45 protein-coding genes, 2 tRNA genes and 1 pseudogene (2 of these 48 only partly in view) are annotated in these 57,671 nt (G+C 70.9%); 13 read left to right on the top strand and 35 right to left on the bottom strand.

The genetic code is table 11. The annotated features are described in order from the left end of the window. The 4 genes from OG776_RS27395 to OG776_RS27380 form a co-directional block, all read right to left on the bottom strand. Nucleotides 1–535, bottom strand: the start of a protein-coding gene (locus OG776_RS27395; protein ID WP_329322690.1) for a DegT/DnrJ/EryC1/StrS family aminotransferase. It extends 581 nt beyond the left edge of the window; only the first 535 of its 1,116 coding nucleotides appear in the window; its start codon is at nt 533–535; its stop codon lies beyond the left edge, outside the window. A gap of 406 nt (nt 536–941) precedes the next feature. Beyond that, the gene (locus tag OG776_RS27390) at nt 942–5,021 is read right to left on the bottom strand and encodes an Rne/Rng family ribonuclease (protein ID WP_329326531.1); all 4,080 of its coding nucleotides are present in this window, start codon (nt 5,019–5,021) and stop codon (nt 942–944) included. A 261-nt stretch (nt 5,022–5,282) separates the two neighbouring features. Next, nucleotides 5,283–6,059, bottom strand: coding sequence for a TIGR03936 family radical SAM-associated protein (locus tag OG776_RS27385; RefSeq protein WP_148013947.1), 777 nt, complete (start codon nt 6,057–6,059; stop codon nt 5,283–5,285). 48 nt (nt 6,060–6,107) lie between these two features. After that, entirely contained in the window at nt 6,108–7,304 is a 1,197-nt protein-coding gene (locus tag OG776_RS27380) for a hypothetical protein (protein WP_329322688.1), read from the bottom strand. A gap of 475 nt (nt 7,305–7,779) precedes the next feature. Between OG776_RS27380 and OG776_RS27375 the strand changes: the two genes are divergently transcribed. The 3 genes from OG776_RS27375 to OG776_RS27365 all read left to right on the top strand — a co-directional run bounded on the left by OG776_RS27375 (nt 7,780) and on the right by OG776_RS27365 (nt 11,426). Then, on the top strand, nt 7,780–8,694 hold the full coding sequence (locus tag OG776_RS27375; RefSeq protein WP_148013949.1) for an RNA polymerase sigma-70 factor: 915 nt from the start codon (nt 7,780–7,782) through the stop codon (nt 8,692–8,694). Nucleotides 8,695–8,850: 156 nt separating this feature from the next. Next, nucleotides 8,851–9,261, top strand: coding sequence for a cupin domain-containing protein (locus OG776_RS27370; RefSeq protein WP_148013950.1), 411 nt, complete (start codon nt 8,851–8,853; stop codon nt 9,259–9,261). Nucleotides 9,262–9,863: 602 nt separating this feature from the next. Then, a complete protein-coding gene (locus tag OG776_RS27365; RefSeq protein ID WP_329322687.1) occupies nt 9,864–11,426 on the top strand; it encodes an FAD-binding oxidoreductase in 1,563 nt (520 codons plus the stop codon). Nucleotides 11,427–11,504: 78 nt separating this feature from the next. Here OG776_RS27365 and OG776_RS27360 read toward each other — a convergent pair whose 3' ends face one another. Together OG776_RS27360 and OG776_RS27355 are read right to left on the bottom strand one after the other, a co-directional pair. Further along, nucleotides 11,505–12,179: an SIMPL domain-containing protein gene (locus tag OG776_RS27360; protein ID WP_148013951.1), complete on the bottom strand. Its 675-nt coding sequence runs from the start codon at nt 12,177–12,179 to the stop codon at nt 11,505–11,507. A gap of 152 nt (nt 12,180–12,331) precedes the next feature. Continuing rightward, entirely contained in the window at nt 12,332–13,045 is a 714-nt protein-coding gene (locus tag OG776_RS27355; protein WP_148013952.1) for an LmeA family phospholipid-binding protein, read from the bottom strand. Between the two features lie 350 nt (nt 13,046–13,395). Here OG776_RS27355 and OG776_RS27350 point away from each other — a divergent pair, with 350 nt between their 5' ends. Then, nucleotides 13,396–14,037: a superoxide dismutase gene (locus tag OG776_RS27350; protein WP_148013953.1), complete on the top strand. Its 642-nt coding sequence runs from the start codon at nt 13,396–13,398 to the stop codon at nt 14,035–14,037. Between the two features lie 221 nt (nt 14,038–14,258). Here OG776_RS27350 and OG776_RS27345 read toward each other — a convergent pair whose 3' ends face one another. The 3 genes from OG776_RS27345 to OG776_RS27335 are packed head-to-tail and all read right to left on the bottom strand — an operon-like array spanning nt 14,259 to nt 15,813. Further along, the gene (locus OG776_RS27345) at nt 14,259–14,669 is read right to left on the bottom strand and encodes an arsenate reductase ArsC (RefSeq protein WP_329322686.1); all 411 of its coding nucleotides are present in this window, start codon (nt 14,667–14,669) and stop codon (nt 14,259–14,261) included. A 29-nt stretch (nt 14,670–14,698) separates the two neighbouring features. Continuing rightward, on the bottom strand, nt 14,699–15,439 hold the full coding sequence (locus OG776_RS27340) for an aquaporin (protein ID WP_329322685.1): 741 nt from the start codon (nt 15,437–15,439) through the stop codon (nt 14,699–14,701). After that, nucleotides 15,436–15,813 carry an ArsR/SmtB family transcription factor gene (locus OG776_RS27335; protein WP_148013955.1) on the bottom strand — a complete coding sequence of 126 codons (378 nt, stop codon included), beginning with the start codon at nt 15,811–15,813 and terminating at the stop codon, nt 15,436–15,438. Before OG776_RS27335 ends, OG776_RS27340 begins: the two co-directional genes overlap by 4 nt. A 107-nt stretch (nt 15,814–15,920) precedes the next feature. On the opposite strand from OG776_RS27335, the pseudogene arsM reads away from it, so the two are divergent. Then, nucleotides 15,921–16,690, top strand: a pseudogene (gene arsM, locus OG776_RS27330) (arsenite methyltransferase). 157 nt (nt 16,691–16,847) lie between these two features. On the opposite strand, the gene OG776_RS27325 reads toward arsM, so the two are convergent. After that, nucleotides 16,848–17,897, bottom strand: coding sequence for a hypothetical protein (locus OG776_RS27325; RefSeq protein WP_329322684.1), 1,050 nt, complete (start codon nt 17,895–17,897; stop codon nt 16,848–16,850). Nucleotides 17,898–18,290: 393 nt separating this feature from the next. Here OG776_RS27325 and OG776_RS27320 point away from each other — a divergent pair, with 393 nt between their 5' ends. Beyond that, on the top strand, nt 18,291–18,515 hold the full coding sequence (locus tag OG776_RS27320) for a hypothetical protein (protein WP_329322683.1): 225 nt from the start codon (nt 18,291–18,293) through the stop codon (nt 18,513–18,515). Nucleotides 18,516–18,676: 161 nt separating this feature from the next. Here OG776_RS27320 and OG776_RS27315 read toward each other — a convergent pair whose 3' ends face one another. From OG776_RS27315 to OG776_RS27260, 12 genes are all read right to left on the bottom strand, one after another. Next, nucleotides 18,677–19,474 carry a maleylpyruvate isomerase family mycothiol-dependent enzyme gene (locus tag OG776_RS27315; protein WP_329322682.1) on the bottom strand — a complete coding sequence of 266 codons (798 nt, stop codon included), beginning with the start codon at nt 19,472–19,474 and terminating at the stop codon, nt 18,677–18,679. A 290-nt stretch (nt 19,475–19,764) separates the two neighbouring features. Next, nucleotides 19,765–21,735, bottom strand: a complete 1,971-nt coding sequence (locus OG776_RS27310; RefSeq protein ID WP_148013958.1) for a TIGR03960 family B12-binding radical SAM protein — start codon at nt 21,733–21,735, stop codon at nt 19,765–19,767. Nucleotides 21,736–21,815: 80 nt separating this feature from the next. Further along, the gene (locus OG776_RS27305) at nt 21,816–23,531 is read right to left on the bottom strand and encodes a CYTH and CHAD domain-containing protein (RefSeq protein ID WP_148013959.1); all 1,716 of its coding nucleotides are present in this window, start codon (nt 23,529–23,531) and stop codon (nt 21,816–21,818) included. A gap of 337 nt (nt 23,532–23,868) precedes the next feature. After that, nucleotides 23,869–25,065, bottom strand: a complete 1,197-nt coding sequence (gene rodA, locus OG776_RS27300; protein WP_148013960.1) for a rod shape-determining protein RodA — start codon at nt 25,063–25,065, stop codon at nt 23,869–23,871. Next, on the bottom strand, nt 25,062–27,320 hold the full coding sequence (gene mrdA / locus OG776_RS27295; RefSeq protein WP_148013961.1) for a penicillin-binding protein 2: 2,259 nt from the start codon (nt 27,318–27,320) through the stop codon (nt 25,062–25,064). Before mrdA ends, rodA begins: the two co-directional genes overlap by 4 nt. Nucleotides 27,321–27,418: 98 nt before the next feature. After that, complete coding sequence (mreD, locus tag OG776_RS27290; RefSeq protein ID WP_148013962.1) at nt 27,419–28,087, bottom strand: rod shape-determining protein MreD; 669 nt, start codon at nt 28,085–28,087, stop codon at nt 27,419–27,421. Nucleotides 28,088–28,099: 12 nt separating this feature from the next. Continuing rightward, nucleotides 28,100–29,044 (bottom strand): rod shape-determining protein MreC, encoded by a 945-nt coding sequence (gene mreC / locus OG776_RS27285; protein ID WP_329322681.1) that lies wholly within the window; start codon nt 29,042–29,044, stop codon nt 28,100–28,102. Nucleotides 29,045–29,227: 183 nt separating this feature from the next. After that, nucleotides 29,228–30,247 carry a rod shape-determining protein gene (locus OG776_RS27280; RefSeq protein ID WP_081217257.1) on the bottom strand — a complete coding sequence of 340 codons (1,020 nt, stop codon included), beginning with the start codon at nt 30,245–30,247 and terminating at the stop codon, nt 29,228–29,230. A 324-nt stretch (nt 30,248–30,571) separates the two neighbouring features. Further along, complete coding sequence (gene ndk / locus OG776_RS27275) at nt 30,572–30,985, bottom strand: nucleoside-diphosphate kinase (protein WP_148013964.1); 414 nt, start codon at nt 30,983–30,985, stop codon at nt 30,572–30,574. Nucleotides 30,986–31,112: 127 nt separating this feature from the next. Then, nucleotides 31,113–31,472 (bottom strand): DUF4233 domain-containing protein, encoded by a 360-nt coding sequence (locus OG776_RS27270; RefSeq protein ID WP_148013965.1) that lies wholly within the window; start codon nt 31,470–31,472, stop codon nt 31,113–31,115. Between the two features lie 5 nt (nt 31,473–31,477). After that, complete coding sequence (folC, locus tag OG776_RS27265) at nt 31,478–33,019, bottom strand: bifunctional tetrahydrofolate synthase/dihydrofolate synthase (RefSeq protein WP_148013966.1); 1,542 nt, start codon at nt 33,017–33,019, stop codon at nt 31,478–31,480. Nucleotides 33,020–33,306: 287 nt separating this feature from the next. Beyond that, entirely contained in the window at nt 33,307–35,937 is a 2,631-nt protein-coding gene (locus tag OG776_RS27260; protein ID WP_329322680.1) for a valine--tRNA ligase, read from the bottom strand. A gap of 135 nt (nt 35,938–36,072) precedes the next feature. Between OG776_RS27260 and OG776_RS27255 the strand changes: the two genes are divergently transcribed. Continuing rightward, a complete protein-coding gene (locus OG776_RS27255; RefSeq protein ID WP_329322679.1) occupies nt 36,073–37,056 on the top strand; it encodes a hypothetical protein in 984 nt (327 codons plus the stop codon). Nucleotides 37,057–37,134: 78 nt separating this feature from the next. On the opposite strand, the gene clpX is transcribed toward OG776_RS27255, so the two are convergent. The 5 genes from clpX to OG776_RS27230 form a co-directional block, all read right to left on the bottom strand. Further along, complete coding sequence (gene clpX, locus OG776_RS27250) at nt 37,135–38,421, bottom strand: ATP-dependent Clp protease ATP-binding subunit ClpX (protein ID WP_148013969.1); 1,287 nt, start codon at nt 38,419–38,421, stop codon at nt 37,135–37,137. Between the two features lie 160 nt (nt 38,422–38,581). Next, nucleotides 38,582–39,262 carry an ATP-dependent Clp protease proteolytic subunit gene (locus OG776_RS27245; RefSeq protein ID WP_148013970.1) on the bottom strand — a complete coding sequence of 227 codons (681 nt, stop codon included), beginning with the start codon at nt 39,260–39,262 and terminating at the stop codon, nt 38,582–38,584. A gap of 127 nt (nt 39,263–39,389) precedes the next feature. Continuing rightward, nucleotides 39,390–39,995, bottom strand: coding sequence for an ATP-dependent Clp protease proteolytic subunit (locus OG776_RS27240; protein ID WP_060897745.1), 606 nt, complete (start codon nt 39,993–39,995; stop codon nt 39,390–39,392). 533 nt (nt 39,996–40,528) lie between these two features. Next, on the bottom strand, nt 40,529–41,914 hold the full coding sequence (tig, locus tag OG776_RS27235) for a trigger factor (protein ID WP_148013971.1): 1,386 nt from the start codon (nt 41,912–41,914) through the stop codon (nt 40,529–40,531). Between the two features lie 228 nt (nt 41,915–42,142). Continuing rightward, nucleotides 42,143–42,219 (bottom strand) — tRNA-Pro (locus OG776_RS27230). Between the two features lie 152 nt (nt 42,220–42,371). Between OG776_RS27230 and OG776_RS27225 the strand changes: the two genes are divergently transcribed. After that, nucleotides 42,372–42,442, top strand: a tRNA-Gly gene (locus tag OG776_RS27225). Nucleotides 42,443–42,943: 501 nt separating this feature from the next. On the opposite strand, the gene OG776_RS27220 is transcribed toward OG776_RS27225, so the two are convergent. Further along, nucleotides 42,944–43,138 (bottom strand): hypothetical protein, encoded by a 195-nt coding sequence (locus OG776_RS27220; protein WP_054231893.1) that lies wholly within the window; start codon nt 43,136–43,138, stop codon nt 42,944–42,946. A 634-nt stretch (nt 43,139–43,772) separates the two neighbouring features. Here OG776_RS27220 and OG776_RS27215 point away from each other — a divergent pair. Then, nucleotides 43,773–44,969, top strand: coding sequence for an acyltransferase family protein (locus OG776_RS27215; protein ID WP_148013972.1), 1,197 nt, complete (start codon nt 43,773–43,775; stop codon nt 44,967–44,969). Between the two features lie 29 nt (nt 44,970–44,998). Here the strand turns inward: OG776_RS27215 and OG776_RS27210 are convergent, their stop codons facing one another. Both OG776_RS27210 and OG776_RS27205 read right to left on the bottom strand, forming a co-directional pair. After that, entirely contained in the window at nt 44,999–45,454 is a 456-nt protein-coding gene (locus tag OG776_RS27210) for an HD domain-containing protein (RefSeq protein ID WP_261994983.1), read from the bottom strand. Nucleotides 45,455–45,578: 124 nt separating this feature from the next. Further along, entirely contained in the window at nt 45,579–46,772 is a 1,194-nt protein-coding gene (locus OG776_RS27205; protein ID WP_148013973.1) for a PP2C family protein-serine/threonine phosphatase, read from the bottom strand. A 195-nt stretch (nt 46,773–46,967) separates the two neighbouring features. On the opposite strand from OG776_RS27205, the gene OG776_RS27200 reads away from it, so the two are divergent. Beyond that, nucleotides 46,968–48,197, top strand: a complete 1,230-nt coding sequence (locus OG776_RS27200) for a GNAT family N-acetyltransferase (protein WP_148013974.1) — start codon at nt 46,968–46,970, stop codon at nt 48,195–48,197. Nucleotides 48,198–48,299: 102 nt separating this feature from the next. Here OG776_RS27200 and OG776_RS27195 read toward each other — a convergent pair whose 3' ends face one another. Together OG776_RS27195 and OG776_RS27190 are read right to left on the bottom strand one after the other, a co-directional pair. Beyond that, nucleotides 48,300–49,112 carry an Fpg/Nei family DNA glycosylase gene (locus tag OG776_RS27195; RefSeq protein ID WP_148013975.1) on the bottom strand — a complete coding sequence of 271 codons (813 nt, stop codon included), beginning with the start codon at nt 49,110–49,112 and terminating at the stop codon, nt 48,300–48,302. Between the two features lie 186 nt (nt 49,113–49,298). Continuing rightward, nucleotides 49,299–49,784: a ribose-5-phosphate isomerase gene (locus OG776_RS27190; protein ID WP_329322678.1), complete on the bottom strand. Its 486-nt coding sequence runs from the start codon at nt 49,782–49,784 to the stop codon at nt 49,299–49,301. 273 nt (nt 49,785–50,057) lie between these two features. On the opposite strand from OG776_RS27190, the gene OG776_RS27185 reads away from it, so the two are divergent. Next, the gene (locus tag OG776_RS27185) at nt 50,058–51,539 is read left to right on the top strand and encodes an amino acid permease (RefSeq protein ID WP_329322677.1); all 1,482 of its coding nucleotides are present in this window, start codon (nt 50,058–50,060) and stop codon (nt 51,537–51,539) included. 122 nt (nt 51,540–51,661) lie between these two features. On the opposite strand, the gene OG776_RS27180 is transcribed toward OG776_RS27185, so the two are convergent. Next, complete coding sequence (locus OG776_RS27180; protein ID WP_329322676.1) at nt 51,662–53,707, bottom strand: serine/threonine protein kinase; 2,046 nt, start codon at nt 53,705–53,707, stop codon at nt 51,662–51,664. Nucleotides 53,708–53,903: 196 nt separating this feature from the next. Here OG776_RS27180 and OG776_RS27175 point away from each other — a divergent pair, with 196 nt between their 5' ends. Continuing rightward, the gene (locus OG776_RS27175) at nt 53,904–54,614 is read left to right on the top strand and encodes a hypothetical protein (RefSeq protein ID WP_329322675.1); all 711 of its coding nucleotides are present in this window, start codon (nt 53,904–53,906) and stop codon (nt 54,612–54,614) included. Between the two features lie 212 nt (nt 54,615–54,826). On the opposite strand, the gene OG776_RS27170 is transcribed toward OG776_RS27175, so the two are convergent. Continuing rightward, nucleotides 54,827–55,420 (bottom strand): biotin transporter BioY, encoded by a 594-nt coding sequence (locus OG776_RS27170; RefSeq protein WP_148013980.1) that lies wholly within the window; start codon nt 55,418–55,420, stop codon nt 54,827–54,829. A gap of 408 nt (nt 55,421–55,828) precedes the next feature. Here OG776_RS27170 and OG776_RS27165 point away from each other — a divergent pair, with 408 nt between their 5' ends. Then, nucleotides 55,829–57,217 carry an amino acid permease gene (locus tag OG776_RS27165; protein WP_329322674.1) on the top strand — a complete coding sequence of 463 codons (1,389 nt, stop codon included), beginning with the start codon at nt 55,829–55,831 and terminating at the stop codon, nt 57,215–57,217. A gap of 159 nt (nt 57,218–57,376) precedes the next feature. On the opposite strand, the gene OG776_RS27160 is transcribed toward OG776_RS27165, so the two are convergent. Next, on the bottom strand, nt 57,377–57,671 hold the end of the coding sequence (locus OG776_RS27160) for a histidine phosphatase family protein (protein WP_148013982.1). It continues 362 nt past the right edge of the window; the window shows 295 of its 657 coding nt (coding positions 363–657); its start codon lies off the right edge, out of view; its stop codon occupies nt 57,377–57,379.

The following is a 57,671-nucleotide window of genomic DNA, read 5'->3' as shown; positions in this document are numbered from 1 at the left end:
TTCCCGCGTTGCCGAAGGCACCGACCGGCGTTCCGTGCAGGGCCGCCGCGTGCGCCTGGCAGGCGTCCTCGACCACGGCGAGGCCGTGCCGCTCGGCGATCGCCATGATCCGGTCCATGGCCGCGGGGTGGCCGTAGAGATGGACCGGCATGATCGCGGCGGTGCGCGGCGTGACGGCCGCCTCGACCGCCGCCGGGTCCAGACAGAAGCTGTCCGCCTCGATGTCGGCGAAGACCACGTCAGCGCCGACGAGGCGTACCGCGTTGGCGGAGGCCGCGAAGGAGAACGACGGCACGATGACCTCGTCGCCCGGGCCGACGCCCAGCGCGAGCAGCGTCAGGTGCAGCGCGGAGGTACCGGAGTTGACGGCGACACAGTGCCGCCCGTCCACCACGTCGGAGAACTCCGTCTCGAAGGCAGCGACTTCGGGCCCCTGGACGACCCGCCCGCTGCGCAGCACGCGCACCGCGGCATCGATCTCTTCCTCGCCGATCACGGGCCTTGCCGCGGATATCAGCTCATGGGCGTCGGTCATCGACATCCCCTCCTCATCGGCGACCTCTCGGGCGCACCACTTTGTGCACGGGTCGGGAAGGAACGGTGTCGAGCGTGGCACGTCCGCATCCCTGGAAGTCCGCCGACGACTTGCGACGGCGATCGTTTCCCGCAAGACCCGGCCCCCCGGGGTACCTCACGTGGTCTACGGCCCGCGTGTCACCGGCAGCCGAGTCCGCCGGTCAGATTACCAGCAGAAGTGCAAAGCTTTTCCTCCGGGTTACGGCGAGGGAACTTCGAGTTGGCGTGCTGCTCTTCACGCGATCTTCCTGGTGTGATCGTGTCCACCGCCGCGCTGCGACGGAGCGGCCGGGGTGTACTCGGAACGACGAAGCGCGGGGCGCCCGTTCGACCGGGTGCCCCGCGCTTCCGTATGCGATCCGGCCTCAGTCCCCCGTCGTCGCCGAGACGGACGGCGCCGTCTGCTCGGCCGCCGCGGTCTTCTTCGACGTCGACTTGGCGGCCGTCTTCTTCGCCGTCGTCTTCTTGGCCGTGGTGGCCTTCTTGGCGACGGTCTTCTTGGCCGCGGTCTTCTTGGCGACGGTCTTCTTCGCCGTCGTCTTCTTGGCGGCCGTCTTGCGGGCGGCCGTCTTCTTCGCCGGGGCCGGGGCGTCGGCCTCGGCGACCTCCGCTCCGGCGGCCTCGGGCTCGGCTACCGGCTCCGCCGCCGCCGACGGGACGACCACGACGGCCGCCTCCTCGGACGCGGTGGGCGCGGTGGCCTTGCGCACGGCACGGCGGCGCGGACGCGCCGGCGCGGCGCTCTCTGCGGGAGCCTCGGCGGGCTTCGCGTCGGCCGGGGCCTCGGGCGCCGTGACCGGCTCCGTGACCGCGACCGTGACCACCGTCTCCTCCGCCGCGTCCGGTGAACCGGCCGGAGCCGACACCTTGCGCGTCGCACGGCGACGGGTCCGGCCCTTGGGCGCGGCCTCGTCCTCGGCGGCGGGGGCCGGCGCGGCCTCCGGCACCTCGGCAGTCTCGGCCACCGGCACCTCGGCTGCGGGCATCTCGACGACCGGGTCCTCGACCGCGACCGGCTCGGCCTCGGCGGCCTCGCGGGACGCCCTCTCGGCCCTCTCCTCGCGGCGGCTGCGCGGAGCACGCTCCTCCGCCTTCGGGGCGCCCGCGGGAGCCGAGGAACGCCGGGTGGCGCGTCGCCGCGAACGGCCACGGGACGCCGCGGCCTCCGCCTCGGCGGCGCTGCTGTAGAACTCCTCGTCGGCCCGGAACTCCGGCACGGCCTCCGCCGGAGCGGCGGTCTCGGCGGCGACCTCGGTCTCGGACTCGGCGGTCTCCGGCTCCTCCGCGGCCTCGTGCGTCTGCTCGTGATCGTGGTCGTGGTCGTGCGCCTGCTCGGCGCCGCCGCGGCCGCGCTTCTTGCGCTTGCCGCCGCCGCCCACGGACGTCGGCTGCTCCATGTGCACGATGACGCCGCGGCCGTTGCAGTGGACGCAGGTCTCGGAGAACGACTCCAGCAGGCCCTGGCCGACCCGCTTGCGGGTCATCTGGACGAGGCCCAGCGAGGTCACCTCGGCGACCTGGTGCTTCGTACGGTCGCGGCCCAGGCACTCCAGCAGGCGGCGCAGGACCAGGTCGCGGTTGGACTCCAGGACCATGTCGATGAAGTCGATGACGACGATGCCGCCCAGGTCGCGCAGCCGCAGCTGGCGCACGATCTCCTCGGCCGCCTCCAGGTTGTTCCTGGTGACGGTCTCTTCGAGGTTGCCGCCCTGGCCGGTGAACTTGCCGGTGTTGACGTCGACGACGATCATCGCCTCGGTCTTGTCGATCACCAGCGAACCGCCGCTGGGCAGCCAGACCTTGCGGTCCAGCGCCTTCATCAGCTGCTCGTCGATCCGGTAGGTCGCGAAGACGTCGACCTCGGAGGTCCACTTCGACAGCCGGTCGGTCAGGTCGGGCGCCACGTGCGCGACGTAGCCGTGGATGGTGTCCCACGCCTCGTCGCCGCTGACGATGACCTTGGAGAAGTCCTCGTTGAAGATGTCGCGGACGACGCGGACGGTCATGTCCGGCTCGCCGTAGAGCAGCGTCGGGGCGTTGCCGCTCTTCGCCTTCTTCCGGATGTCCTCCCACTGCGCCTGCAGACGCTCGACGTCACGGCGCAGCTCGTCCTCGCTCGCGCCCTCGGCGGCGGTGCGCACGATGACGCCCGCGTCCTCGGGGACGATCTTCTTGAGGATGGTCTTCAGACGCGCGCGCTCGGTGTCGGGCAGCTTGCGGCTGATGCCGGTCATGGAGCCCTCGGGCACGTAGACCAGGTAGCGGCCGGGCAGCGAGACCTGGCTGGTGAGGCGGGCGCCCTTGTGGCCGATCGGGTCCTTGGTGACCTGCACGAGGACCGACTGGCCGGACTTCAGGGCGGACTCGATGCGGCGCGGCCCGTTGGCCATGCCGAGCGCCTCGAAGTTGACCTCACCGGCGTAGAGGACCGCGTTGCGGCCCTTGCCGATGTCGATGAAGGCGGCCTCCATCGACGGCAGCACGTTCTGGACCTTGCCCAGGTAGACGTTGCCGACGTACGAGGTCGACTGCTCCTTGTTGACGTAGTGCTCGACGAGCACGTTGTCCTCGAGGACGCCGATCTGGGTGCGCTCGCCGCTCTGGCGGACGACCATGACACGCTCGACGGCCTCGCGGCGGGCCAGGAACTCGGCCTCGGTGATGATCGGGACGCGGCGGCGGCCCTGCTCGCGCCCTTCCCGGCGGCGCTGCTTCTTCGCCTCCAGGCGGGTGGAGCCCTTGATGGACTGCACCTCGTCGCTCGGGTGGTCGTCCTTCTTGCCGCGGGGCTCGCGGACCTTGACGACGGTGCGCTCGGGGTCGCTCTCGCCGGACTCGGCGTCGGTGCCGGAGTCACCGGCGCGACGGCGACGGCGGCGACGGCGACGGCTGCTGCTGGAGCCACCGTGCTCCTCGCGCTCGTCATCCTCCTCGGCGTCCTCGGCGTCCTCCGCGGACTGCTCGGCGGTGTCCTCGGCGTCCTGCGCGGACTGCTCGGCGGCGTACTCGTCGTCACCGGCCTCGCCGTCCGCGTCGGCGGACTCGCCACGGCGACGGCGACGGCCGCCACGGCGGCGGCGACGGCGCGAACCGGCCGACTCCTCCTCGTCGGACTCGTCGCCCTCGACGGCGTCCTCGGCGGACTCGTCGGTCTCCTCCGCCTCCTCGTCGGCGGCCTCGGCCGGGGCGGCCTGGACGGGCGCGGTCTGCGCGGGGGCTGCCACGGGCTCGTCCTCGGCCGCGCGGCGGCGACGCCGACGGCGGCCACCGGTGGTCTCCTCGGCGGCCGGCGCCTCGACGGTCCCGGTCACCTCGGCCGCCTCGGGAGCCTCCGCGGCCTCTTCGGCCGCCTCGGCGGCGGCCGCGGCCGCGGCCCGCTCCGGCGTCTGGAACATCGGCTCGGTGAACACGGGCGCCTGGAAGACGGCGACGGCCGGGCGCGCGGGGCGCCGTCCGGACTCGGTCTCCTTCGCGGCGGGGGCGGAGAAACCGACGGCGGCCTTGCGGGTGGCGCGGCGGCGGCCGCGACGCGGGGCACCGTCCTCCGGGGAGGACTCGGCGGAGTCGGCGGACTCTCCGGCGGCCTCGGCCGCGGAGGTCTCGGCCACCGCGGGTGTCTCGGCGACCACGGGGGTCTCGGCCGGCTGAGTCGCGGCGGACACGGGCGCCTCCCCACGCTCGTCGGCGGTGTCGCCCTCGGGCGCACCGGCGGGTGCGGAGACACGCCGGGTGGCGCGACGCCGGGTGGCGCGGCGGGGCGCGGCGTCCTCGGCGGCGGGTGCCTCGGCCGCGGGCTCCGCCGGGGCCTCGACGGGCACGACCGGCTCGGCCTCGACGGCCGCCGTGGCGTCACCGTCGGTGGCGGAACGGGGCGCGCCGGTCGGCGCGGAGGCGCGGCGGGTGGCACGACGGCGCGGCCGGGCGGCGGGTGCCGCCTCTTCGGCGGCGGCCTGCTCGGCCTCCACGGCGGGGGTCTGTGTCTCGGGGGCGGGGACCACGGTCTCGGCCGTGTCCGCCGCCTCGCCCTGCGCGGGGGCACCGGCGGGCGCGGAGGCCCTGCGGGTGGCCCGGCGGCGGCGGCGCGGCGCGCCGTCCTCGGCGGTCTCCGGGGCGGGCCCCTCGGCGCCGGTGTCGTCGGCCGGTTTCGCGTCGGCGGTCTCGGCCGCCGCTTCCTCCAGCGACTCCTCGGCCTCCTCGGCCTCGTCCGCCCCGGTGGCCGCCACGGCCTCGGCGGATGCCACCGGCGGTATGGCGGGCGCGGTGGTCTCCGCGACGGCCGGGGACTCGGCCGCGCCCGTGGGCGGACCGGCGGGACGCGACGCCGCACGGCGGCGGCGCCGCGGCGGCAGGGTGTCGCTGGGGGTGGTGTCGGTGTCGGACCTCTTGGAGGTCTCATGGGGCTCGGTGGGCCCGGTGAGCTCAGTGGGTTCGGTCGGTTCGAGCATGCGGGTGGATCTCCCGTCAGGCTCCCGGGCGCCGCGCCTGGCCCGGCAGTGCCGGTGACGTCCGCGGCTCGCGCGATGCGCGGTGCCGCCGTCCGGGGCGCGGGCGCCGCACGGGAGCTCTCTGTGTCCTGTCTCGCCGGTTCCGTACGCCATGTGTGCGTACGGCCTGGCGAAAGTCTTCTGGTGGGTGCGCTGCCCGACCCAGGTGGCTCCCGGATACGAGGGCGGCGCTACGACATCCGTCCCTACGCGGGACCTTCCTTACGCCGACACCTTCGCGGCGGCAGCTGTGGCGGCCCCTGTGCGATCGGCTGGGGCGGCCGTGACTGCCTCGCGGTCGGGCGCGAGCGGGTCGGTCACCGTGCCGGTCTCTTCATCGAACAGCCCCTGCGCCAGCCTGGTCACCGCTGCGGCGACCGGCGGCGCCAGGTCGGCCACGGCGCGAAGACCGGACAGGACGTCGTCGGGTCGAACGGCAGGCGTCACGTGCCGAACAACCAGCCGCAGTATCGCACAGGGCTGGTCCGTCGGCCTATCAGCCTGCGCGGTGTGCGCCTCCAGGCTCGCGACCGCGCCGCGGGCGTCGAAGGTGCGCATCCCGTTCTTGGCCCTGCGCTGGACCTCCACGGTGTCGGCCGCGTTGAAGGCGACGACGGCGCGCTCCGCGTCCTCGGGTGGCACGCCGTCGAGGCGCAGCTCCCACACGGACGCGGTGAGCCGGTCGGCGAGACCCGAGGTGCGGGCCTCGACGGCCTCGATGATGTCGAGCCCGAGGGGCATCGACTCGTCGAGGAGCTCGCGCAGCTTCTCCGGGTCACGCGCCGCGGTGAGCGCGATCTCCAGATATTCCGCCTCACTGCCCGTGCCGGTGGGTGCGGCATTGGCGTACGACACCTTCGGATGCGGCGTGAACCCCGCCGAGTAGGCCATCGGCACCTCGGCGCGGCGCAGCGCACGCTCGAAGGCGCGCTGGAAGTCACGGTGGCTGGTGAACCGGAGGCGGCCGCGCTTGGTGTAGCGCAGTCGGATGCGCTGCACCGCGGGTGCGGGCGGCGGGCCTTCGGGCTGTCGCTTGCCCAGTGTCGTTCAGTCCTTCGTGAGAGCGGTCGTCCTGCTACCTAGAGTACGTGCAGCGGCGGCTCCGGGTTCCCCGCGGGGTTCCGGCCGCGGGAGCGGCCCGGGCTCGCGCGGTGCGCCGAACAGCGTCCGGCGGACGTCGGCGCCGGCCTGCCGCGCGGACTCGCGGGCGGCGGCCAGGGTCTGCCGCGCCGACTCCCGGGCGGCGGCCAGGGTCCGCCGCGTGATCCGGCCCACACCGCGGGCGGCCTCGGCGGCGGGCCGCAGGACCGTGTCGCGGACGGCCTGCCCGAACGGGATCAGGAGGGTCCGGCAGGTCCAGCGCACGGGCTCCACGAAGGTGAGGCGGAGCAGCCGGGCCAGGAAACGCCCCACGGCGAGCGAGACGTGCCCAGCCACCCGCCAGGCGTGCCCGAAGGCCTCCGCGGTCTCCCGGCCGACGACGGCGAGGACGCGTCCCACGGGCACCAGCACCCCGCGCCACACGGCGAGCGCCGGCAGGACCAGCAGGATCCGCGCCGTCCAGTAGAGGCAGGTGCCGATCGCGCCGAAGATCATCCATACGAGTCGTCCGAGTCGGCGCACGGTCCACGCGGCGGCCCGTCCGACCGGCGTGAGGACCCACGCGTAACACCACACCGCCGGTACGACGATCAGATACCGCGTCAGCCAGGCAACGCCGCGGTACGCCCCGAGCCCGACCGCCACGAGTGCGGTGCCGGCCGCTTCGAGCAGCACGACGAGTACCCGCCCCACCGGCACCAGGAGCCACGCGTACACCAGGCCGAGCCCGGCACCCGATCCCCGCAGCGCACGGACCAGTACGGCTCCGGTCCCCCGCGCCGCCCGCCCCATCACCTGCCCGAGAGGCGTGAGCACCCGGTCGTACAGCCGGACCGCGGGCACCACGAGCAGCACGTACCCGAGCCGGCCCAGCATCCGGCCGGCCGGGACCACGACGTACCGCCACAGCGTCACCCACGGCCACACGAACACCGCCCACGCCACCCACGACAGCGCCCGCCCCGCGGGCCGCAGCACGCTGTCGCGCAGCAGCCGCCCGCCGACGGCCAGCGCGTCCCACCCGACGCGGACCGGCACCACGAGCACCAGTACGACGATCCGTACCGGCAGCCGGACGGCGACCGTGAGGCACCCCTCGGCCCGGGGCACGGGACGCTCGGCGGGCGGTTTCTCCAGATCCATACCGAGGGAGACGCGTCATCCCGCCGTACGGATGCGCGGGGGCGCCTCCCGGCCGTTCCGATCCGGGTGGGCTGAAAGGACCGGACCGGGGCACCCGGCTTCCTGAGGCACCGATGGGTGCCACTCCCTCGAAGGAAAGAGAAACCCATGTACATAGGACTGGGCACCGTCGTCCTCATCATCGTCATCGTCGCCGTCGTCATGATGCTGCGCCGCGGCTGACCGCTCCGCCCGTGTGCCGCCGGCCCGTGGCCCGAAGAGGCCCGGCCTGCCGCACCATCGGCCGCGACGGGGCGTACGTCATCGTCCTGACCCACGGCCCTGACCCACGGCAAGCCTGACCCACAGCCCGCCCCGAATTCCTTCCTCCGGGCGGGCATGGTCACGTCCGGCGGAGGCCGTCCGCCCCGGCCTTCCCGACACGCGTCCCGCCGTACCGGCTCATATCCTGGTGGAACAGAGCTGGAGGCCACAGATGTGTGCCGGTGACGACGAAGGCTCCCTCGAACAGGCGGCGAGGGATTTCATGGCGGTGCGTTCCCGACTCTTCGGCATCGCGTACCGCGTGCTCGGCAGTGCCGCGGAGGCCGAGGACATCGTCCAGGAGGCCTGGCTGCGCTGGCAGACCACCGACCGCGCCGCCGTCCGCGAACCCGGGGCGTTCCTGGCCACGGTCACCACCCGACTGGCCATCAACTGCGCCGGATCCGCCCGGGTCCGGCGCGAGTCGTACATCGGGCCGTGGCTTCCTGAGCCCGTCGACACCACGTCCGACCCGCAGTTGGGCGCGGAGCGGGCGGAGGTGCTCGACATGGCGCTCCTGTTCCTCCTGGAGAGGCTGAACCCGGTCGAGCGGGCCGCCTATGTCCTGCGGGAGGCCTTCAACTACCCGTACCGGCAGATCGCCGACATCCTGGAGACGAGCGAGCCCAACACACGCCAGCTCGTGAGCCGCGCCCGGAAACACCTGTCCGCGGAGCGCAGGGAGCCGGTCAGCTCCAGCGCTCACCGGCGCCTGCTGAAGGCCTTCGTCACCGCGGCGCGGACCGGCGATCTGGCGGCGCTCGAGGAGATCCTCTCGGCGGACGTGGTCAGTTACGCGGACGGCGGAGGGGTGCGCGGGGCGTCCAGGATCCCGGTCGTCGGCCGGCCGCGCGTCGCCCGGACCTTCGTCGCCTACGCGCCGCGGTTCTGGCCCGGGACGGAGGTCCGGTGGGTCGAGGCCAACGGCAGGCCTGCGGCCCTCGTCTCGGCCCGTGGTCAAGCGGTGGCCCTGGTCACCGCCGACGTCTCGGAGCGGGGCATCGAACGCGTCATGTGGGTGGTGAACCCGGCCAAGCTGGCTCCCTACGTGGCCTCGCTGCACGACGTGGCTCCGCTGCGCGGCTGAGCCCGCGACGGCACCCGGCACCGAGCGGGGCTCCCGGGCCGACGGCACCGGCGTGGCGGAGGCCGGTACGACCGGGAACGACGGCTGTCACAAACGGGAAACGCGTCTTGTCCTCTCTGCGGACAGTCCCTGTCCCTGTCGGGAGGAAGAAAAGACATGAGCACCGAGCACGCACACCTGCCCCCGGGCGTCGAGATCATCGCGACCCTGCCGGAGGCGGCGGCCGGGATCCCGGAGGGCGCCGAGGCCAGGACCGTACGGGTCACCCTGCGGCCCGGCGACCCGGGCGCGCCGCCGCACCGCCACCCCGGACCGCTCTTCGGCTACGTCACGCAGGGCGAGATCCTCTTCGAGCTGGAGGGCCTGCCGCCTCGGGTGCTCAAGGCCGGGGACGCCGTGTTCGAGCCCGGAGGCGACGTCATCCACTACCAGGGGGCCAACAACCTCCCGGACGCCCAGTCGGAGCTGGTGGTCACCATGTTCGCGGCGCCGGGAACGCCCGTCCTGACCGTGGTCGGCGCGGAGGAACTGGCCGAACGACGGCACTTGCGGTTCGCCAAGCCCTGACGGCACGGTACGGCCGCCGTCCGCCCGGCCGCCGGCGTACCGCGTACGGGGCCGGGTCCACCGGCGGAGAGCGCCGCGCCCGGCGCCCGGCCGAGCGGCTCTCCGACGGTCGCCGGTGGTCACCGGTGACCACCGGCGGGATCGAACTCGCCACCGGTGTGCGCCTGTTGGCCGGACACCAGCACGTCGTGGTGGCCGGGCAGGCCGTCACGGCCGACGTGCTCGCCGGCGGGCGGTGCGGCCCGGCGTCCTTCGCTCGGGAGTTCACGCCGTTCGGGGCGATCCGGGTCGACCCGAGGCCTTCGGCGAAGGCCGGTGCCCGGTCGTGTCCGGCGAAATCGGCGACGCCGCCCCGCACCGCGCGGCCGAGACCCGGTCACCCCGTCGCCCGGCCGCCCGCCGCCCGGAACGTACGAGCCCGTCCGGCTCCCGCCGGCAACGAACCGCGTACGCGGCCGAGTTGCGCGCGCACGAGGGAGAGCCGATCCGCTCCCGGGGCCCGGCCGCGCGACGCCTGACCGCTCCGCCGAGATGCCGAGCGTGTCGAAACGGGCTGCGGTGATCACCCTTGCTAGCGTCCACCTCGCCCAAATGATCCACAAATGATCGATTCGCACCCACGGGTGGTCGAGAGGACACGGACCATGAACGACTTCTCCCGGCGTCGGCTGTTGAAGACTTCCGCCGCCGCAGGCGCCGTCGCGGGCGCCGCCACGGTCGCCGTGCCGGGTGCCGCGGCAGCCGCGCCTCCTGGTGCGAGCGCCGCGGCCGGGTCCATCACGAGCGAGGCCTACGGGGCACAGTGCGGACCGGCGAGGCTGACCGGCCGCATCGTCCGTCCCCACGACCCCGGATACACCGACGCGCGCCTCGGCTGGGACCAGCTCTTCTCGCACTATCCGCTGGTCATCGTCTTCGCCCAGAACACCCAGGACGTGGTCAACGCCCTGACCTGGGCACGGCAGAACGATGTCGCGCTGCGCATCCGCAGCGGCCGCCACAGCCTCGAGGGCTGGTCGAACGTCGACAGCGGCCTCGTGATCGACATCAGCGAGCTGAAGTCGGTCCATCTCGACAGCGCTGCCCGGGTCGCGACGGTCGGCGCCGGACTCAACCAGCTGGAAGCGGTGACCACGCTCGCCAGGCGGAACTTCGCGGTGACGACGGGCACCGAGGGCACGGTGGGCCTGGCCGGCGCGACGCTCGGCGGCGGTTTCGGCTTCCTGACCCGCTGGCTGGGGATGGCCTGCGACAGCCTGATCGGCGCCGAGATCGTCGTGGCCGAGGGCGGTGAGTGCGCGAAGGTGATCAAGGTCGACCTGACCCATGACTCCGACCTGCTGTGGGCCCTGCGCGGCGCGGGCAACGGCAACTTCGGGATCGTCACCTCACTCACCTACCGAGTGGCCCCGCTGAAGAGCGTCACGTATGTGCAGGCCACCTGGGACGGCATCGGTGATCTGCGCAGGGTCTTCGAGGCCTGGCAGCGCACCGCGCCGTACGCCGACGACCGCCTCGGCACACAGGTCGAGATCCACCGCGGCCAGACCCTGCTGTTCGCGGTCCTCGCCGAGGGAACGCCCGCGGAGGCCAAGAAGTTGCTGGCCCCGATCCTGTCGGTCGGCAGGCCCCAGGTGTCGGTGCAGGTCGGCAACTGGGGCGAGGTGTACTCCGGCTTCCAGATCCCGACCGCGAACGAACCCGCGAACTGGAAGTTCTACTCCCAGTTCACCCGGAAACCCTTCCCGGGCCGGGCGATCGACGTGATCTCCTCGTTCATGCGGGAGGCGCCGACGGACGACAGCAACTTCTTCACCCAGGCGTTCGGCGGCGCGGTCAGGAGGAGTCCCCGCGGCGGTACGGCGTTCCCGCACCGCGACGCGCTCTTCTACTCCGAGCCCGGAGCCGGCTGGGGAACCCGTTCCGACCAGCCGGGCGTCTGCGACCCGCTCACCCCGCGGGCCCAGGCCTGGATCGCCGAGTTCAGCCAGGCGCTGCGGCCCTACGTGGACGGCGCCTACGTCAACGTCCCGAACGTCGGCATGCAGGACTGGGAGACCGCCTACTGGAAGGGCAACTACGAGCGCCTGCGCAGGATCAAGGCGAAGTACGACCCGCACAACGTCTTCCAGTACGACCAGAGCATCCCGCCCGCGTCCCGCTGACCAGCGCCGGCCGCGCCCCCTCCCGACCGACGAGGGGGCGCGGGCCCGGCCGGCCCACGGCCTTAGACCAGGGACCGGCTACCGGTGATCGGGGAAACCGCGCCCGCGGCCCTGGTCGGGAAGCAGACCGAAGCCGAGCAGCACGGCGGCCTCGACCCGCACCGTTCCCGGGGCGAAGACACCGTCGGATTCGGGATCGCCTCCGAAGCGGTTCCCATGACCGCGCATCCCGACCGTTTCCGGGTCGACGTCCTGGATGTGCACGACGGGGCCGAGCCTCACACCGCAGGCGTCCGCGTAGACCTCCGCCTTGCGCCGTGCGGCCTCGACCGCCCGGCGGCGGGCCTCGTCCCGGAGCGCGGGTTTGTCGAGCACGTCGAAGTGCATCTCGTCGACCCGGTTCGCGCCCGCCTCGACGGCGTCCTCCATCAGGACGTCGAGCCGGTCGAGGGCTTCGGTCTGCACGGTGTACGTCGCCTCGCAGCGGTAGCCGAGAAAGGTCCGGTCCGCGCCGTAGCCCTTGAATTCCGACTGCAGGGCGAGGCGTGACCCGGATACGTCGGAGTCGGGTATCCCGTGCTCCCGCAGGACCGCCCGCAGCCTGACAACCGCCGCGCCGGCCTGCTCGAAGGCTTCCTTGGGTGTGGGCGCCAGGAGGTCGACCGCGAGCTTCGCCTGGACGAGCCGGGGCTCCGCCGACACGTTCCCCGTACCGAGCACGCTGAGCCCCCAGGGCTCCTTGATCTCTGCCATCGGGTGATGGAATCAGCAACCGGCGACCGTCGCAACGGACTTGGACAGGACCCGGCGACGAGACCGCCGTATGCCCGACTCGCCCGTTCACCGCGGGTGAACGACTCCGGACCGGACACCCACCCGTCCACGAGCACGACTCGACGAGCGCCTCACGAGCCGAAGCGCGACGCCCCCAGAGTCACCTGGTGGCCGACGAGGCTGATCTCGACGCCGTCCGCGCCGGCCCGGGCCCCGCTGAAGTCCACGCCTTCCGGGAGATCGACCCGCCAGGCGGAACCGGCCCGTTCGGCGCCGGGAACGGTCACCGTGATCTCCGTGCCCTGCGCGAGGAGCGTCCCCGTGCTGTCCAGCGCCGCTCCGCCCACCGTGCCCGAGACCTTGATCCGGGCCGCCTGACCGTCCGAACCCGGAGCCCGGGAGACCTTCAGCGGGCCGCCGCCGCGCCCCAGTCGGGTCAGCACGCCGGACAGGTCCTCGTACGAGAGCGTGAGGGTGCCGGTCGCCAGGTCGGCATAGGCGCTGCGCGCCGTCAGCGACGACACGTTCACACCCCGCAGGTCGAGGTGGAGACGGTCGACGTTCAGATAACCGCCCTGCCTGTTGCTCGTGGTGTCGACGGTGAAGTTCCCGGCGTTCAGCGTGACGTGATCGAAATCGCCGCTCATCGCCTGCGTCAGAAAGGGAAATCCCTCGATCGACACGTCCACGGAGGAGTCGGTGCTGTTCGCGTAGCCGTACTTCTCCTTCACGAGGCGCTCGGCCTCCTTGTCCGCAAAATGCACGGCCGTCCGGTCGGCGACCACGAACAGCACGGCGAGCACCACCACCGTGACGGCCAGGACCTTCACCCATCGACGCCTCATACCGATCCCCCGTTGCAGGCAGTTGCGCGCCCAGCGATCATGCACTGCCACGGGTCGCGACACCAGCCCGGATCCTTCTCCTTTGTTCGGTTCGGCAGGCTTTGTCGGCTGCATTTTGGCAGGCTTTTCCAGTTCCGCGATATGCGGGTATGTCAGCAGAAGCCGACGATGAGCGCCGTGTCCGGGAGAGCCGGGCCGCACATCGGGGGACCAGCACGCCTCCCCGACGGCATGCGAGCCGCCGGAACCGCGACCGAGGCCCTGGAACCGATGCCCTATCTACACATGGCCGCATCTACTGTTAATGTGCAACTGCACATTGGTGGCAATAACGGCGGAGGACGTTGAACATGGCGGTTTACACGCTCCCGGAGCTTCCCTACGACTACGCGGCGCTCGAACCGGTCATCAACCCGGAGATCGTCGAGCTGCACCACGACAAGCACCACGCCGCGTACGTCAAGGGCGCGAACGACACCCTGGAGCAGCTCGCGGAGGCCCGCGACAAGGAGTCCTGGGGCTCCGTCAACGGCCTGGAGAAGAGCCTGGCCTTTCACCTCTCCGGGCACATCCTGCACTCGATCTACTGGCACAACATGACCGGCGACGGCGGTGGCGAGCCGCTGGCCGCGGACGGCGTGGGTGACCTCGCGGACGCCATCACGGAGTCCTTCGGCTCGTTCGCCGGCTTCAAGGCCCAGCTCACCAAGGCCGCCGCCACCACCCAGGGCTCCGGCTGGGGCGTCCTCGCGTACGAGCCGCTCAGCGGGCGCCTGATCGTCGAGCAGGTCTACGACCACCAGGGCAACGTCGGCCAGGGATCGACCCCGGTCCTCGTCTTCGACGCCTGGGAGCACGCCTTCTACCTGCAGTACAAGAACCAGAAGGTCGACTTCGTCGACGCCATGTGGGCCGTCGTCAACTGGCAGGACGTGGCGAAGCGTTACGCCGCCGCCAAGGAGCGCGGCGACAGCCTGCTCCTCGCCCCGTGACCTCCTGGCCTTGACGGCGGCCGCGCCCGCAGAGACGCCCTGCTCGTGATCGTCTTCTCAACCTTCACCCGCAGGCGGCACAAGGAAGGGGCTCCCGCGAGGACATGACTCGCGGGAGCCCCTTCTCGCTGACGCTGGCGCTGCCGCGCACCCGGCCCGGTACGGGCGCCGGGACGCCGCGGACGAGCCCACGGGGTCCGTCACACGGCCGGACGACCGGGTCAGCCGTCCAGATCGGCCAGCAGGCCACGGATGCGCCGCTCGATCTCGTCGCGGATCGGCCGGAAGGCGTCGACGCCCTGCCCCGCCGGGTCGTCGAGCCGCCAGTCGAGGTACCGCCTGCCGGGGAAGACCGGGCAGGTGTCGCCGCAGCCCATGGTGATCACGACGTCGGACGCCCGCACCGCTTCCACGGTCAGCACCTTCGGAGTCTCCGCCGAGATGTCGATGCCGACTTCCTCCATCGCGTCGACGACCGCCGGATTGACCGTGCCGGCGGGAGCGGAGCCGGCCGAACGGACTTCGACCCTGTCGCCCGCGAGGTGGGTGAGGAACGCGGCGGCCATCTGGGACCGCCCGGCGTTGTGGACACAGACGAACAGTACGGACGGACGCGGCGTGGCGGTGCTCATGGCAGATGTCTTTCCAGGGAGAGGCGGGTTCAGGGAGCGGACGGAGCGGGTTCGGCCCCACCGTGCGCGACGACGGCAGCTGTCGCGGCGGGTGCCGTTCGGCCGAACACCAGCGCCAGCAGACCCAGCCCGGCGGCGGCACCGACCAGTTGCGCGGTGATGAACGGGGCGACGGAGGCGGGGGCGATTCCCGCGAACGTGCCGGTGAAGGCCCGGCCGACGGTCACCGCCGGATTCGCGAACGACGTCGAGGACGTGAACCAGTACGCGGCCCCGACGTAGGACGGCACCGCGGCCGACGCGAGATGGGCGCGACCGGTCCGGGCCAGGCCGAGGACCAGCAGGACCAGCCCGGCCGTGGCCACGGTCTCGCCCAGCCACAGATGGCCGGCGGAACGGTCGTGCGCGGACCACCTCACCAGCGGTTGGGCGAACATCGCGTCAGCCAGCACCGCGCCGCCGATCGCGCCCACGATCTGGGCGAGGACGTACGCGGCACCTTCGCGTGCGGTCGTCCCGTCACCGCTCCTCCGACCGGTGAACCAGGCGGCCAGGGTGACGACCGGGTTGAAGTGGGCCCCCGAGACCGGCCCGAACAGCGTGATCAGCACCGCCAGGCCGAAGACGGTGGCGAGCGAGTTCGCGAGCAGCTGCACGCCGACGTCCCGCGACAGCTCCGTCGCCTGGATCCCGGACCCGACCACCACCGCGACCAGCACGGCGGTCCCCACCAGCTCGGCCGCCGCACGCCGTCCGAGCGAGACGCTCACGCGATCGCCCCCACGGGCTCAGGAGTGGTCAGGAACGCGCCCAGCCGGTCCAGCACGCCGGGGAGCACCCAGTAGTAGACCCAGGTCCCACGCCGTTCGCAGTCGATGAGTCCGGCCTGGCGGAGCAGCTTGAGATGGTGGGAGATCGTCGGCTGCGACAGCTCGAACGCGGGCGTCAGCTCACAGACGCACACCTCGCCGCCCTCCCGCGAGGCGACCATCGAGAGCAGCCGCAGCCGCACCGGGTCACCCAGCGCCTTGAACACCTTCGCCAGTTCGACGGCCCGGTCCGCGGCCAGCGGGGCCGAGGTCAGTCCCTGACAGCAGGCACCGTCCCCCTCCTGGCCCGTCAGCTCGCCCTCTTGTTTCGACATTCCTCTATGTTGACGTCTTTCGATCCAAGGCACAAGCTTGCATCAACGAACGTCGATACAAGCCCTTCCGGGGCCTGCCGCGCCCGGCCGTCCAGGAATGAGTCACGATGAGTGAGCAGCCCGCCGAGACACTGCGCGAGACCGTCCGCCGGCGGTACGCCGCCGCGGCCGTGAAGGTCACCGAGGGCGGTACCGCGTGCTGCGGACCCCATCCGGTCGAGACCGAGGAGCACTTCGGCGCCACGCTCTACGCGGCCGACGAGCGCGACGCGCTGCCCGCCGGAGCCGTCGCCGCCTCACTGGGCTGCGGCAACCCGACCGCCGTGGCCGGTCTCCACGAAGGCGAACGCGTCCTCGACCTCGGCTCGGGCGGCGGCATCGACGTCCTGCTCTCCGCCCGCCGTGTCGGGCCCACGGGGAAGGTCTACGGCCTCGACATGACCGACGAGATGCTCCGGCTCGCCCGCGCCAACGCCAGGAAGGCGGGCGCGACGAACGTCGAGTTCCTCAAGGGCACCATCGAGGCCGTCCCGCTCCCCGCGGGCAGCATCGACGTGGTGATCTCCAACCGCGTGATCAACCTGTCGACGGACAAGGCGGCGGTGTTCGCCGAGACGTTCCGTGTCCTGAGGCCGGGCGGCCGCGTCGGCGTCTCGGACGTGATCGCCGACGACGCCCTCACCCCCGCCCGGCGCGCCGAGCGGGGCGACCATGCCGGCTGCCTCGCGGGCGCCCTGTCCTTCACCGAGTACCGGGAAGGTCTCGAGGCGGCAGGGTTCACGGACGTCGAGATCACCCCCACCCCCACTCGGTGGCGGACGGCATGCACTCCGCCGTCGTCCACGCCACCAAGCCCCGGACCGGGGCGACGACATGACTGCGGTCGCCGGAACCGACCGGAACAGCCTTGAGGCCCCTCCCGACCGGGAGGGGCCGATCCGGAGGACCGCCCAGGGGCACCGCCCCGGGGACCGCTTCGGGGACCGCTTCGGAGGGGCCTCAAGGCTCGTACGGAGTGCCTCGATGCGGGCTGGTCAGCCGGTGCAGCCAGGCACGGGAGACGGGCTGCCGACGCAGTTGGTGGGACGGTTTCCCGTGATGGGGGAACGCTTGTTCACCACGACGCTGCCGGTCCCGTTGAACACACCTCCAGGGACGTTGCGCGCGCCGTTCTTGGTGACGGAGGTGTGGTCGAGGACGAGGTGGGAGCCGGGGTTGATGTTGTAGATACCGCCGGCCAGCAGAAGGGCGGTGTTCCTCTTGACGGTGCTCCGGTGGAAGGTGGCCCTTCCGAGCTGAGCGTTGGTGACGCCCCCGCCGTGGTCGCTGGCGATGTTGTCGGCGATCGTGCTGTCGTCGACGGTCATCCGGAAGTCGTTCCAGAGGCCGCCGCCGTCACCTGCCGTGACCTTGTTGCCGGTGATGGAACTGCGGGTGATGGTGATCCTTTTGTCGTTGAACACGCCTCCGCCGAAGAATCTGGCGGCCGTGTTGCGCTCGATCGAGGTGGAGACGACGGAGGCGGAGCCCTCGGTGGAAATTCCCCCGCCGGAACCCGCGGCCTGGTTGTCGGCGACCGTGGATCGAACGAGCCTCAGGGTTCCCAGGTTCTCGATGCCGCCACCGTTGTTGCCGGCGGTGTTCCCCGTGACGCGGACGGATGTCGCGCGGAGTGTCCCCCTGTCCTGGACGAGGACGCCGCCACCGTCGCCGGTCACCTCACCGTTCTCGATCTTGAGATCGCTGAGCGTCACCCGTCCGCCGGCCGCGACATCGAGAAGACGGAAGAGGTTCGCGGTGGTAGCGCGCCGGAGAGTGGCACCGTTTCCGTCGATGGTGACGGGCACCCGGAGGGGAGGCGTCGCGTCATCGCCCGAGACGGGCGCCGTGAAGTCGTAGACGCAGCCTCTGGCGAGACTGAGGTCGCCGAAACCCCGGGAGTTGGCTCTGGTGAGGGCGGCGACCAGTGAACTCGTCCCGCACCGCACCCGCTCATGGCTGTGGGCGACCGCGGGGACGGCGGTGACGGTGGTGGCGGCCGCGGCAATCGCGGCGGCACCGGCAAGGGCTCGGAGTGCGGGCAAGGCGGCATCCCTCTTTCGGATCGACGGGCTCCAGGCGCACGGCCTGCAGGGGCGCGCAGCACACATGCGCGACAGTGCCGAGAATGTGCCTCAACGATTTCCGGCACTCGGAGCCACGCGGGGCCGCTCCGTCGTTCGGTCGGCGAGGGCAACCCGAAGAGACCTGCTGTCCGTCCCCCGGTCGCGGTGGCCGCCGGGCGACCCGTGGCGGCGATGCCCGGCCCACCGCACACCCCCATGACCGACAAGCCCCCTCCCGGTCGAGGAGAGGGGGCTCGGACGGCCACTGTTCCACTTGGCAGCGCCGGCGCAGAGGTTCAAGGACCCGAAACGCCCACCGTGGCCGGCGACAATGCTGCCGCGGTGACGCTCCTGGTGAGGTGGGGGGACGGCTTGATTCTCTGTGGGGCGCTCGCCCTGATCGCGGGCTGCGCTTTCACCGCGGTGGCCTGCGGCTGTCGCGGCGTGGACATCTGGGTGTGGGACTGCGCGGACGTGACGTTCACGCACAGGACGCGATGGGGGACGCCCTGGACAAGCCCTGGACGCATGCGGCTGCAGTTCGGCTTCCTGGGAGTCGGCCTGGTGATCGCGGGATGGATGGCAGTGACGCGCTGAGAGCGCGGTGGCGGGAGACCCTCCGCGTTTCCGCGGGAGCGGGAGTTCCTCTGCCCTTCGTCCGCGCGTCGGTCAAGCCGCCACCTGCTGGCTCTGCTCTTCCTCACTCTCCCTCAACCCGGTACCGGCGAGGCTTACCTCGCCGCTCCACCACACCCGTCCTACGCCTCCGGGTCCCACTCGCGGAGCAGGTCGAACAGACCCGCGTCTCCGTCGAGCCGCAGGGAGTCCGCCGCAATACGGTCGTACACGAAGAGAACCAGCTCACTGGCCGTGCCGTGAACGGAGACACCCGCCACGTCCGGGCTCCCGTCGGCAGCGGCGACAGACGTCGTACCGGGCGCGGGGACACGGGCACAGCGTGCGCCGTCGCCGTCGACCGTGAGACGCCAGGAGTGACCGCCGGTGGCGTGAAAGTCGAAGGCAGTGGCCTTGTGCGGCCAGGCACTCGTCGTCGCGACGCAGGTGGACAGGAACTCCTCGACACCGTCGAGTGCCACCTCGTCCGGCAGCGGCTCCGGGGCGCCCACAGTGACCTGGGCGTCGTAGGTGTGCACCGCGAACTGCTGGAGCTGGTGCCGGGCGACGGCGCCACAGGTCGGCGGCGACTGGGACGCACCCCACCACGTCCAGCAACCGCGATCCGCGCCCGCCTCCCGCAAGGCGTCGACCAGTTGCTCCGTGGACTCCGCCAGCCAGGCCAGCAGGGCCTCGCGCTCCCGAGGCACGGCCGGGGCGCCCTCCGCGGCGGACTTGGCCGGAGCGGGCCCCGCGGCGACGGTGGCGGCCCAGTCGCGGCGCCCCTCGCCGATGTGCTGCGCCAGATCGAACAGCGTCCACTCCGGGCAGGTCGGCACCTGCACGTCGAGGCTGGGCGCGGACGCGATCGCGGCGCGGAAGGCGGTCGACCGATCGTCGATCAGTCGCAACAGGGCGGGGAACGCAAGTGTCGTCGTCACATGGACTCTCTATCACCGCGTTCCGACCGTCGGACAGCGATTTTCACAGCCGAGGCGCCGAGCGCAAGGCACGGGCCGGGCGCCTCGGATGACGCTGCGTCAACCTTGCGAAGCGATCCGTGAGTTACGCCCCCCCCAGAACGGGCGAGCCCCCTTCCCGCTCAGGAAAGGGGGCTCGCGGCCACACAGTCGCGCACAAGCGGATGCCGGCCTCGGGCCCACTCCACCAGGGTCCGCCTCGGAGGCGACGCGCGGTGAAGCCCCGGGGCCCGGCCGGGCGTCCGCAGGGGTCAGTGGGAGTGACCGCTCGAAGCCGGCGCGGGCGCCGCGTTCTTGACCGTCAGCGGCAGCAACTTCTTGCCCGTCGGGCCGATTTGGATCTGCGTGTCCATCTGCGGACAGACCCCGCAGTCGAAGCACGGGGTCCAGCGGCAGTCCTCGACCTCGGTCTCGTCGAGGGCGTCCTGCCAGTCCTCCCAGAGCCAGTCCTTGTCGAGGCCGGAGTCGAGGTGGTCCCAGGGGAGGACCTCCTCGTAGGTGCGCTCGCGGGTCGTGTACCAGTCGACGTCCACACCGAAGTCGGGGAGCGTCTTCTCCGCGCAGGACATCCAGCGGTCGTACGAGAAGTGCTCGCGCCACCCGTCGAAGCGGCCGCCGTCCTCGTAGACCGCGCGGATGACCGAGCCGATGCGGCGGTCGCCGCGGGAGAGCAGGCCCTCGACGATGCCGGGCTTGCCGTCGTGGTAGCGGAAGCCGATCGAGCGGCCGTACTTCTTGTCGCCGCGGATCTTGTCGCGGAGCTTGCCGAGGCGCTCGTCCGTCTGCTCGGCGGAGAGCTGCGGGGCCCACTGGAAGGGCGTGTGCGGCTTGGGGACGAACCCGCCGATCGAGACCGTGCAGCGGATGTCGTTCTGGCCGGAGACCTTGCGCCCCTCGGCGATCACGTTCATCGCCATGTCGGCGATCTGCAGGACGTCCTCGTCCGTCTCCGTCGGCAGGCCGCACATGAAGTACAGCTTCACCTGGCGCCAGCCGTTGCCGTAGGCCGTGGAGACGGTCCGGATCAGGTCCTCCTCCGAGACCATCTTGTTGATGACCTTGCGCATGCGCTCGGAGCCGCCCTCGGGGGCGAAGGTGAGGCCGGAGCGGCGGCCGTTGCGGGTCAGCTCGTTCGCCAGGTCCACGTTGAACGCGTCGACGCGGGTGGACGGGAGGGAGAGACCGACCTTGTCCTCCTCGTACCGGTCCGCCAGGCCCTTCGCGATGTCACCGATCTCGCTGTGGTCGGCGGAGGAGAGGGAGAGGAGGCCGACCTCCTCGAAGCCCGTCGCCTTCAGGCCCTTCTCGACCATCTCGCCGATGCCCGTGATGGAGCGCTCACGGACCGGGCGGGTGATCATGCCGGCCTGGCAGAAGCGGCAGCCGCGCGTACAGCCGCGGAAGATCTCCACGGACATGCGCTCGTGGACCGTCTCGGCCAGGGGGACGAGGGGCTGCTTCGGGTAGGGCCACTCGTCCAGGTCCATCACCGTGTGCTTGGACACGCGCCACGGGACGCCCGACTTGTTGGGCACGACCCGGGCGATCCGGCCGTCGGCGAGGTACTCGACGTCGTAGAACGCCGGGATGTAGACGTTCCCCGTCTTCGCCAGGCGGAAGAGGACCTCCTCGCGGCCGCCCGGGCGCCCCTCCGCCTTCCAGGCGCGGATGATCTCGGTCATGTCGAGCACGGCCTGCTCGCCGTCACCGAGGATCGCCGCGTCGATGAAGTCGGCGATGGGCTCGGGGTTGAAGGCCGCGTGACCGCCGGCCAGCACGATCGGGTCGTCGAGCGTGCGGTCCTTGGACTCCAGGGGGATCCCGGCCAGGTCCAGGGCCGTGAGCATGTTCGTGTAGCCCAGCTCGGTGGAGAAGGACAGTCCGAAGACGTCGAAGGCCTTCACCGGCCGGTGGCTGTCCACCGTGAACTGCGGGACCCGGTGCTCGCGCATCAGCTCCTCGAGGTCCGGCCAGACGCTGTAGGTGCGCTCGGCGAGGACGCCCTCACGCTCGTTGAGCACCTCGTAGAGGATCATGACGCCCTGGTTGGGCAGTCCGACCTCGTAGGCGTCGGGGTACATCAGCGCCCAGCGGACGTCGCAGGCCTCCCAGGGCTTGACCGTGGAGTTGAGCTCTCCGCCGACGTACTGGATCGGCTTCTGCACATGCGGGAGCAGAGCTTCGAGCTGTGGAAACACCGACACAGCGGCTTCGGCAGGCATCTCGCGAACCTTCGTGAGCGGGGACGTACTGACAGGGGTGACCATCCAGCGTAACGCGGCCGGGAGCACCCCCCGTACGCTCAGATCGCTCCGCTGCCCCGGATCGCCTCCCACACCCCCGGCAACGCCGCCTCCACCTCGGCCGCGCGCCTCTCCTCACGGCCGTACAGCACGCCGTACGGGAACGCGCTCTCACCCGCCTCGTGGGCCTGGGCGGCCAGGTCGCGCAGGGCCTCGCGGGCCATCAGGCTGTCCTGGTGGTCGCCGAGCAGGCTCTGCAGCGACTTCATCGACTTGACCAGCCCCGCCGCGGAACCGCCGAGGGCCGGGACGGCGGCCTCGGCGGCGTACCGGGTGCGCTTGGCCTTCTTGCGGGCCTCGTGCATCGCGAGGTCGCGGTCGGCGCCGGGGGCCAGGCCCAGAGCCTGGTCGACCAGCGCGGAGACCTTCGCGAAGTCCTTCCGTACGGCCTTGGCGATCACCTTCGCGGGATCGCCGGCCGCGGCCTTCAGCAGGGGCGGGTCGTCCACCGCACCGTCCAGCGCCGCCAGCAGGCCGAGATAGCGGCCGCCGTCGAGTACGGCGATCACATGGCGCCGGGAACCCTCGCCGCGCGCCTGCGACCAGGTGCGCAGCCGGTCACGGACAGGGCCGGTGAGCAGGGCCTCCGGGAGGCCGTCGAGCGCCTCGGTCAGGCGTTCGGCGAGGACTTCCTGGTCCCGGCCGACGCCGAGCTCTCCGGCGAGCCACTTCAGTTCCTCGCCGATCGGGTCGGTGACGGCGCGGTCGAGGACCTTGCCGTACGAGCGGAAGGCGCTGCGCATACGGCGGGTGGCGACCCGCATGCTGTGGACGGAGTCGTGCAGGTCGCGGCGGACGGCCGGGTCCAGTTCGATGATCGCGTCGCGCTGGGTACGGAGGTAGGCGAGGACGTGGTCGCCCGCTGTCCGCGGGGCGGTGTCCGCGGGCTTCTTCCGGCCCGGCCGCTCGGCCTCCTCGACCTGCCCGGCCGCCCTGGACCGGGCGGTCCGGGCCGTCCGGCCCGACGTGCCGCTCCTGCCTCGCTCGGACCGCTCCGGCCGTCCCTTCCGCTTGCCCGGCTGCTCGGCGCCTGCGCCGTCCGTGGCGTCGGCGGTGTCGGCGGTGTCGGGGGTCCCGGTGACGGAATCCGCGTCGGCGTCGATATCAGCGTCGGTGTCGGCGAGTGCCTTCGCGAGTTTGGACTTCGAGGAGGAGCGGGTCAGGCCCGCCTTGCGGAGCTTCTTCTCCACCTTGTCGAGGAAGGCCGGATCGCCGTCGTCGGCGAGCTCCACCTCGATCTCCGTCCACTCGGCGACGCCGGTGCCGCCGCTGAGCCGCTCCGCGCGGACGTGGTCGACGCTGACCTCGGCGAGCAGCGCACCGGAGTCGTCGACCAGATGGCGGACGTCCCGGGCCGACCGGAGGCGTACGACGGGGACGAGTTCGGCTTCGCGGACACGGGACCGTACGAGGGCGGAGAGGGAGTGCGGGACGGTGTCGGAAAGCGGGGCGCGGATCTCGTCGCGGACGCCTTCGGACACGGGAAGCTTGAGATGCCAGCCGGCGTCGTCTCCGCCGGTGCGGCGGCGCAGGGTGAGGGAGGCGGCGGCGAGTCGCTGGTCGGCCGTGTCGTAGTAGGTGGCGTCGAGATCCGCCACGCCCTTGTCGAGGACGCCCGAGACTCCGGGGACGCGGGTCAGGTCCGGCAGGGCCGGGTCACCTCCGGCGAGGGGACCCTCGTACTTCCGTTCGACTTCTCGCTTGGTGTCCGCCATGACCTGAATCTAGTGGCAGCGGGGCCGGGATGGCAGTGCCCGGACCTGCCGGGACTGTCGCGGGAGACCGGAATTCGCCCCCGCCACGCCTCCCCGCTCCCCTCCCCCGGCGTCCGCCGTCCGCGGTACCCCGCGCATCCCGAACGGTCTCGTCCGAAAACCCCGGGCGGCTCGGGAGTCCGGGGGTGCGGAGGTTCCGGGAGCCGAGGATTCCGGGGGGCCGAGGGTTCCGGGAACCAAGGGTTCTGGGGGCCGAGGGTTCCGAGGGGCGGACGGTCCCGGCGGAGGCCGAGGGGCGGCACGCCCCTCGGACCGCTCCCGCCCGACCGCCGGAGGCCTAGGCCGACATGGGCCGTTGGACCCTGATCGACTGCAGTAGCCCCACCGCCACCCAGACCGCGAACATCGACGAACCTCCGTACGAGACGAACGGGAGGGGGAGGCCGGCGACCGGCATGATGCCGAGCGTCATGCCGATGTTCTCGAAGGCCTGGAAGGCGAACCAGGCGATGATGCCGGCGGCGACGATCGTGCCGTACAGCTCGGTGGTCTCGCGGGCGATACGGCAGGCCCGCCACAGGACGACGCCCAGCAGGAACAGGATGAGGCCGGCGCCCACGAAGCCCAGTTCCTCGCCCGCGACCGTGAAGACGAAGTCCGTCTGCTGCTCGGGGACGAACTGGCCCGTCGTCTGGGAGCCGTGCCCGAGGCCGGTGCCGAAGAGGCCGCCGGAGCCGATGGCGATCCGCGCCTGGTTGGTGTTGTAGCCGACGCCCGCCGGGTCGAGGTCGGGGTTGGCGAAGGCGGCGAAGCGGTTGATCTGGTACTCGTCGAGGATCTTGAGCTGCCAGATCGCCACCGCGCCCAGCGCGCCCGCGCCGAGCAGGCCGAACACCCACCGGTTGGAGGCGCCGGAGGCGAGCAGCACACCGAGCACGATGATGACCGCGACCATGATCGTGCCGAGGTCGGGCATCAGCATCACGATCAGCATCGGGACCGCCGCGAGGCCCAGTGCCTGCACCACCGTGCGGTGGTCGGGGTACTGCTTGTCGCCCGCGTCCACCCGGGTGGCCAGCAGCATGGCCATGCCCAGGATGATCGTGATCTTGGTGAACTCGGCGGGCTGGAGCGAGAAGCCGCCCGCGACGAGCCAGTTGCGCTGGCCGTTGATCGTCGCGCCGAGCGGGGTGAGCACCAGCAGGATCATGAAGACCGAGAGGCCGTAGAGGATCGGGACCGCGGTGCGCAGGGTGCGGTGGCCGAGCCAGACCGTGCCGATCATCAGGGCGATGCCGATGCCGGTGTTCATGAGGTGACGGATGAGGAAGAAGTACGGGTCGCCCTGGTTGATCTCGGTGCGGTTGCGGGTCGCCGAGTAGACGAGGGCCGAACCGATCAGCGACAGGGCGACGGCCGAGAGCAGTATCGGCCAGTCCAGGCGGCGGGCCAGCGAGTCACGGGCGAGCAGCCGGGACATGCCGCCGCGCTCGGGCCCGTACCCGGAGACGGAGAAGTTGTTCGCTCCGGTCATGTCAGGATCCCCGTCCTCCGCCGCTTGCGCGGGCGCTGCGAGCGCCTGCGGGTGTCGCGGTTGCTGGTGTTCGGCGACGGCGTGGTGGCCCCGTCCTGGTTCTGGTCGGTGGTGCCGGAGGGGTCCTTCTTGTTGGCCTGCTGGTCCTTGGCCGGGTCCTTGGAGATCTCCGGGGAGTCGATCGAACCGTCGGGCTGGATCTTGGGAAGGCTCTTCTGCGGGGTGGGGAGCAGGGCCTTCTTCTTGTCGATGGCACCGTCGGGCGAGACGCCGTACAGGGCGTTGTAGATGTTGCGCACGGCCTCACCGGAGGCGCCGGAACCCGTGCCGGCCTGGGCGATCGTCATGACGATCGTGTAGTCCTTGGAGTACGTGGCGAGCCAGGACGTGGTCTGCTTGCCGTAGACCTCGGCGGTACCGGTCTTGGCGTGCAGCGGGATCTTGTCCTGCGGCCAGCCGCCGAACTTCCAGGCGGCCGTACCGCGGGTGACGACGCCTTCCAGGGCGGCGTCCATGCCCTTGAGCGTGGCCTTGCTGATCGGCAGCCTGCCGCGCACCTTCGGCTTGATCTCCTGGACGCTCTTGCCGTCGGCGCTGACGATCGCCTTGCCGATGGTGGGGGTGTGGACGGTGCCGCCGTTGGCGAGCGCCCCGTAGATCATGGCCTCCTGGATCGGGGTGACGAGGGTGTCGCCCTGGCCGATGGAGTAGTTGATCGAGTCGCCCTCGCGCATCTTGTTGCCTTCGAGGCAGTTCTCGTACGCGATCTTCTGGACGTAGTCGCCGTCCTTCTTGCCGGTCTTGCACCAGACGGACTTGTTGGCCTTCCAGTAGCTCTGCTTCCACTGGCGGTCGGGGACGCGGCCGGTGACCTCGTTGGGGAGGTCGACGCCGGTCTCCTTGCCGAGGCCGAACTGGTGGGCGGCCTTGTAGAAGTAGTCCTTCGGGGTCTTCTTCGGGTTGATCCCGCCGTCCTTCTTCCACTCGTTGTCGGCGAGGCCGTAGAAGACGGTGTCGCAGGAGACCTCGAGGGCCCGGCCGAGGGAGATGGGGCCGAAGTTCTCGCCCTCGAAGTTCTTGAAGACCTGGCCGCCCACGGAGTAGGAGCTGGTGCAGGGGTAGTGGCCGTCGAAGGCGTAGCCGGCCTCGACCGCGGCGGCCGTGGAGACGACCTTGAACGTCGAACCGGGCGCCGACTGACCCTGTATGGCCCTGTTGAGCAGCGGGTAGTCGGAGTCCTTGCCGGTGAGCTGCTTGTAGTCCTTGGCGGAGATGCCGCCGACCCAGGCGTTCGGGTCGTACGTCGGGTTGGACGCCATGGCGACGATCCGGCCGGTCTTGGCCTCCATCACGACGACCGCGCCGGAGTCGGCCTTGTAGTTCTCACTGGTGATCTTGTCGTACTGGGTACGGGCGATCTTCATCGCCTCGTTCAGCTCGTACTCGGCGACGCGCTGGACGCGGGCGTCGATGCTGGTGACGAGGTTCGCGCCGGACTCGGCCTTGTCGCTCTTGGCCTTGCCGATGACGCGGCCCAGGTTGTCGACCTCGTAGCGGGTGATGCCGGCCTTGCCGCGCAGTTCCTTGTCGTACTGGCGTTCAAGGCCGGAGCGGCCGACCTGGTCGGAGCGGAGGTACGGCGAGTCGGTGTCCTTGGCCTGGGTGATCTCGGCGTCCGTGACCGGCGAGAGATAGCCGAGGACCTGCGCGGCGTTGGACTTGCCCGGAGCCGCGTAGCGCCGTACCGCCTCGGGCTCGGCGGTGATGCCGGGGAAGTCCTCGGAGCGCTCACGGATCTGCAGCGCCTGCTTGGCGGTGGCCTCGTCCGTGATGGGGATCGGCTGGTAGGGCGAACCGTTCCAGCAGGGCTGCGGGGTCTTCGCGTCGCACAGCCGGACCTTCTGGATGACGTCCTCGGGCTTCTCGCCGAGCACGCCGGCGAGCTTGGTCAGGACCGCCTTGCCGTCGTCCTTCATCTTCAGCAGGTCGGTGCGCGAGGCGGAGACCACGAGCCGGGTCTCGTTGTCGGCGATGGGCACACCGCGGGCGTCGAGGATCGAGCCGCGCACGGCGGGCTGGACGACCTGCTGGACGTGGTTGCCGGAGGCTTCCTTGGCGTACTCCTGGCCGTTGCGGATCTGGAGGTACCAGAGGCGGCCGCCGAGGGTGCCGAGGAGGGAGAGCACGAGAATCTGGATGACGACGAGTCGGATCTGGACCCGTGGGGTCCTGCCGGTCTCGGGGATGTTGGTCACTGCTGCTGCCTCCCCCTCTCAGTGTGTGTACGAGACATACGAATACCCGGTCAACCTGTGTGTGCGAGCCACGGCGCCCGGAGTGAACTCCTCTGCGGTCACAGTCGCTTGACCCCCTTGATGCGCCCCGCGCGGGCGACCCGCGCCCGGGCCGCCTTCACCCGCATGCCGCGCTGGCTGCCGATGCGCAGGCCGGTGCCGGAGGCGAGCCATCCCGAGGAGACGTCGGCGGCCTTGGCGGACGCGCCGGACTCGGCGAGCGGATTGTTCTCGGCGCGCCGGGCCAGTGCCATCAGCCCCGGGACCACGAAGGGGGCGAGCAGCAGGTCGTACAGCGCGGCGGTGAAGAGCAGGCTGCCGAGGCCCACGTGGCGGGCCGCGGTGTCGCCGACGAGGGCGCCGACGCCCGCGTAGAGCAGGGTGGAGCCGACCGCGGCGGCGACGACCACGGCCATCGGTCCGGTCGCGGACTTGAGCTGGCCGTTCTCGGGCTTCACCAGACCGGCGAGGTAGCCGATGACGCACAGCACGAGGGCGTAGCGCCCGGCCGCGTGGTCGGAGGGGGGCGCGAGGTCGGCGAGCAGGCCCGCGCCGAAGCCGATGAGGGCGCCGCCAACATGGCCGTAGACCATCGCGAGGGCCAGCACGGTCAGGAGGACCAGGTCCGGGACGGCGCCGGGGAGGTGGAGACGGGCGAGGACGCTCACCTGGATCACCAGGGCGACGACCACCAGGGTGGTGGAGAGCAGCATCCGGTTGAGACGCATGGGATTCGGCTCCTACTGCTCTTGCTGCTGGCCGTCGAAGGGGGCGTTCGCCGAGGGGGTGACCGTGACGGTCACGGTCGGCGTGGGCGTCGGTCTGGGCTTGGGGGGCAGGACCTCGTCGCGGGGGTCCTTGCGGGGTGCCTGGACGACGACGCCGACGATGTCGAGCTTGGTGAAGGAGGCGTACGGCGTCACGTAGACCGTGCGGGTCAGGCCGCCGCCGGAGGGGTCGACGCGGGAGACCACGCCGACGGGCACGCCGGGCACGAAGGGCTTGTCGGCCTGCGAGCCGAAGGTGACCAGCCGGTCGCCCTTCTTGATCTTGGCCTTGCCGTTGAGCAGTTCGACCCGCAGCGGGCGGTCGCCCTGGCCGGAGGCGAAGCCGAGTTCGTCGCTGGACTCCATGCGGGTGCCGACCGTGAAGTCGGGGTCGTTGGCGAGCAGGACGGTGGAGGTGTCGGGGCCGACGGTGGTGATGCGCCCGACCAGCCCGTCCCCGTTCAGAACGGTCATGTCGCGGGTGATGCCGTCGTTCGCGCCGACGTCGATCGTCACGGTCCAGGAGAAGCCCTGGGCCGCTCCTATGGCGATGACCTGGGCGCCCTTGATGCCGTACTGTCCGTCGCCGGCCATGCGCAGCATCTTGTCGAGCTGGCCCAGCCGGCTGCGGTTGCGGTCGTCGCTGCCGAGTTTCGCCTTCAGCGCCGCGTTGTCGTGTTCGAGCCGGGCGACACGGTCGTGCCGGTCGTCCGAGTCGCGCACCGCGGTGATCGCGTTGCCGACGGGGTCGACAGCGGAGGACACCCCGTTCTCGATCGGGCCGAAGACCGTCGCGGCGGCCTGGCGGGCACCCTGGACCGGTGAGTCCTCTCCGCCCCGGATGTCCACCGTGATCAGAGCGAACGCGATGGCGATCAGCAGCACCAGGAGCAGCCGGCTCTCTCGTGTGTCCCTCACGTGCGGCGGCCGTGCCTTCCTCGTCGGAATTCGTCGGACCCAAAGAGGGCAGCCCGCGCGGCTGACCGTGGGGCCTCCCCAAGAGGCTGCCCCAAGAGGCTCTTTGGGTGAGCTTATGCCTCTATATCAACGATCCGCCGTACGAGAGGAGATCATCTCGTACGGCGGAACCGAAGAGTTACCTCATCTGCGCGGCTGGGCGTCCAGCACCTGCTGGAGCGCCTCGAACTCCTCGACACACTTGCCGGAACCGAGGGCGACGCTGTCCAGCGGGTCCTCGGCGATGTGGATCGGCATGCCGGTCTCGCGGCGCAGCCGCTCGTCGAGACCCCGCAGCAGCGCTCCGCCACCGGTCAGAACGATTCCTCGGTCCATCACGTCGCCCGACAGCTCCGGCGGGCACTTGTCGAGGGTCGTCTTGACCGCGTCGACGATCGCGTTGACCGGTTCCTCGATCGCCTTGCGGACTTCGGCCGCGGAGATGACGACGGTCTTGGGCAGGCCGGAGACGAGGTCCCGGCCACGGATTTCGGTGTGCTCGTCAGTGTCGAGGTCGTACGCCGAACCGATCGTGATCTTGATCTGTTCCGCGGTCCGCTCACCGAGGAGGAGGCTGTACTCCTTCTTGATGTGCTGGATGATCGCGTTGTCCAGCTCGTCGCCCGCGACGCGGATGGACTGGGCGGTGACGATGCCGCCGAGCGAGATCACCGCGACCTCCGTGGTGCCGCCGCCGATGTCCACCACCATGTTGCCCGTGGCCTCGTGGACCGGCAGGCCGGAACCGATGGCCGCGGCCATGGGCTCCTCGATGATGTGCACCTGGCGGGCGCCGGCCTGGGACGACGCCTCGATGACTGCACGGCGCTCGACGCCCGTGATGCCCGAGGGCACACAGACGACGACGCGAGGACGGGCGAGGTAGCGCCGCTTGTGGATCTTCAGGATGAAGTAGCGGAGCATGCGCTCGGTGATCTCGAAGTCGGCGATGACACCGTCCTTCAGCGGACGCACGGCAACGATGTTGCCGGGGGTCCGCCCGATCATCTTCTTGGCCTCCGCGCCGACCGCGAGAATGCCACCGGTGTTGGTGTTGATCGCGACGACGGACGGCTCGTTGAGTACGATCCCGCGACCCCTGACGTACACCAGCGTGTTGGCGGTCCCGAGGTCGACAGCCATGTCACGGCCGATGAACGACATTGAGTTCCCCATCAGGATTCGTCTGGCCTTCCCAAGTGGAGCTTTGACGGCTTTTTAGGTAGGCGAGGTGGGTGCTGTGACGTGAAGGCTTACATCGTAGACGCGCCTGCACGGACACTGCGCGAGGGTCTTCGCCATTGTCAGCATGTGCGGCGCCGCCCCGCTTGTGGAGACGGGCCATCGGGGGCACGCGTTCCCCCGATCGCCACGCATATGCCACAGGTCGGCCGGAAATTCCGCCGCCGCCCCGGAGAGGACATCCGGATGCCGGGACGGCCCCACGGAAAATTCGCGGAAAATTAGCGCGCGCGGGGTCCGCGGAACTCAGCCGCGGCCGGGGAAGAAGATCTTCAGCTCGCGTTCCGCGGACTCCTCGGAGTCCGAGGCGTGGATCAGGTTCTCGCGGACGATCACACCGAAGTCCCCGCGGATCGAGCCCGGGGCGGCGGCGATGGGGTCGGTGGGGCCGGCCAGCGCGCGCACCCCTTCGATGACCCGCTCGCCCTCGACGACCAGCGCCACGACCGGGCCGGACGCCATGAACGCGACGAGCGGCTCGTAGAACGGCTTGCCCTTGTGCTCGCCGTAGTGCTGCTCCAGCGTGTCCTGGTCCAGCGTGCGCAGCTCCAGCGCGGTGATCTGCCAGCCGGCCTTGCGCTCGATGCGGCTGATGATCTCGCCGGTCAGGCCGCGACGGACGGTGTCGGGCTTGAGCAGGACGAGGGTGCGCTGGCTCACGGTGGTGCTCCTTCAGGTCACGAGTGTGCGGGTGACCGAGGCTACAGGGCGTGTCGGGGTGGGTGTCACGCAGAGTCAGGTGATACGCGGGACCCCCTGACTCACGCGCGGGCCGCGGGCACGTCCGTCACACGGCGTGCCCCTCCGCCTCCGCCTCCGCCTGCGCGGCGAACCGCGCCTTCGCCTCGTCGATCTTCCGGCCGTAGTGCACCGAGGCCCACCACAGCGCCGCGAAGACCGCGCCCAGGAAGAACATCGAGGTCACGAAGAAGCCACTGGCGATCAGCACGATCTGCAGGGCCCACCCGAGCTGCACGCCTCCGGGCCGGGTGATCATGCCACAGAGCAGGAGGCTCAGCACCATGACGATCCCGCTGACCGTCCAGACGGTGGCCGTGGACAGGCCGGGGTCCTTCATGGCGACCAGTCCGGCGAAGCCGACGACGAAGAACTCGCCGATCAGGGTCGAAGCACAGAGCGTACGCACGGCGGTCAGCGCCTTCCCAGCAGCAGTCGGGCCTCGCCGACGGTGATGACGGAACCGGTGACGAGGACGCCGCCGCCGGAGTACTCGCCCTCCTCCTCGGCCAGGGTGATCGCGGCCTCGATCGCGTCGTCGAGGCGCGGCTCGACCTGCACCCGGTCCTCGCCGAAGATCTCGACGGCGATCCCGGCCAGCTCGTCCACGTCCATCGCGCGGTGACTGGAGTTCCGGGTGACCACGACCTCGGCGAAGATCGGCTCGAAGGCCGCCAGCAGCTCCCGTACGTTCTTGTCGGCGCTGGCGCCGACCACGCCGATCAGCCGGCTGAAGTCGAAGACCTCGCTGACCGCCTCGGCGGTGGCGCGGGCGCCGGCCGGGTTGTGCGCGGCGTCCAGGACGACGGTCGGCGAGCGGCGCACGATCTCCAGGCGGCCCGGTGAGGTCACCGAGGCGAAGGCCTTGCGGACGGTGTCGAGGTCCAGGCTCTGCGCGTGCGCGGCACCGACGCCGAAGAACGCCTCGACCGCGGCGAGCGCCACGGCGGCGTTGTGCGCCTGGTACGCGCCGTGCAGCGGCAGGAAGATCTCCTCGTACTCACCGCCGAGCCCGCGCAGCGTGACCAGCTGGCCGCCGACGGCGACCTGCCGGGACACGACTCCGAACTCCAGGCCCTCGCGGGCCACGGTGGCGTCGACCTCGACGGCCTTCTTCAGCAGCACCTGGGCCGCGTCCACCGGCTGCTGCGCCAGGATCACCGTCGCGTCCTGCTTGACGATGCCGGCCTTCTCGGTGGCGATCTCGCCGGGTGTCGTGCCCAGGCGGTCGGTGTGGTCGAGGTCGATGGGGGTGACGACCGCCACGGCACCGTCGATCACGTTGGTGGCGTCCCAGCTGCCGCCCATCCCGACCTCGACGACGGCCACGTCCACGGGGGCGTCCGCGAAGGCCGCGTACGCCATGCCCGTGAGCACCTCGAAGAAGGAGAGGCGGTACTCCTGCTGGGCGTCGACCATCTCGACGTACGGCTTGATGTCCTCGTAGGTCTCGATGAACCGCTCGGCGGAGATCGGGGTCCCGTCGAGGCTGATCCGCTCGGTCACCGACTGGACGTGCGGGCTGGTGTACCGGCCGGTGCGCAGGTCGAAGGCGCCGAGCAGGGCCTCGATCATGCGTGCGGTGGACGTCTTGCCGTTCGTTCCGGTGATGTGGATCGAGGGGTACGCGCGCTGCGGCTCGCCCAGCACGTCCATCAGCGCGGCGATGCGGCTGACGGACGGCTCCAGCTTGGTCTCGCCCCAGCGGGTGGCGAGATCGGCCTCCACCTCGCGCAGCGCCCTGTCGACCTCGGGGTCGGCCGGGCGGCCGGGCACGTCGGCCCGCTGCGCGGCGCTGCCCTGGGCGCGCAGGGTGCGGCTGCCGGCCTCGATCACCGCGAGATCGGGGTCGCGGTCCGTCTCGGCCGCGACGATCTCGTCGAAGAGACCGTTCGGATCACGCGGTTCCGGTTCGTCTGACTCGCTGCTGTCGTCGTACGGGGGGAGCTCACTCACGCCTCCAGTCTACGGAGCCGTGCCCCTCCGGGGGTTCCCGCCCCCGCCGGCCCCGTGTCCTGGGCACCGCTCGCCCACGGGGACCGGCAGGGGGCGCTGTGCCTCCTGGACCCCCGCTTCGGCCTGAACGGCCTCGTCCTCAAACGCCGGACGGGCTGAAACCCGGGGGCGAAGCCCCGCTCAAGGGGCGCGGGGAACCACGCGACCGGCCCCCGCCCACCCGCACCCGAGGGACGACCGAGCCCCCCGGAACCTCAGACCTCAAAGATCCCGGAGGGCCCCGTGGCCTACGCCTGCGGCAGCCGCTCCAGCTGCGTCCGGATGCGGGCGATGTCCTCGTCCGCCTTGGCGAGCCGCGTCCGGATCTTCTCCACGACCGGGTCCGGCGCCTTCGCGAGGAACGCCTCGTTGCCGAGCTTGGCCTCGGCCTGGGCCTTCTCCTTCTCGGCGACGGCGAGGTCCTTGGCAAGCCGCTTGCGCTCGGCCGCCACGTCGATCGTGCCCGACAGGTCGAGCGCCACCGTGGCACCGGCGACGGGCAGGGTCGCCGTGGCCGCGAAGGACTCCCCCTCCGGCTGCAGCCGCAGCAACTGCCGGATGGCCGCCTCGTGCGGGGCCAGCGCGGTCCCGTCGAGGGTCAGCCGGGCGGGAACCCGCTGGCCCGGCTGGAGGCCCTGGTCGGCGCGGAAGCGGCGGACCTCCGTGATGACCTGCTGGAGCGTCTCGATCTCCCGCTCGGCGGCGGCGTCACGGAAGCCGCTGTCCTTCGGCCAGTCGGCGACGACCACCGACTCGCCCCCGGTCAGCGTCGTCCAGAGGGTCTCCGTCACGAACGGGACGACCGGGTGCAGGAGGCGGAGGGTCACGTCGAGGACCTCGCCGAGCACCCGGCCGGAGATCCGCGCCGGCTCGCCGCCCGCCATGAACGTCGTCTTGGACAGCTCGACGTACCAGTCGAAGACCTCGTCCCACGCGAAGTGGTACAGCGCGTCGGAGAGCTTCGCGAACTGGAAGTCCTCGTAGAACGCGTCGACTTCGGCCACGGTCTTGTTCAGCCGCGACAGGATCCACCGGTCGGTCGCCGACAGCTCCTCCGGCTCCGGCAGCGGTCCCTCGACCGTCGCGCCGTTCATCAGCGCGAAGCGGGTGGCGTTCCAGATCTTGTTGGCGAAGTTCCGGGACGCCTGGACCCAGTCCTCGCCGATCGGCACGTCCGTACCGGGGTTGGCACCGCGCGCGAGCGTGAAGCGGACGGCGTCCGAGCCGTACTTGTCCATCCAGTCGAGCGGGTCCACGACGTTGCCGAACGACTTCGACATCTTCTTGCCGCGCTCGTCACGGACCAGCCCCGTGAGGGCGATGGTCCTGAAGGGCACCTCGCCGTCCATCGCGTACAGACCGAACATCATCATCCGGGCGACCCAGAAGAAGATGATGTCGTGGCCGGTGAGCAGGACGTCCGTCGAGTAGAACTTCTCCAGGTCCGGGGTCCGCTCCGGCCAGCCCAGCGTGGAGAACGGCCACAGGCCGGACGAGAACCAGGTGTCCAGGACGTCCGTGTCCTGCTTCCAGCCCTCGGCTTCCGTGCCCGGCGGCTCCTCGTCGGGGCCGACGCACACGACCTCGCCCTCCGGGCCGTACCAGACGGGAATCCGGTGGCCCCACCACAGCTGCCGGGAGATGCACCAGTCGTGCATGTTGTCGACCCAGTCGAAGTACCGCTTCGACATGTCGGCGGGGTGGATGGCGACCCGGCCGTCGCGGACGGCGTCACCGGCCGCCTGGGCGAGCGGGGCGACCTTGACCCACCACTGCATGGACAGGCGCGGTTCGACGGTGGTCCGGCACCGCGAGCAGTGGCCCACGGAGTGGACGTAGGGGCGCTTCTCGGCGACGATCCGGCCCTGCGAACGCAGTGCGGCGACGATCGCGCTGCGCGCCTCGAAGCGGTCGAGGCCCTGGAAGGGGCCGTGGACGGTGATGACGGCCCGCTCGTCCATGACCGTGATCGACTCCAGGCCGTGGCGCTGGCCGATGGCGAAGTCGTTCGGGTCGTGGGCGGGGGTGACCTTCACGGCACCCGTGCCGAACTCGGGGTCGACGTGGGTGTCGGCGACGACCGGGACCGTACGGTCCGTCAGCGGGAGCTTGATGCGCTTGCCGACCAGGTGCCGGTACCGCTCGTCGTCCGGGTGGACGGCGACCGCCGTGTCGCCGAGCATCGTCTCGGCGCGGGTGGTGGCGACCACCAGGGTCTCGTCACCCTCCCCGTACCGGATGGAGACCAGCTCGCCGTCGTCCTCCTGGTACTCGACCTCGATGTCCGAGATCGCGGTCAGACAGCGGGGGCACCAGTTGATGATGCGCTCGGCGCGGTAGATCAGCTCGTCGTCGTAGAGCTTCTTGAAGATGGTCTGGACGGCCTTGGACAGGCCCTCGTCCATGGTGAAGCGCTCGCGGTCCCAGTCGACGCCGTCACCGAGGCGCCGCATCTGGCCGAGGATCTTGCCGCCGTACTCCTCCTTCCACTGCCAGACGCGCTCGACGAACTCCTCGCGGCCCAGGTCCTGCCGCGACTTACCCTCCTCGGCGAGCTGCTGCTCGACCTTGTTCTGGGTGGCGATGCCGGCGTGGTCCATGCCGGGGAGCCAGAGCGCCTCGTAGCCCTGCATGCGCCTGCGGCGGGTCAGCGCGTCCATCAGCGTGTGCTGGAAGGCGTGGCCCAGGTGCAGCGAGCCGGTGACGTTCGGCGGCGGGATGACGATGGTGTACGCGGGCTTGTCGCTCTTCGCGTCGGCCGCGAAGTAACCCCGTTCTACCCAGCGCTCGTACAGCTTCCCCTCTACCTCGGCCGGCGCGTACTGGGTCGGCAGATCGGAAGTGGGCGCTGCTTGCGGCTGCTGAGAGTTCTCGGTCACGGGGCCAGTTTAGGGGCGTCACGCCCGTGTCCCGAAACGGGATTACTTCGTAACGGTGCGGTCCCCGGAGACCTGGCCCCTCCGGCCGTGCGCCAGGATGTCAGGAACACATAAGCATCTGGAGGGGAACCCAGAATGAGCCACAACCAGCCGGGCCCGTACGGCGGGCCGCCCCAGCAGCCCGGACCGTACGGTGGTCAGCCGGGGCAGCCTGGCCCGTACGGCCAGCCGCCGCAGGCACCCCAGCCCGGCTACGGTTACCCGGCGCAGGCTCCGGGGACTCCCCCGCAGCCCGGCTACGGCTACCCCCAGCAGGCTCCCCAGGCACCCCAGGGCGTCCCGCCCCAGACGCCCCCGTACGGCCAGCAGCCCTACGGCCAGCCGCCTTACGGCCAGCCGCCTTACGGCCAGCAGCCTCCTCACGGCCAGCCCTACGGCGCCCCGATGCCGCCCGTCCCCGGCGGCGGCAAGAAGAGGACCGGGCTCATCATCGGCGCGGTGGCCGTCGTCGCCGCGATCGCCGTGGGCGCGGCCCTGCTCCTCGGCGGCGGAGGGGGCGGCAGTTCGGTCGCCGACGACGGCGCGCACAAGCTGACCGCGCCGGCGGTGGTGATCGACGGCACGTACAAGAAGAGCGGCGACGCCAAGTCCGGCACGATGTCCAAGTCCGACATCAAGGACGCCGAGAGCTGGGGTGTCGAGAACCCCAAGGACATCAGCGCGACCTACCAGAACGGCAGCCCCCTCAACGGCAAGCTCGTGACGTTCAGCGGCGTCTACGGCAGCATCGACGACCCGGAGAAGGTCATCGACGCCATGTTCGCCAACACCGAGAAGGAGTCCAAGAAGGGCTCCGCCTCCGACGGCAAACTCGTCGGCAGCCCGCAGAAGATGACACCCGCGGGCTTCAAGAACGGTGTCATGAAGTGCCAGTTCGTGGAGACCGAGGCCAACTCGAAGACGACCCGGATGCCGATCTGCATCTGGGGTGACCACAGCACGGTCGCCTACGTGGTCTCTTACGACATGGCTAGCGTCCTCAAGGGCAAGAGCGGTTCGATGGACGTCGCGGCCGAGACGGCCAGCAAGCTCCGCGACGACGTCCGCGTCAAGCTCTGACCGTTCGCGCGGACCACGAAGGGCCCCGGTCGTCCGACCGGGGCCCTTCGTCATGTGCCTGGTGTGTCCATCCACGGGTTACGCCGTCTTCTGCTCCCCGGAGCCCCGGCCGCGGGCGTCCCGCGGGATGAGGGTGGGGTTGACGTTCGACAGGACCACGTCGGCCGTGATGACGACCCTCGCCACGTCCTTGCGCGAGGGGACCTCGTACATCACCGCCTGGAGGACCTCCTCCATGATGGCGCGCAGGCCGCGCGCGCCGGTCTGGCGGAGGATGGCCTGGTCGGCGATGGCCTCGAGCGCCTCGCGCTCGAAGTCCAGCTCCACACCGTCGAGTTCGAAGAGACGCTGGTACTGCTTGACGAGCGCGTTGCGCGGTTCGACGAGGATCTGGAGGAGCGCCGCGCGGTCGAGGTTGTGGACCGACGTGATGACCGGGAGGCGGCCGATGAATTCGGGGATCATGCCGAACTTGACCAGGTCCTCGGGCATGACGTCCTCGAACTGGTCCTTCTCCTCCAGCTCGCGCTTCGAGCGGATCGTCGCGCCGAAGCCGATGCCCTTCGCACCCGCGCGGGACTCGATGAGCTTCTCCAGGCCCGCGAAGGCGCCGCCCACGATGAACAGGACGTTCGTCGTGTCGATCTGGATGAACTCCTGGTGCGGGTGCTTGCGGCCGCCCTGGGGCGGGACCGAGGCCGTCGTGCCCTCGAGGATCTTCAGCAGTGCCTGCTGGACACCCTCGCCGCTCACGTCGCGCGTGATCGACGGGTTCTCGCTCTTGCGGGCCACCTTGTCGATCTCGTCGATGTAGATGATGCCCGTCTCGGCCTTCTTGACGTCGTAGTCCGCTGCCTGGATGAGCTTCAGCAGGATGTTCTCGACGTCCTCGCCCACGTAGCCCGCCTCCGTCAGCGCCGTCGCGTCGGCGATGGCGAACGGGACGTTGAGCATACGGGCGAGCGTCTGCGCGAGCAGGGTCTTGCCGGAGCCCGTGGGACCCAGCAGGAGGATGTTGGACTTCGCCAACTCGATGGCGTCGTCCCGGTTCTGGCCGCCGCCGTTCTCACCCGCCTGGACCCGCTTGTAGTGGTTGTACACCGCGACCGAGAGGGCCTTCTTGGCGGCCTCCTGGCCGACGACGTACCCCTCCAGGAACTCGTAGATCTCGCGGGGCTTGGGGAGTTCCTCCCAGCGCACCTCGCTCGTCTCCGCGAGTTCTTCCTCGATGATCTCGTTGCAGAGATCGATGCACTCGTCGCAGATGTACACACCGGGGCCTGCGATGAGCTTCTTGACCTGCTTCTGGCTCTTGCCACAGAACGAGCACTTGAGCAGATCGCCGCCGTCACCGATGCGTGCCACGGTGTGCTTCCCCTTCGCCTGGGAGACGCCTAGGTCCAGCGGCTCCTGGTGCTGCCTTATGAACGACGGTACCTTGCCGAGCCCCCCGTTCGGGCCCCCCTTGGCGTGGTTCACTTTGTCGTGAACCGCGCCAAGGAGCGGCAGACGATACAGCGGTACGTCAGACGACCGCGGAATTGTTCATCTTGCGGGTGGAGATGATCTGGTCGATCAGCCCGTACGCCAGCGCGTCCTCAGCGGTGAGGATCTTGTCGCGCTCGATGTCCTCGCGGATCTTCTCGATCGGCGTGGTCGAGTGCTTGGCCAGCATGTCCTCGAGCTGCGAGCGCATCCGGAGGATCTCGTTGGCGGCGATCTCGAGGTCCGAGACCTGGCCGCGGCCGGTCTCGCTGTAGGGCTGGTGGATCAGCACACGGGCGTTCGGGAGCGCCATGCGCTTGCCCGGCGTGCCGGCGGCCAGCAGGATCGCGGCGGCCGAGGCGGCCTGGCCCATGCAGACCGTCTGGATGTCGGGCTTCACGAACTGCATCGTGTCGTAGATCGCGGTGAGCGCCGTGAAGGAGCCACCGGGGCTGTTGATGTAGACCGAGATGTCACGGTCGGGGTCCATCGACTCCAGGCACAGCAGCTGCGCCATGACGTCGTTGGCGGAGGCGTCGTCGATCTGCACGCCGAGGAAGATCACGCGCTCCTCGAACAGCTTCGCGTACGGGTCGTACTCACGCACGCCCTGCGAGGTGCGCTCGACGAAGCGCGGGATGACGTAGCGGGACTCCGCACGAGGACCGGTGTACTCGGCCTGCGTGCGGGCGTAGGGGCCGCTGCCGGGGAAGTCGTTCACTGTGTCTCCTGAAGAGCCTGGAAAGGGCTGAGGCGGTCGCCCGGGGGCGCTGGGGGCTCCTGCGCCGCCCCGAGAGCGGATGGCGGCGGGTGGGGCCCCACAGCCGCCCTGGGGGCGCTGAGGGGCTTTACGCGGCCCCGGTGCCGCCGCCGCCCGGCATACCGGCAGCGGTGGGCATGATGTCGTCGATGAGGCCGTACTCCTTGGCCTCGATCGGGTCGAACCAGCGGTCGCGGTCCGAGTCGCGGGTGATCTGCTCCACGGTCTGGCCGGTGTGGAAGGAGGTCAGCTCCGCCATGCGCTTCTTCGTGTGCAGCAGCCGCTCGGCGTGGATCTTGATGTCCGAGGCCGAGCCGGCGAGGCCGGCCGACGGCTGGTGGATCAGGATCTCGGCGTTCGGCAGCGCGAAGCGCTTGCCGGGGGTGCCGGCGCTGAGCAGGAACTGGCCCATCGAGGCGGCCATGCCCATGGCGATCGTCACCACGTCGTTCTTGATGTACTGCATGGTGTCGTAGATCGCCATGCCCGCGGTGATCGAACCGCCGGGGCTGTTGATGTAGAGGTAGATGTCCTTGTCCGGGTCGGAGGCAAGGAGCAGCAGCTGCGCCGTGATCTTGTTGGCGATGTCATCGTCGACCGCCTGGCCGAGGAAGATGATCCGCTCGCCGAGCAGTCGGTTGTAGACCTGGTCGCCGAGGCCACCACCGATGGGGTCGCCGGCAGCTGTGGGCATCAGATTCGTCACGTATCCACCTGCTCGTCTTACGACGGCGCCGGGCCGTCTCACGTCTTCTGCTGGGGGCGTGGGACCCCGGTGCAACACCGCTCCGGGCGGCTTCGGGGACTCCCCTGCCCTCGTATTCATGGACCCTAACGCGCTGGTCCCTCCGGGGAATCCCGCAGAAGGAACTGTTCGCTGTGAGCGCATGCGCCGCGCCGCTCTGAGCGGGGTCGCGCGGGCCCCTGGGAGGCCCGGGGACCGGAGCGCCGGCCGCCGCGGGCCGTGGTGGTGTCCGCGGCGGCCGTGCGCCGTCCGGTGCGTCCGGTCGCGGGGCGCCCGGCCGGGTTCCGCGCGCCCCCGGCGGGCCGGCGGCGGGCGCCCGGGGTGGGCGCGAAGGGACGGGAAGGCGGGGACACGGGAGGCGGGGACGGGCACCGGGCCGGGCGGGGTGGCGGAAGACGGACGGGCCCCCGGGGACTCGGAAGTCCCCGGGGGCCCGTCACGGCGTACCGGTGAGGCGGTCGGGCCTCGGTCCGCGGAGGCGATCAGGCCTCGGGCTTGTCCTCGGTGGCCTCGGCCTCGACGGCCTCGGCGGTCTCCGTGGAGCCCTCCGTCTCGTCCTCGTCGTCCAGGTCGACGATCTCGCCGTTCGTGTCCTTGACCGTGGCGGCCTCGACGACGACCGCGAGCGCCTTGCCGCGGGCGACCTCGCCGACCAGCATCGGGACCTGGCCGCCCTCGACGACCGCCTGGGCGAACTGGTCGGGGGACATGCCGGAGGAGGCCGCGCGCCGCATGAGGTGCTCGGTGAGCTCCTCCTGGTTGACGTTGAGCTTCTCCTTGTTGACGAGCTCGTCGAGGACGAACTGCGTCTTGATGCCCTTGACCGCGGCTTCCTTGGTCTCGGCGTCCCACTCCTCCTCGGTCTTGCCCTGGATCTCCAGGTACTTCGCGAGGTCGAGGCCCATCTGGCCGAGCTGGTGGTGCTCCAGGTTGTGCTTGCGGGTGTTGATCTCGTCCTCGAGCAGCTTCTCGGGGACGGGCACCTCGACCAGCTCGAGCAGCTTCTCCAGGACGCGCTCCTGGGCCTGCGTGGCCTGGTCGTACTCCTTCATGTTCTCGAGGCGCTTGCGGCTGTCCGCACGGAGCTCCTCAAGGGTGTCGAACTCCGAGGCGAGCTGCGCGAAGTCGTCGTCCAGCTCGGGGAGTTCGCGCGCGGCGACCTGGGTGACCTTGACGGTGACCTCGGCCTCCTTGCCGGCCGCGGAGCCGCCCTTGAGCTCGGAGGTGAAGGTGGTCTCGCCACCGGCCTCCAGGCCCTTGACGGCCTCGTCGATGCCGTCCAGCAGCTCGCCGGAGCCGATGGTGTAGGAGACGTCGGAGGCGACGCCGTCCTCCAGCACCTCTCCGTCGACCTTGGCCTCCAGGTCGATCGTCACGACGTCGCCGTCCGCGGCGGCGCGCTCGACCGGCGAGGTGGACGCGAAGCGCTCACGGAGCTCCTCGACGGCCTTCTCGATGTCCTCGTCGCTCACCGCGATGGCGTCGACCTCGACCTCGATGCCGGAGTAGTCCGGGATCTCGATGGCCGGGCGGACGTCGACCTCGGCGGTGAAGTTCAGCGTCTCGCCGTCCTTCAGCTCGGTGATGTCGACCTCGGGCTGGCCGAGGACGTTCAGCTCAGCCTCGTTGACCGCTTCGGTGTAGAACTTCGGGAGCGCGTCGTTGACGGCCTCTTCGAGCACGGCGCCGCGACCGAACCGCTGGTCGATGACGCGCGCCGGGATCTTGCCCTTCCGGAAGCCCTTCACCGTGACCTGCTGGTTGATCTTCTTGTACGCCGCGTCGAGGCTGTCCTTGAGCTCCTCGAAGGGCACCTCGACAGTGAGCCGAACCCGGGTCGGGTTCAGGTTCTCCACGGCGCTCTTCACGGTTCGGTCTCCTTGTGGCTGACTTCTTGGGGGTACTGCTGCGGGGTTCCGCCGCGTGCGTCCGCCCGGTCGGTCGGGCGGAGCCTCGGTGGATTCACGGGCCCTTGAGAGACGTGACAGTGCAGACACACGGGCGCGCAACCTGCATAGTAACCGCAGGCGGTACACGCCCCAAAAGGCGATCTTGCGATCCCGGCCATCGGGCTTCGGGCCGCCGGATGCCGCTGGTGGTCGGGGTGGCGGGATTTGAACCCACGGCCTTCCGCTCCCAAAGCGGACGCGCTACCAAGCTGCGCCACACCCCGTCGGTGCGACACGTAGGGTACATGCCCGCAGGCAGTGCGGCCGCCGCATTTCACGGGCGCCCGCGAGGCGCCGGAACGGAGTGTGCGCCGCGGGGGTGCGACCCGCTAGGATGCGTTCAGCGCCGCGGTCACTGACCTGCGGTGCGATGTGTGCGGGCGTAGCTCAATGGTAGAGCCCTAGTCTTCCAAACTAGCTACGCGGGTTCGATTCCCGTCGCCCGCTCTTACGGCTCAGGGCCAGGTCGGAGGATCACTCCTCCACCTGGCCCTGACGCGTTTCCGGCGCCCCGACCGGGATCCCGGAGGAACGCGAGGGGATGCGAAGACATACATAGGGGCGCGCGCACGGCACACAGGGAGTGAACGTCGCGCGGGCGGCGCGTACGGCGCGGCGGAGGAAGCGACACGTGCGACGCGTGCGGCGCCGGCCGGCCGACGCGGGGAGAGCCGCACGGTTCGCGCGGGGAAGGGTGCGCGTGCGACGGGGCACGGGGCCCGCGGAAGCAGCGGCGCGCCGCGGCCGGGGAGCGGCGGGCAGGGCCGGGCGACGGTTCGGCCGACGAGGGGCCGGCACGTCGTGCGCGGGCCGTGCCGCGACCGGACCCGGGGCCGGACCTCACTCCCGGGCCGGGGACCACCGCCCGGGACCGCCGGTCGAGGACGGTCGGGTCCAGGACGGTCCGTCGAGCGCGGTCGGCGAGATCCGCCGGACAGCGACCGCCGGTCAGAAGCTGATCGAGTTGATGGTCTGCGCTATCGAGTCGAGGAACCGTTGGATCGACGGAGCCATGCCGGTCGACGCGAGGAAGAAGCCGAAGAGCACCGCGACGATCGCGGGCCCCGCCTTGATCGATCCTCCCCGTATCAGCACCACGAGGATGATCGCCAACAGCAGTACCACTGACAGCGAGATGGCCACAACTGATCACACCCTACGGTCGGTTCGCTCTCCCGGCCCGGGGATGCAACCCCTCGCACCCCCGCCAGAACCATCGTGCCACCAACGCGGCTCCCGTATGCCGCGGGTGACACATCGTCGGTCGCGGAGCCCTGGAGCCCAACCGGCGGCCGCGTCCGCGAACAGGTGAACCGCGTTGGCCCGCAGAGCAATTCGAGTGCGCGTCGGCCAGGAAATTCAGCAAGATCGTTTCCATGTCCACACATCTCACTCTCAGGGAATTCTAATTGTCGCCGCGGTCACAGTGAGGGCCTTGCCCGGCGACCGCCAACAGGCCACTAAAGACTAATGAACCGGACATTCCACCAGAGTCGCCCGCGAACGTTATGCACTGTTTAGTCATGAAGAATGAGGACAGACCCTCCACACAACAACCCCATACGGCAGGCGAATCGGTATGCGGACCGGGTTGCGAACCGACAGGCACACATCTTCAAATGCGGGGTACACGCAGCGCATATACAGGAATGACGTCGAAGGTTTTACGAAGACACACACACGACGCTAGGGTGCCTCAGATGTTCCACGCCGCCTCGCCCCCCGCAAGCGCAGCAACGTTCCGGACCCTCTCCCTCCGAGCCTGGTGGGAGGGTCTGTGACGAACTCACTCCGACCCGACAGCCGGCAGCGAGCGCCCCTCCCCCCGGCACAGCAGCCGTCCCAGGGGGTGCCGGGTCCGCGCTCACCACAGCACCGGTCCGCGCCGCACGCCACGACGGGAACGGCCGGGTCCGCCGCCCCGGCCGCGAAGCCCGCGGCGCAGCGCGACGCGTTCTTCGACAACGCCAAGTACCTGGCGATCGTGCTCGTGGCCATGGGCCACGCCTGGGAGCCCCTGAAGGGCCAGAGCCGCGTCCTCGAGGCGGCGTACACGGTCGTCTACTCCTTCCACATGCCGGCGTTCATCATCATCTCCGGCTATTTCAGCCGCAGTTTCGACATGCGCCCCGACCGTCTGAAGCGGCTGGTGACCGGCGTCGCCGTCCCCTACGTCGTCTTCGAGGTGTCGTACGTCCTCTTCAAGCGCTGGGCCGACGGCGACACCTCGCTGCCGATCAGCCTGATGGACCCCTGGTACCTCACCTGGTTCCTGTGCGCGCTGTTCATCTGGCGGCTGACCACCCCGCTGTGGAAGATGGTGCGTTGGCCGCTCCCGGTCGCGCTCGTCGTCGCCATGCTCGCGTCCGTCTCACCGGACATCGGTGACGACCTCGACCTGCAGCGCGTGCTCCAGTTCCTCCCGTTCTTCGTGCTGGGCCTGATCATGAAGCCCGAGCACTTCCAACTGGTGCGCCGGCGTGAGGTCCGGATCCTGTCGGTGCCGGTGTTCGCCGCCGCGCTGGCAGTGGGCTGGTGGGCCGTGCCGCGGATGAACACCGCGTGGTTCTACCACCGCGACAGCGCGCAGGAACTCGGCGTCCCGTGGTGGGTGGGCCCGGTGATGGTGTTCGCGCTGTTCGGCTGCTCGCTGCTGCTCACCGCGTGCTTCTTCTCGTGGGTGCCGCGCCGCCGGATGTGGTTCACGGCACTCGGCGCGGGCACGCTGTACGGCTATCTGCTGCACGGGTTCCTGGTCAAGGCCGGCACCTACTGGGGCTGGTTCGACCACGCGTGGCTGAACACCCCGCTCGGCGAGGTCTCCGTGACGCTCGTCGCCGCCACGGCCGTGACCCTGCTGTGCACGGCACCCGTCCGCCGGGTCTTCCGCTTCGCGATGGAGCCCAGCATGGACTGGGCCTTCAAGCGGGACGCCACCGAACTGGCCCGCGAACGCGCCAAGGCCAAGGCCTAGGCCGTGTCCGGGCGGGCCGCGGGCCCGGCTCAGTCCGGGGGCAGGCCGAGCAGGGCCCGCATGGCGGCGTACTTCTTCGTGAGCCGTGCGCGGGTGTGCTCGTCGAGGACCGCGAGGCGGGCCGGGTCGCCGTTGTGCGCCAGGTCCGAGGCCTTCACCAGGAGGGCGCCGGGAGTCGTGCGGATGCGCTTCGCGTACGACTCCGGGGGCTCTCCTTCGTGTTTGGTGAGGGCCAGCACGATGTCCCGTGTGCGAGCGGGCAGCGCGGCCTCGCGCAGCCAGTCCTCGGAGAGCACGTCGTCCTCGACGGCGTCGTGCAGCCAGGCCGCCGCCAGTTGCGCCTCGTCGCCACCGCGCTCGCGCACCCCGTCCGCGACGGCCTGCAGGTGCTCGGCGTACGGCCGCCCCGCCTTGTCGGTCTGGGCGGAGTGCGCCGCGCGGGCGAGGGCCTCTATCTCGGCCAGGGTCAGGAGAGTCTGCGTCACGCCTCCAGTGTCTCCCGCCGCGGGGCCGCACGGGCCGGTACCGGGTCCGCCGTCGCACCGGTCCCGCCGTCCGTCGCACCGGGCGTCCGGACAACGCCGCCGGGGCGCGTCGCGGGACAGTGGGTCAGCGGGACGGGAGGTCGGCGGGACGGGCCGGGGCGGGGGCCTCGCGGCAGATCAGCAGCAGCGCCCGGTCGTCGTTGACGTCCTTCGCGACGGCCTCGATGAGATGCCAGGCGGCGCCGTGGAAGCCCCCGGCGACATAGCGGTCGGCCTCGCCGGTGAGGCGGTCGATGCCCTCGACGATGTCGCGGTCGGAAGTCTCCACCAGCCCGTCCGTGAAGAGCATGAGGACGTCACCGGGCCGCAGCGAACCCTTCACGGAGTCGAACTGGGCACCGTCGTAGACACCGAGCAGCGGTCCTTCGGCCGCCTTCTCCTCCCAGCGCCCGCTGCCCGCGCTGAGCTGCAGCCCCGGCGGGTGTCCCGCGGAGAACAGCTCGTAGTCGCCGGAGTCGAGGTCGAGGACCAGGTGGATGGAGGTGGCGAAGCCCTCGTCCCAGTCCTGCCGCAGCAGGTAGCCGTTGGCGGCGGGGAGGAAGGCGTGCGGCGGGAGCGAGCCCAGCAGGCCGCCGAAGGCGCCGGACAGGAGCAGCGCCCGCGACCCCGCGTCCATGCCCTTGCCGGACACGTCGGTGAGGACGACTTCCAGGGTCCGGCCGCCGTTCGTACGGGCCGCGACCACGAAGTCGCCCGAGAAGGACTGGCCGCCGGCCGGACGCAGCGCCATCTCGCGATGCCAGCCCAGCGGCAGCTTCGGCAGCTTGCTCTGGACCCGGATGCGCTCGCGCAGGTCGAAGAGCATGGTGCCGCCGCGGCGCCACGGCACCCCCACCCGGCTGCGGAACTGGGCGATCAGCAGACCGAAGAATCCGCAGGCCGCGACGACGAGGACCACACCGGGGGTCACCCGCGACGGGCCCTCCGTGTACGGGCCGAGCTTCACGGACTCCACTATCAGCGCGGTGGCGGCGGCCGCGTAGAGACCCAGCAGGCTCGCGGGGCGCAGCAGGAGGCCGCCGGCGACGATCGGGAGGACCAGCGCGGCGGGTGAGCACCAGACCGAGTTGACCAGTGTGGTCGCCGCGATCAGCGGGATCGTGAGCAGCAGACCGGCCAGCGCGATCCAGTCGGAACCGTCCCCGCGGAAGTAGTCCACGGCGGATCTGCGCAGCGCGGTGCGGGCCCGGTGCCACTGCTTCCTCAACCGGGCCGTGAACGTCTCGGCCGCCGCGCGCCGCCCTCGTCCTGCTGCCATTAGCTCGGGACCCTATCCATCGGACCAGGTGCTTGGCACGGGAGGTCCCACTTGTCCCCCGTCCGAGCGCTCAACATCACAGTGAACTGCACAGTGAACTGCACGGCGAGCCCCCTGCGGAAGATCACGCACGCGCCCCCCACGGCGGTGGAAAATTCTCTCGCCCGCGCCGCACCGCCCTGGTAGGCATGGCTCATGACGACTGACTTGCGGGTGCTGCGGCAGCCCGAGTGGGATGCGTGGTACGACAATCTGGTTCGCGCGTTCGGGGGCGTACCGGAGTCGTCCGAGGAGCGCGAGCTGTGGAGCGAGCTCACAGAGTACGACCGTTCCCTGGGAATCTGGGAGGGCGAGCGGTGCGTGGGCACCGCGGGGGCGTTCTCCTTCCGGGTCACGGTCCCCGGCGGCGCCTCCGTACCGGCCGCGGGCATCACCATGGTGAGCGTCGCGGCGACGCACCGGCGGCGCGGGCTGCTGACGTCGATGATGCGCCGGCAGCTGGACGACATCCACTCCTGGGGCGAGCCGCTCGCCGTCCTGACCGCGTCGGAACCGGCGATCTACGGCCGGTTCGGCTACGGCATCGCGACGTACCAGCACCACGCCGAGATCGACACGACCCGGGTACGGCTGTCCGTACCGCCCGGCACCGATGACGTAGGTCTGCGGTTCGCCGCGCCGGCCGATGTCCTGGACGCCTGCGAGTCGGTGTACGCGCGGGTGGTTCCGGGGCGGCCCGGCATGCTGGCCCGGCGCCCCGGCTGGGACCGGCTGACGCTGCTCGACCCGGAGAGCGAGCGGGACGGGGCGTCGCCCCTGCAGTGCGTGGTCGCGGAGCGGGACGGCGAGGTGGTCGGCTACGCGCGGTACCGGATCAGACCGGACCACGACCACACCGGGGCGAAGGCCACCGTCGTCCTCGACGAGCTGCAGGCGCTGGATCCCGCGGCGGACGCCGCGCTGTGGCGGCTGCTCTTCGACCTCGACCTGACGACGACGCTGCGCACCCGGGGGCGTCCGGTCGACGAGTCGTGGCAGCACATGGTGTCCGACATCCGGCGCTGCGCCGTGCGGGTGCGGGACGCCCTGCATGTCCGGCTGGTCGACGTGGACGCCGCGCTGGAGGCGCGGACGTACCAGGCGCCGGTGGACGTGGTGTTCGAGGTCGAGGACGCGTTCTGCCCCTGGAACGAGGGGCGTTGGCGGCTCACCGGTGACGCGAAGGGGGCGTCCTGCGTGCCGACCCGGGAGCCCGCCGATCTGGCGCTGTCCGTACGGGAGTTGGGGGCGGCGTATCTCGGCGGGGTGTCCCTGGTGTCGCTCGCGGCGGCCGGGCGGGTGCGGGAACTGCGCCAGGGAGCGCTGGCGGAGGCGTCGGTGGCCTTCTCGTCGGCAGTCGCGCCGTGGCTGCCGCACGGGTTCTAGACCGGTCGTACGGGTTCGGGCGAACCGGAGGGGTTCCGGCCCGGGTCGCGGGGCCCCGGGGCTGTTCCGGCCCGGGACGGGTGCCCGGGACGCGGGCCCGGGTCAGCGGCGCTGGCAGTTCGGGCACCAGAAGAGATTGCGGGCGGCGAGACCGGCGGTGCGGATCTCGCCGCCACAGATGTGGCAGGGCAGAGGAGCCCTGCGGTACACGTAGACCTCGCCGCCGTGGTCGTCCACACGGGGTGGGCGGCCCATGGCCTCGGGGGCGTGTTCCGGACGCACCGTGTCGATGCGGTTGTTGCGCACGCCCTCGCGCATCAGGGCCACGAGGTCGGTCCAGACGGCGTCCCACTCGGCGGGGGTGACGTCCCTGCCCGCGCGGTACGGGTCGATGCCGTGCCGGAAAAGGACCTCGGCGCGGTAGACGTTGCCCACGCCCGCGATGACCTTCTGGTCCATGAGGAGCGCGGCGATGGTGGTGCGGCTGCGGGAGACCCGGCGGTAGGCCTCGGAGGGGTCGGCGTCGGGGCGCAGGGGGTCCGGGCCGAGGCGGGCGTGTACCGCCCGCTTCTCGTCGTCCGTGATCAGGGCGCAGGTCGTCGGGCCCCGCAGGTCGACGTACGTGGTGGGGTTCGCGAGGCGGAGGCGGACCGTTTCCGTGGGGGCCGGCGCGGGGGCGGCGCCGAAGGTCACCTTGCCGAAGAGGCCCAGGTGGATGTGGATCCACTCGGCGGCGCGGAAGCCGAGGAAGAGGTGTTTCCCGTGGGCGTCGGCGGACTGGAGGGGGGTGCCGTCGAGGAGGGCGGCCGCGTCCGCGAACTTGCCCTGGGGACTGGTGACGCGGGTGGGGGTGCCGTCGGTGAAGGCCGCCGCGTAGTCCTGGGCCAGCCGGTGGATCGTGTGCCCCTCGGGCACGGGGTCCTCCTCGGTCGTGCGCGTCTGCCGGTGGCGGGGGCCGTCTTCCGCCGCCCCCGCCCTTCCCCGTCATCCTCTCCCTGAGGGCTCCGCCCCCGGACCCCGGCATCACCCGAAGGGCTCGTCCTCGAACGCCGGACGGGCCGGGGGCGCGGGCCCGCGTCCCCGGTCGCGTGCGGGGAGGGGCTACGCCTGCGGGTGGTGGGGCGGGATCGGGGGGAGGTCGCCCGTGCTCTCGTAGGCGGAGAGCATGTCGATGCGGCGGACGTGGCGTTCCACGCCGGAGAACGGGGTGGTGAGGAAGGTCTCGACGAACTTGGTCGCGTCCTTCTCGGAGTGCATCCGGGCACCCACGGAGATGACGTTGGCGTTGTTGTGCTCGCGGCCCAGCGCGGCCGTCTCCTCGCTCCACGCGAGGACGGCGCGGACGCCGGCCACCTTGTTCGCCGCGATCTGCTCGCCGTTGCCGGAACCGCCGATCACGACGCCGAGGGCCTCGGGGTCGGCCGCCGTGCGCTCAGCGGCGCGGAGGCAGAACGGCGGGTAGTCGTCCTCGGCGTCGTAGACGAGGGGCCCGCAGTCGACGGGCTCGTGGCCGGCCTCCTTGAGCCACTCCACGAGGTGGTTCTTGAGTTCGAAACCAGCATGGTCGGAGCCGAGATACACGCGCATGGTCCGAGTGTGACACGGCTGTCCCGGATCGGCCTCGCCGGGTACCGCCAGGGAAAACTGTGAGGAGAACTACAAAACCTCAAGAAAACCTCAAGTAACGATCCGGAATCAAAGGTTCACGAATCCCTTTGCCTCCGATTCACTGGACCGGCTCGTACACCGCTCGTACGGGTCCCGTACACCGCTCGTACGGGAAGTACGTGAAGTCCGTTCGGTTCACCCCCCGACGGAAGTACGGGAAATCCGCTCACCGGCGCAAAGGAATCCCCCCTCATGACCTCGCAGCCGACCCCCACGAAGGCCGCCGACGGCCCCGGAGGCCCCGGAGAACCCGGTTCGGGCCTCCAGGCCGGACTCAAGAACCGTCATCTGACCATGATCGCCATCGGCGGTGTCATCGGAGCGGGCCTCTTCGTGGGGTCCAGTTCCGGTATCGCCACCGCCGGACCGGGCATCCTGCTCTCCTACGCCCTCGTCGGCACGCTCGTGGTGCTGGTGATGCGGATGCTGGGCGAGATGTCCGCGGCCAATCCGACCTCCGGTTCGTTCTCCGCCCACGCCGACCGCGCGCTCGGACGCTGGGCCGGTTTCTCGATCGGCTGGCTGTACTGGTTCTTCTGGGTGGTCGTCCTGGCCGTCGAGGCGACGGCGGGCGCCACGATCCTCGAAGGCTGGGTCCCCGCGGTACCGCAGTGGGGCTGGGCACTCATCGTGATGATCGTGCTCACCGCGACCAACCTGGTCTCGGTCGGCTCGTACGGTGAGTTCGAGTTCTGGTTCGCCGGGATCAAGGTCGTGGCGATCGGCGCGTTCATCGTCGTCGGCGGCCTCGCGATCTTCGGTGTGCTGCCCGGCGTCGACGCCCCGAAGGCCGGCCTGGGGAACCTGAGCGACCACGGCGGCTTCCTGCCGCACGGCCCCGGCGCGATCCTCACCGGTGTGCTCCTCGTCGTCTTCTCCTTCATGGGCAGCGAGATCGCGACCCTCGCCGCCGGCGAGTCCGAGAACCCGCAGCGGGCCGTCACCAAGTCCACCAACAGCATCATCTGGCGGATCGGCGTCTTCTACCTCGGCTCGATCCTGGTCGTCGTCGCCCTGCTGCCCTGGAACGACCCGTCCATCAAGGACAAGGGCTCCTACGTCGCGGCCCTCGACTCCCTCGGTATCGCGCACGCCGGTCAGATCATGAACTTCATCGTGCTGACGTCCGTGCTGTCCTGTCTCAACTCCGGCCTGTACACGGCCTCCCGGATGGCCTTCTCGCTCGGTGAGCGCGGCGACGCGCCCAAGGCCTTCGCCCGGACCACCTCGCGCGGTGTGCCGATGACCGCGATCGTCGTCTCGGTCGTGTTCGGCTTCGTCGCCGTCTTCTTCAACTACAAGTTCCCGGACTCGGTCTTCCTCTTCCTCGTCAACTCCTCCGGCGCGGTGGCCCTGTTCGTGTGGCTCGTCATCTGCTTCTCGCAGCTGCGCATGCGGAAGATCATCCAGCGCGAGGCGCCGGAGAAGCTCGTCGTGAAGATGTGGCTCTACCCGTACCTGACCTGGGCGACCGCCGCTCTGATCGTCTTCGTCCTCGGCTACATGCTGACCGACACCGAGCACGACGGACGCGAGACCGTGCTGCTGTCCCTGCTCGTCGCCGCCGTGGTGGTGGCCGTCGCGGTGGTCCGCCAGCGGCTGCGCGGCGACGGCGCGGCCGAGGAGCCCTCGGCCGCACCGGTCCCGGTCGAGGCCTCGTCCGACCTCCGCTGAGCGGCGCGGGTCCGGCAGTAACGAGCGAGGGGCGGGGTCCGGTGGCGGTGCCACCGGACCCCGCCCCGTTTTCTCCGCGCGTCCCTCCGCGCGCTGCTCCGTGCGCTTCTCCGCGCGTCCGCTCACAGCGGTGTGAAGCTCTCCCTGACCCGGTCGTAGACGCGCAGGGCGGAGGCCTCGATGTCCGGGCGGTACCAGGTGCTGATCTCGTACGACGTGCCGCCCGACCGGAAACCCAGCAGCCGCACGTGCCAGAGACGGCCCTTGGCCCTCACGGTGTACTCCCAGGCGACGGCGGGTTCCCCCCTGAACGTCGTGCGCTCCAGCCGTGTCCGCTCGTAGTCCAGCCCCTTGCCGGTGTCCACCTCGGCCCGCCGCCACTGCGCCAGCAGATCCCCCTTGGCCGGTTTCGCGTTGGCCACGATCTCCTGCGCGCTGTCGGGCGAGGTGTAGTGCACCTCGGAGCCGCTCTCCGCCACCCGCTGCCAGCCCCGCGGTGGAACCCAGGCGTACAGTCCGGCCTCCTCGCGTGCCCCCGCGGGCAGACTCGGCGGACGCGACGTGCCGTCCAGGGTGGGGGCGGGGGACGACACCGCGCGGGACGGCGTCCGTGCGGCCGTCGCGGATCCCGACGACGCGGGCGCGCCACCGGTGTCGTGCGAGGCCCCGCCGGTCGTCGCGAGCACGATCCCCACCACGGCCCCCGCGACCGCCACCCCGCCGGCCGCGACCCATGCCGACCGGCGGCGCCCGTGACCGTCCTCGGAGGGAGTGACGGGGGTGGCGGGGGCGGTGGGGGTGGACGGTGGGGCGGAGGGGGTTTCCGAGCGGACCTGTGCGTGGAGTTCGGTGGGGACCTCGGTGGAGGCGTTGGGGACCGGAGCGGAGGCGGAGGAAGCCGTCGCGGTGGCGGGGCGGGCGGGGGCCGGGGGTTCGGACGGTTCGGGCTCCCCGGCCAGGGGGTCTCGCGAGCCGGAGGGGTACGTCCGCGTCGGGGTGTACCGCGGGGGAATGGCGTCCTGCACGGGGTCGGGCTCCGGCTCCACCTCGGACGTCCGCTCCGGCTCGGGCTCGGGCTCCGGCTCCAACACCGGCTCGGGGCAGGGAGCGGAGACCGAGGTGGGGGTGCGGGAGGGAGGGGTGCGGGCGGGGACCGGGGTGGGGGCGGCGGTGCCGGTCTCGTCGGGTCCCTGATCCGGCTCGGGTCCCTGATCCGGCTCGCGTCGCGGCGGGCGGCGCCGGGCCTCCCGTAGCAGCTGGGGGTCCAGGAGAACCCGCGTGGGGGACTCCTCGTGCACCGGGTGGACGGTGGGTGCGGATTCCGCCGCCCGCGTTCCTTCCGACGGCTCCGGCTCCGGCTCGGACGTCCGCTCCGGGTACGCGATCGGCCGCAGCGCCGTCTCCAGCTCCTCCAGGCCGGGCCGGGTCGACGGTTCCTTCTCCAGGAGCGCCGCCAGGACATCCCGCAGACCGCTCGCCACGGACGGGAGTTCGGGCTCCTCGTAGAGGACGGCGTGCAGGGTCGCGAGCGTGGTCGAGCGGGAGAACGGGGAACGGCCGCCGAGAGCCGCGCAGAGCGTCGCGCCGAGGGACCACACGTCGGACGGCGGGCCCTGCGGGCGGCCCGAGATGCGCTCCGGTGCCATGTAGTCGGGGGAACCGACGAGCATCCCGACCATCGTGAGCGCCTCGGCGTCCTGCAGCGCGGCGATGCCGAAGTCGGTGAGGACCGCACGCTGACCGCGCCGCTCGATCAGGACGTTGCCCGGTTTGATGTCGCGGTGCAGCACTCCCCCGGCGTGCACCTGGCGCAGCGCCGAGACGAGTCCCAGGCCGACACGGGCCGCGGTGGGCGGGTCGAGCGGGCCGTCCTCGGCCACCACCTGTTCGAGCGAGCGGCCCGCGACCAGTTCCATCACGATCCACAGCCGCTCGCCCTCGTCCACGACGTCGTAGACGCGTACGACGTTGGGGTGGTCGATCCGAGCCGTGGCCCTGGCCTCGCGCAGGGTGCGTTCACGACGGGTCCGGGTGTTCTCCGGGTCGAGTCCGTCGATCCGCATCTCCTTGACGGCGACCTGCCGGTCGAGGACGTCGTCGGTGGCCCGCCACACCCGCCCCATTCCCCCCTGGCCAATACTCTCGGCCAGCCGATATCGGCCCGTCACCCATAATCCCGGAACACCACCACTCGGGCCACTCGTATTCCCCGTCAATATTCCGCACCCCCTCGGAACCCGTCGTCAACGCCCGCCACACGGGAAACGCAATGGTCACACTTCAGGCCGTACCAGCATAGTGCGGAGAAATCTTGTGGTACCTCTTCAAGTACTGCGAATTCAGGCGCAGCCAAGGGGGACGAACATGAGTTCTCGTCACACGACGACCATCGTGGGATCGCTGCTCACGGCATGTTTCTCGACCGTGATGATCCTTTCTTTCACCGCCGTCGCCGACGACCAGGGACCGGGGAGCGGCAAGGGCGGAAAGGCCGTCGATCCGGCACCCGCGGGAGTGCGGCTGACCACCGCACTGCCCGCGAGGATCTCGGTCGACAACAGTTCGCACTCGACCTCGATCACCGCCACGGTAAAGAACGGGGGGACCAAGGAAAGCGGTGGGATCCGGCTTCTGGTGGTCGGTTTCGACGGTCTCCGGATCAAAGGCGTCCAGGGCTGTTCCGCCCTGGCCGAAAAGGATCTTCCGAAAGGGTCGAACAGCGGTTTCGTGTGCGCCGTAGGAAATCTCGCGGCCGGAAAGTCGCGGTCGTACGCCGTCGACGCGACCTTCGATCTCGCCAGGACCGGGAAGATCTGTCTGCCGGTGCAGGACGGAGCCGGGAAGAAGACGTTCTGGCAGCAGGGTCCGGTGCCGTTCGGCGCGACGAACCCGTCCCCCAACGCGCCCACCACCCCGCTGCTGCTCGACACCACCAACAAGCCGGTGTCGCCCGGCGGCGACGAGCTGCCCAGGACCGGCCCCGGGACCGACCTGCTGCCCCTCGGCGCGACGGGCGCGGCGCTCGTCTCGCTGGGCGCGGCGGGCTTGTGGTGGTCCCGGCGACGGGTGTCCTGACCGACGGCACGGAACCATCTCGCCGCGGAGTCACCGGAGCGCGGAATCACGTGGGCGCGGACCACCACGGCGCCGCAGCACCAGGACGTGGAGACGCGGAAGAGGTCCGCCGGACCGAAGGCCGCGACGCGACCCGGCGAACCTCTTCCGCGGGAATCATCGGACCGGGGCCCGTGACGTCACACCAGGCACGTCACGTCGGGGCCGCGGTGTCACTTCTTGTCGAGGAACTTCCACGCCGTGGGGAGCAGGCCCATCGCGAGGGCCGCCTTCAGGGCGTCGCCGATCAGGAAGGGGGTGAGGCCCGCCGCGAGGGTCGCGCCGACCGACATGCCCGTGGAGGCGCCCAGGTACGGGAGGCCGACCGCGTAGACGATCGCCTCGCCCAGCAGCATCGCGCCGGCCGTGCGCAGGACCGAGCGGTCGGCGCCGCGGCGGGCGAGGGCACCCACGGCCGCGGAGGCGAGGACCATGCCGAGGACGTAACCGAGGGAGGGGGCCGCGAAGCCGGAGCCGCCGTCGGCGAACCAGGGCATGCCGGCCATGCCGACGAGGGCGTACACCAGGAGGGAGAGGAAGCCGCGGCCGGCGCCGAGGGCCGTGCCGACGAGCAGGGCGGCGAAGGTCTGGCCCGTCACCGGTACCGGGGAGCCCGGTACGGGGAGGGAGATCTGGGCGGCGATGCCGGTGAGCGCGGCGCCGCCGAGCACCAGGGCGGCGTCCCGGACGCGGGAGGCCGGGAGCAGGTCGGCGAGGACCTCGCCGGGGCGGATGCCTGTGCGGGACGTGACGGCGGCGGTGCTCATGGGGACTCCGGCGGGTGACAGGGGTGCGGGACACGGTGACGGTATCCCAGGGGCCCCGGGCCGATCACCGTCAGCGGTCGACAAAGCGGAGATCGGCGGCTTGGTGCACCTCTCACAAAAGTGCGTCATACACCTGCCGGAGCGTGAGACTGGTCACTGAGGTGGGATCGTTTCGGCGCCGGATTATGGGCAGGAGCCCGCTGTAGGGTCCTGCCAAATCATCTCGCCTCCGGCCCGGAGGCCGTTCCGCACCGCGCCCGGCCGTCTCCCGGGCTCCCGGCCAGGTGACCGGAGTGTCACGCTCCGCATCGCCCGCGTCCGGGTGGTGGGCGGGAGCGGCCCCGGTGCGGAGGGCCCGCCCAGACTGTGGGCGTTTTGCCCCTCGCACGTAAGGGACCACCCGCTCTCATGTCCCGCACCACCCTCGACACCCCGCCCGCCACCCCGGCCGGCGTGGACGTCGCGCTCTCCCACGGCCTCAAGCAGCGCCACCTCTCGATGATCGCCCTCGGCGGGGTGATCGGCGCGGGTCTGTTCGTCGGCTCCGGCGCGGGCATCGCCGCCGCCGGACCGTCGATCGTGATCGCGTACGCCGTCTCCGGTCTGCTCGTCATGCTGGTGATGCGGATGCTCGGCGAGATGTCGGCGGCCCATCCGTCCTCGGGCTCCTTCTCGGCGCACGCCGAGCGGGCGATGGGCCCGTGGGCCGGCTTCACCGCCGGCTGGTCCTTCTGGGTGCTGCTGTGCACGGCCGTGGGCCTGGAGGGCATCGGCGCCGCGAAGATCGTCACCGGCTGGCTGCCGGGGACGCCCGAGTGGGGCTGGGTCGCTCTCTTCATGGTGGTCTTCTGCGCCACGAACCTCGCCGCCGTGAAGAACTTCGGCGAGTTCGAGTTCTGGTTCGCCGCGCTGAAGGTCGGTGCCATCGGCCTGTTCCTCGTCCTCGGCGTACTGGCCGTCGCCGGGGTGCTGCCGGGCACCGACTCCCCGGGCACGGCCAACCTCGCCGACTTCCTGCCGCACGGCAGCGAGGGACTGGTCGTCGGACTGCTCGCGTCGGTCTTCGCGTACGGCGGTCTGGAGACGGTCACCATCGCGGCGGCCGAGTCGGAGAACCCGGTCCAGGGCGTCGCGCGTGCCGTCCGTACCGCGATGTGGCGCATCGCGCTCTTCTACGTCGGTTCGATGGCGGTCATCGTGACCCTGGTGCCCTGGGACTCGAAGGCGGTCGTCGAACAGGGCCCGTACGTCGCCGCCCTGGACCGGCTGGGCATCCCCGGCGCCGGCCAGCTGATGAACGTGGTCGTGCTGGTGGCCCTGCTCTCGGCGATGAACGCGAACATCTACGGCTCCTCGCGCATCGCCTACTCGCTGGTGGAGCGCGGCCAGGGACCGAAGGCGCTCGGAAGGGTCTTCGCCGGGGTGCCGCGCGTCGCCGTGCTCGTCTCCTGCGTCTTCGGATTCGTCTGCGTCCTGCTGAGCTACTGGCGGCCCGACGACGTCTTCCCCTGGCTGCTGAACATGATCGGCGCGGTGATCCTGGTCGTCTGGATCTTCATCGCGGTCTCCCAGTTGCGGCTGCGCCGCGCGGTGGAGCGCGAGACACCGGAGCGGCTGGTCGTACGGATGTGGCTGTTCCCCGGGCTGACCTGGGTCGCGCTGGCCTGCATGGCCGCGATCTTCGTCCTGATGGCCCGGGAGCCCGGCACCCGGGTGCAGCTGTACTCCACGGGCGGGATGACGCTGCTGCTGGCGGCCGCCGGATACGCCAGGCAGCGGCTGCGCGCCAAGGGCTGAGCCCACGGCTCACCGGCATCCCCGGAGGGCCCTCGCGCACCCCGCGCGAGGGCCCTCCGCCGCTCCCGTCCAGGTCACGGAGACCGGTTCACGCGGCGGGCGAAGGCGCGGCGAGCCCCCGCCCGCACCTGCTCCGCGGGGTCCGCCGGACGTCGTGGCTCAGGCGCAGGGCACGTTGAGCGACAGCAGCGCGGCGGCCCCGTCCGTCATCCGGAGCTCGGTGAGCGCCGTGTTGCGCAACCGCGGGAGGACCTGGCGGTAGTCGCCCAGCGGGATGCCGAGCAGCGAGCACAGCACCAGTCGCAGGAGGGTGTTGTGGGCGACGACCAGGACGCGTTCGCCGGGATGGGCCGCCGCGGTGCGGCGCAGGGCCGCGGTGCCGCGGGCCGCCGCGGTCCGGGGGTCCTCCGCCTCCGGGAAGGGGTAGGAGACCGGGTCCGACCGGTACGCCTTC

Source organism: Streptomyces sp. NBC_01689, from assembly GCF_036250675.1.
In the GTDB taxonomy this organism is placed as follows: domain Bacteria; phylum Actinomycetota; class Actinomycetes; order Streptomycetales; family Streptomycetaceae; genus Streptomyces.
This window is presented reverse-complemented; position numbering and strand designations above follow the sequence as displayed.

Bases quoted from the DNA above. Each gene is read 5' to 3' on its own strand.
- OG776_RS27390 (WP_329326531.1), bottom strand. From the start codon at position 5,021: ATGCTCGAACCGACCGAACCCACTGAGCTCACCGGGCCCACCGAGCCC.
- OG776_RS27380 (WP_329322688.1), bottom strand. From the start codon at position 7,304: ATGGATCTGGAGAAACCGCCCGCCGAGCGTCCCGTGCCCCGGGCCGAG.
- OG776_RS27375 (WP_148013949.1), top strand. From the start codon at position 7,780: ATGTGTGCCGGTGACGACGAAGGCTCCCTCGAACAGGCGGCGAGGGAT.
- OG776_RS27370 (WP_148013950.1), top strand. From the start codon at position 8,851: ATGAGCACCGAGCACGCACACCTGCCCCCGGGCGTCGAGATCATCGCG.
- OG776_RS27365 (WP_329322687.1), top strand. From the start codon at position 9,864: ATGATCGATTCGCACCCACGGGTGGTCGAGAGGACACGGACCATGAAC.
- OG776_RS27360 (WP_148013951.1), bottom strand. From the start codon at position 12,179: ATGGCAGAGATCAAGGAGCCCTGGGGGCTCAGCGTGCTCGGTACGGGG.
- OG776_RS27355 (WP_148013952.1), bottom strand. From the start codon at position 13,045: ATGAGGCGTCGATGGGTGAAGGTCCTGGCCGTCACGGTGGTGGTGCTC.
- OG776_RS27350 (WP_148013953.1), top strand. From the start codon at position 13,396: ATGGCGGTTTACACGCTCCCGGAGCTTCCCTACGACTACGCGGCGCTC.
- OG776_RS27345 (WP_329322686.1), bottom strand. From the start codon at position 14,669: ATGAGCACCGCCACGCCGCGTCCGTCCGTACTGTTCGTCTGTGTCCAC.
- OG776_RS27335 (WP_148013955.1), bottom strand. From the start codon at position 15,813: ATGTCGAAACAAGAGGGCGAGCTGACGGGCCAGGAGGGGGACGGTGCC.
- OG776_RS27310 (WP_148013958.1), bottom strand. From the start codon at position 21,735: ATGCCTGCCGAAGCCGCTGTGTCGGTGTTTCCACAGCTCGAAGCTCTG.
- OG776_RS27305 (WP_148013959.1), bottom strand. From the start codon at position 23,531: ATGGCGGACACCAAGCGAGAAGTCGAACGGAAGTACGAGGGTCCCCTC.
- rodA (WP_148013960.1), bottom strand. From the start codon at position 25,065: ATGACCGGAGCGAACAACTTCTCCGTCTCCGGGTACGGGCCCGAGCGC.
- mreD (WP_148013962.1), bottom strand. From the start codon at position 28,087: ATGCGTCTCAACCGGATGCTGCTCTCCACCACCCTGGTGGTCGTCGCC.
- OG776_RS27280 (WP_081217257.1), bottom strand. From the start codon at position 30,247: ATGTCGTTCATCGGCCGTGACATGGCTGTCGACCTCGGGACCGCCAAC.
- OG776_RS27255 (WP_329322679.1), top strand. From the start codon at position 36,073: ATGAGCCACAACCAGCCGGGCCCGTACGGCGGGCCGCCCCAGCAGCCC.
- OG776_RS27240 (WP_060897745.1), bottom strand. From the start codon at position 39,995: ATGCCCACAGCTGCCGGCGACCCCATCGGTGGTGGCCTCGGCGACCAG.
- OG776_RS27205 (WP_148013973.1), bottom strand. From the start codon at position 46,772: ATGGCAGCAGGACGAGGGCGGCGCGCGGCGGCCGAGACGTTCACGGCC.
- OG776_RS27200 (WP_148013974.1), top strand. From the start codon at position 46,968: ATGACGACTGACTTGCGGGTGCTGCGGCAGCCCGAGTGGGATGCGTGG.
- OG776_RS27190 (WP_329322678.1), bottom strand. From the start codon at position 49,784: ATGCGCGTGTATCTCGGCTCCGACCATGCTGGTTTCGAACTCAAGAAC.
- OG776_RS27185 (WP_329322677.1), top strand. From the start codon at position 50,058: ATGACCTCGCAGCCGACCCCCACGAAGGCCGCCGACGGCCCCGGAGGC.
- OG776_RS27175 (WP_329322675.1), top strand. From the start codon at position 53,904: ATGAGTTCTCGTCACACGACGACCATCGTGGGATCGCTGCTCACGGCA.
- OG776_RS27170 (WP_148013980.1), bottom strand. From the start codon at position 55,420: ATGAGCACCGCCGCCGTCACGTCCCGCACAGGCATCCGCCCCGGCGAG.
- OG776_RS27165 (WP_329322674.1), top strand. From the start codon at position 55,829: ATGTCCCGCACCACCCTCGACACCCCGCCCGCCACCCCGGCCGGCGTG.